We start from the raw sequence: 57671 nt of genomic DNA, 5'->3' as shown, positions 1-57671 counted from the left end.
ATTCTTTATTGTAAACTTAGCATTTATATCTTCGCGTGAATAATTTTCTTTATCTGTTTCTACACTTATATCTACTTCTTTGCTATTTACCATTTCTGTAGCATTAACATTATTCAGCTGCATTACACTTACAATTATAAATATAACTGCTGCATAAATTATTTTCTTTATTTTATTCATACATTTTCTCCTCATCACCATTGATTAATATATATTTATAATATATATTAATAATTCATTCCATATACTCAAAGAATCTCTCTCTGAAATCTTTTCTCTTATCTCTTGCCAGTGGATGTCTGACTTCATTTTCCAGATATGTCATGACAACCTCACTATTTTCTATTCTCTTTACATAATTCATATTTACTAATATACCTTTGTTGATACAGTAGAAATAATCTGGCATTTGTGAACATATGCTTTTGAACGACACATAAAAAGACTGTATTCCGTCAAGCATGTATATTACAGTTTTATGGGCTTCACTTTTTACATATACTATTTCATTCATCTTTATCCTGAATACAGTATTATTGAAGCTTAGTACCAGTTCCTCTTTCGGCTGTTCTTTGTTATCGTGCATACTGTCAATTACTTTCTCAAGGCTTTCTATATTCATAAATATAACATCATATTTTTTCTTATCTTCAATCACTTTGGAAAACAGCTTTTCTACATCGTCATATAACTCTATTATTATCTCAGCATTATAACCAAGTACTTTTTCTTTTATATCTTCAGCGTGATCTATACAATCATCACATATCGCGATTATCATATCTTTTGTTCTCTCTTTTATCGGAGCATCTTGGTCAATACCCATCTGCCGTTTTCATATATAGCCGTTCCATTGATTATTTTGTCAGTCACAATATTAGATGTCATAGGTCCCTGATATTTCACATTAACTGAGAAATGACATTCATTATCAGAATTATCATTAACAGTAATAGAATATCCATCCCATATAATGTAATATCCACCACCTGCCATATAATTAGTATCAAAATATAAATCGCCATTTATATCTGTGTATCCAGGACAGCCCGTTGTTATATAATATGATGCCTGATCATTACAATATACAGAATGAACCATATTATAAAATTCCGAATAATTGGCAAATACGTTGGTATCTACTTTAATATATCTGCCTGATGATTCATTAGAAAGTATTGTTGGTGAACCATTGAAAACTGATAATAATAAAAATACATTATTATCAACTAACTCATATAATTTATCTATGCTTATTGTATTAACTGTATCATTTCCCTCAGTCTCTGTTAGTTCCACTTCAGTTTCTATAGCTATTTCTGTATCTTGTTCATCTGACTCTTCACTCTCTACTACTGTCTCATCGTTTTCATACTGTATACTCTCGCTGCTCTCATTAACATTTTTTGTTTCTTCTGTATTTCTTTCTAATAATTCCCTATGTGTTTCATTAATTGTCTCCTGATTATTCTGCACGACATTATCTTTCTTGGAATTTTGTAATTTATTATTTTTATTAATATTTAAAGCAAGTATAACTATTGCAATTATAAAAATAGCACTTACTAAAACCTCAAGACCTATAACTGTATACTTTTTCATTTCTCCTCCATAATTATTCATAATTATCTGGTGTAAGATTCTTATATTCAATTGTTATCTTTGTTCCAATATCATAATCAGAATAGTTTTCATTCTCTGAATTTCTTGTTTCTACACTACCTATTTTATCGAAGCTATCTTGTTCTTCATTATATTTATATAACGTATACGACCAGAAATAAGGATCAACTCCTATATTATGAGAATACAGTTCTTTTACATATCCACTGTCATATATCTCGGCTGTTACATAAAACTTCATTTCCATATATATTGACTCTGCATTTTCGTCATATCCATATATGTACATTGCCATTGTCGCAATAGATGTATCAGTATATGAAAATATCAATTCTTCTTTTCCATCATTATCTATATCTACAATGGCATATCTGTTTTGCTCTATATTTGTATCACTGGTAATAGTTCTATTATCTGGTAATATCATAAAATCATGCAGATTGGCTAATGCCTGTTTATATGCTTCCATGCACATAATAGAATAATCTTTCTTACTCTCAGTCTGAACTTCCTGACCAGCATCTGATTCACTTATTATGTCTGTGCTTTTTTGTTCTGATGATGTGAATCCCTCTTTTTTAGCAGTTTCTTTAGCAATATTAGTTTCCACAGCAAGTGAATCTCTGTCTGCTTTGTTCTCTTGTGAATTCTTGTTTATATTTATACCCGCTAACACGGCCACACCGATAACTAATATTATTATAAAAACAAATAATCCTGTTTCTATCTTCTTAATCATCAGTCTGTCCCCTTATTTCTTCCGCATACACATGAAGTTTCATAAGCCGGGTGAATTCTGTTACAATCTGGACATTTCCATCCACCATTTGATATTATTTCATTTTCTCGTTCTTCTTCTGATTTCAAAACACCATTATCATTATATTTACACTCTGAAGCGACTTTTTCTTCTTTCATACTATGAACATCTTCCATCATCTGACAAAATGCAACCATGAATATTCCCATGACATACTCAAAAAACAATATTAAAGCCAGTACCAATAATGATAGAAAAAATGTTCCTGTCTTAAAATTACTTGTATCACTGTACTCGTAATACATTGAATACTTGTCTGGTGTAGCTCTTTGAATAGAGTAAACAAGTCCAATAATAAATGTTGCAATTAATTCAAATACTACATATACCTTTACAATACTCAGTGCCTTGGTTCCTGCGTTCTCAAACATATAATCGCCTCCTATTTATTTATTTTTTGCCAATTCATGGCTGCTCTCGATTAATGTATTGTTATTGTATATTTTCAGGAATGATTTGCCTATTGCTTTTACACTAAGTGTTGTTTTGCCTGCATTAATTGTTAATATACTATCTGTCTCAATATACAAAAAACTCTTAAGCAGCCATGTTAACTGCTTAAGAGTTTTAATTATTTATCATATTAAGTTATTATCCTATATACTCAAAAAATCTGTTTTTAAAATCTTTTCTTTTTTCCCTTGCCACAGGAAGTGTAATCATCTGTTTCCGATATAGCATCACAACTTCACTCTGCTCTATCCTCTTAACATAATTCATGTTAACTAATAAGCCTTTATTAATGCAGTAAAAATATTCTGGCACTTGTGAACGGATACTCTTAAATGATACATAGAAAGACTTTTCTCCATCAAGCATGTATATTATAGTCTTATGTGCCTCACTCTTCACATATATTATCTCGTTCATTCCTACCCTGAATACCGTATCGTTGAAGCTAAGCACAAGTTCTTTCTTGGACTTATCCCTGCTGTCAGCTATTTTAACAAGCACCTTCCTAAGACTTTCCATATTCACAGGTTTATTAATAACACCAAATATATCAACATTGTTCCAGAACAGCTTCTCTATGTATTTCATGGTATATGCTGTCACGCATACTATTCTTGCACGACAGTCCATATCGCTTAACATCTGGACATAATCCACACCACTTCTGGTATTATTCTCCCATTCCATATCCATGAATACTGCATCATATTTTTTCTTGTCCGCATTTACTTCCACAAATAACTGCTCTATATCATCATACAAGTCTGTTAATATCCCTTCGTTAACAGAAGTTATCTTTTCTTCTATATCTCTTGCATGTTCCATGTAATCATCACATATCGCAATTCTCATATCTGTAATCTTTCTTCGTATTCCCGTTTCATGTTATCCAGTATTGCTATTGCTTTCTGCGGCTCTGTTACCGCTACTGCATTCACAACAGTTATCTGATTAATATAATCATGCCTCAGCTTTGCCATATTTTCATTCTGCATAAGAATGTTATCAAGTCTTTCCTGCTCCTTTTCATATACTTCCCTATATTCCACAAGGTACTGCTTTCTATGCAGTATAGTACTTCTTATTAGTATAATGGCAAGTATGACTAAGGTAAAAAGATTGACTATTATAAAAATGTTGGTATTAACACTCAGATTGTATTGTGCAATTATTCTTTTAACATAGCTAGGATATATTGAACAGTAGCATGCAACAAACAGGATTGCAAAAATACCCTTTTCATCAACATATACATTGTCAATATAATTCTTTATCCTTCTCACCAGAAGATATAACAGAAAATCCATCATTGATATAAATATAAGCTCAATCAGACTCATTGAAAAGAATGTGTCTGAAAAGATATTTCCATCATAACTTACATTTAATACTACAAGCAATGACTCTGCTGTAAAACATATGAATGTCATTATTCCATATGCAAGTATGAATTTATATATTTTGCCCTTTAATGCTGTCAGAAATATTCCAAAAAATAATACATTATTCAACAATATAAGAGCAAGATCAACCTTGCTGTTTGTCTGGACAAAATATTTAATATTTCCTATAAATAAACCGAATATTAATAATTCAATAAATAATTTTTTTAGACTAATCTTATATTCTGGTATAATAAAAAGTGAAAATGCAGAAACTATATTTGCAAGGCTTATTATTACCAGATTAATTACTATTTTCATACTATTTCTGCCTCCTCTCCTTTCCCAGAGCATAATATAACCTTAGCAGTGTATTCTTTCTTATTAATTATTGTATTAAATTGTCCTCCGTATTTCTTTGCAATATCCCGCACAATAATTCTTCCCCAACCATGTTCCTTAACACCTGTCCTTATGCCTGCTGCCTTTGATTTTATCTTGCCTGCATAAGAATTAACTACACTGATTGTCAAATAATCCCCATTCTTCTTCATTGTCAGATTAATGTATTTCTGTGATGATTTTCCATCACATTTGCAATAATTATATGCATTATCAAGAAGATTCAGCATAACTGACGATAATGACAAATCATCAATTTCTATAATAGAATTCACATCGATATCCACATTAAAATCAATATCTGTGCACCGGTTCTTCATCAGGTAAATAATCTGGTTAACAATGGTGTTGGAACAATACTCTTTAATGTGCATATCCATAACCGTATTCCTGATATTATCATCAAGCTGTTGTCTAGAAACATTTTCTTTAATTGCTGCTTTGATTTCATCTATACTTTCTATCGATTTCTGTCCAAAGCCTTGATATAGCTGCATTACATCCGCCTGATTTTCCCTTAGCACCCTGTTATCCTCTATCTTACGGAACGCCTTCCTCTGATTCTTCATATCCGGAATATCAAATAAACTATACATGCTCAGATTACAGAAAGCACTTCCTACAAACCATGATGTAAGCATCAGTGCAACATTCGTACCATCCGGTACAGCATATATACACAGAGGATACATAATCACCAGTGGAACAAACACTGCTATATTAATAAAATTTCTATTATATTTCTTTATCCAGAGTATGACCAATACCGCCAGATACACCAGTATCATCTCTATAATTAACGACATCTTATAACTATTAAAACCAGCCTTTAATCCGAACAATCCCAATTCAATAATATAACTTGCCAGCACAGCCAAAATGCCTTTAATTTTCTTGTTCTCGCTATTATCAATAAGTTGCACTGCAATATAATAGCTTATCTTAACCCCTGGTGTCATCAACAGACATACTAAATAATACATTCTCTTTTGTATAAGCTTTTTAAGCTTTCCCCCTCTTGCTTTTTATTTCATACTTATAAACTGATTTCATAGTACATTTGTTGTCTATTTATGTCAATATATTATATTAAAATTAAATATATTTGAAAATGGACTATTAATTAATAACATGTTTGATTACCTGAAAATCAGACAGGAACATGTTACCGGATAAATAGTAACACGCTCCTGTCCTTTTTATGTATATCTATATTACGAATTAAGCTTTCTGACAATGATGTTTCAACCATCGTTGTCTGTATTATATCATCAATGTAAGCCCAAAACCATTTGCTTCCTCAATAGCTTCTTTTTCTACCTCAATTGTATACAAGGTACAATACTATCCTTATGAAACCTGTCTATGATTAGTAACACAGAACCTGATAATATATACAGCAAGCAGTTCAATTATCACAATAGCCGCAATGATTATCATATATTTATTAAAGCTGTGTATATCTGTCAATGTATGCAACAGCCATGAATACATCATACTTGTAAAGCATGCTCCTATCAGACTGTACTCCCTTCCAGTCTCTCCTTCATATTTTCGCATGCTGACATAATTCTGAATAATAAGCAATGCAAGATTAAGTATAAATATAATAATAAGCTGCACATTTATAATTCGTCCTATATTTCCGTCTATCTTCCATGACTGAATTTCATGATTATTAAATATGCCAGTTACAATTATCATCATAATAAAACTGTATGCCATACTTCCAAATCCGATAATATTATATATCCGCTTATCCGCATTTTCTCTATTTGGATCTGCACCGATTAATATTTCTTTCAGAAACACAGCTACAAGAATAACAGCAAGAGATATCCCAAGATAATACATCCCCGAACTGTCAATATGTCCCCTGAATGAGTACCACCCACACATAAGCATATATCCAACAATAATAACAGCAACAATTCCTGTTATAAGTTCTCTTTTCTTTACTCTGTCCTGCAGCTTTGCCACTCTCACAACTTCTGTAACCGCTGTTTCACTGTCGGTATTCTTCTCCTTAATCTCCCCTATTACAATATCCTGAATCCTTATGTCAAGTATTCTTGATAACTCTTCTATAACACCTATATCGGGAAAACTGTCTCCAGTTTCCCTTAGTTAAAGATATTGTTGGGTATCTCAAGATGTGTCATTCGATTTTGCCGATAAAGCGGTAGAAGATTTCTACCTCCTGTTCCCGGCTTCCGTCCTCACTTTTGACCGCTTCATGGATAAGGATTTTTTCAATCAGCGTATTCAGAAGTTCAGCCGTCAATTCTGTGGGATTGACATACTGTTTCATCAGACCTATCCACTTTTCAGCGTCAACCGCTGTCTGGGCAGCGGCCTCCATCGCTTCGTGAAGCCGTTCAATTTTTGCGTTCAATTCTCGCTGTTCGCCCTGATACTTTTCGGACAGCATATTGAAATTGTATTCTGTAATGCGTCCGGCAGACCAGTCCTCATACATTTTTGCAAACAGGGTGTCTACTTCTGCTTTGCGTTTTTCCGCCTTTTTCAGTTCGGCTGTCTGCCGCTTCCTTGCAGTATTGCGTTCCTTGTCGCTGGCGTTAAGTAGCCGTTTCAGAAGTTTGTCCCCGTCCTGCTGTGCCAGCACAGACCAGTATTGCAGACGGGAAAGGACATAGGCGTAAAGCACATCATAACGGATATAGTGCATGGAACACTGGTGCAATCCTTGCCCGTACTTGCTACAATGGTAGTGGGCATAGGGATTTTTGTTCTGACTGTTCACACCATAGGCCAGCGACCAACCGCAGTCCGCACATTTTACCAGCCCGGAAAATATCTGCGTTGTGCCGTTCTTCTGCCGTCTGCGCCTGTTGCAAATCTGCTCCTGTACTTGACGGAACACATCTTCGGAAATAATCGCTTCGTGGGTGTTCTCCACACGATACCATTCCTCTTTTGGCTTGCGTACTTTCTTCTTGTTTTTGAATGAAATGTTGGTCTGCTTATTGTGGATGCTGTGTCCGATATAGGTTTCCTCTTTCAGAATACTTTTTACCTGCGCTATCGTCCACGCATAGGCTTTTTCCTCCGGCGCTCCGGCATAGATATTTGCGAAAGTGCCGTATCTCTGGAAATTCAGCCAGCCGGGAGTAGGTACTTTTTCTTCGACCAAAATCCGTGTAATGCTGGCGGCTCCCCGGCCATGAACGGCAAGGTCAAAAATCTTTTCGATAATCCACCTTGTTTCCGAGTCAACCAAAAGATGACCTTTCTTATCCGGGTCTTTGACATAGCCCAGCGGGGCATAGGCTCCATAGTGTGCGCCATTTGCAAACCGTGTCCGCATGGCCGCTTTTACCTTTTTGCTGGTCTGGCGGGCGTGCATTTCATTCAGAATGTTGAGGAATGGGGCAAGCTCATTCTCTCCGTTGATGGTGTCCACATTGTCATTGACAGCGATATAGCGGACGCCTTTGCTGGGAAAGTAGATTTCCGTGTATTGGCCGGTCAGAATGTAGTTTCTGCCTAAGCGGGATAAATCCTTCGTAACAACGCAGTTGATTTTCCCGTCCTCAATGTCATCAATCATTCTCTGAAAATCCGGCCTGTCAAAGTTCGTTCCAGACCATCCATCGTCGATATATTCATCTATGACATTCAGGCCATGCTCGGCGGCATATTGCCGGAGCATCATGCGTTGTGTCTGAATACTCCCGCTTTCTCCTTGCAGTTCATCGTCCCGGCTCAATCTCATATAAAGCGCCGTGTTGTAAATCGTAGTATTGTAAGGTTGTTTCACCGTTAAAAATCCTCCTTCTAAAGAAACAACCCACGCTTACAATACTTTTGCTCTATGGCAATTATATCATAAGCGTGGGCGTGTTATCAATGATGGACTATCAGGTTGAAGCGGCTTTTTCTGCGGTATGCCGCACCACATCTACAATCAGATCACCGAGGGGCTTCCCGCCTGCGGCGAAGTGTTCGGAGATTTTTATACGGTTGTTCCCACATACAAAATACTGCGTGCCGTTCTCTGCTTGTATGACCTGCCCTGTCCGGGGTGTAAAAATATCGCTTTCGCTTTTTGCCATCCAGTGTCCTCCATATTCAGTCTTCAAGGTACAATGCCGCACAAAGGCGGCGAAAATTTCTGCTTATATCTATCACCTTTCCTTTACCGTGTGCCGCTGCTGACGTTTCAGTTCCGCCAGTATATCCGGCGGGATACGGTCAACCAGCCGCTGTAAATTGTCCAGTTCGCTTTTCAGCTTTGCCCGTTCCATCGTATCTTTCATCTTTCCTTTTTCGCTGGCCTTTGCCCTTGCTTCCAACTTCTCATTCTCCGCCAACAGGTCATTGATTTTAACCTTGTACTTTTTCAACTGCCCGGAGAAGTTCTCCATCTGCGGGAACCACTTTTTTAGCATGGAGAGGGCTTCCTCTTTTTTCTTTCCGGCGTTCAGCGGGTTAATGCCGTCAAGGGCGGCTTCAATGGCTCTGGCCTGTTTGGAGAGGGAAACCGCCTGTTTGAAAAGCCGGGTGGGGATATGCTTCCGGCCTGTCCTGCTGGCACTCTCCCCACGCTCCAAGTCGGGATATTTCACCACCATATAGGCGTGAAAATCGTCCTGCCACTTCGTCAGGTTTGCCCGGTTGCCGATAATCTCCTTTGCGCACAGGCGGTTGTCCTTTGTCAGCGGAACAAAGGTCAAATGCAGGTGGGGCGTTTTCTCGTCCATGTGTACCACCGCCGACACGATATTTTCCCGGCCTACCCGTCCAATGAGGAAGTCCGCTGCCCTTTGGAAGAACGCCTGTATCTCCTTTGGGGATTTCCCCTTAAAAAACTCCGGGCTGGCGGTTATCAGCGTATCGACAAACCGTGTGCTGTCCTTGCGGGTTCGGCACCCGGCCTGCTCAATCCGGCTCTGAATGAAGTGGTAATAGCGTCCCTCCGGCTTGACGATATGGAAGTTGTATTTGCTCCGGCTTGTGTCAATGTCGGGATTGCTGGCATACTGTTCTTTCTGTCTTTCGTGATGGGCTTCCAGCGGCCTTGCCGGGTTGCCCTTGTGCTTCTCAAACCGTAAAATTGCGTGTTGTGCCATTCTGCTCCTTTCCCCATTCCTTTCCTATCCGGGGTTTTCCACAGGGAAAATCCCGCAGAAAATAGCTCGGATAGGATTGGAATGGATAGAATATAAATCAATCTTTTTATCTTTGTATTTCTATATACCGTCCGGTTTTCGTACGTCTCAGGAGTGATTTCCGTACTTCATGGGTACGGTTTTCAGTCCTCCGGCGTACCAGAACCGGATTTCTTGAAGTCGGTGTTTGGAACCGCTTCATAGGATTTTGGGAAAATGCGGTTGGGTTTTCCGCAGCCCTGCTTCTGGATTTCCACCAGTCCGGCGTATTGCAGTTCCCGCAGGGTATTCACCGCTTTCTGCCGCCCACAATGGAGCAGGTCAACCACCTCACAGATAGGGTAATACAGGAAAATCCGTCCGCAGTCATCCGCCCACCCATTCTTGCGGGATAACTCTGTCCGGCGCAAGATAAAGGCGTACAGAACCTTTGCCTCGTTGGACAGGGGCTTGAATGTGGGGGCTTCAAAGAGGAAATTCGGGAGCCGGGTGAAGCTGAACGCCTTTTCCGGCTGATGGATATAGATGGTATTTGTCATAGTGCGTTTTGTGGACGGTTAGAAGCCCGTTTTCCGGGGCGGGCGATACTTTATACCACCTGCCCCGGTTTGGGGCTTGCGGAGCCTGATAAATCAAGGCTTTTTTCGCTCCTAACTGTCCACAGCAGACCTCCTTTTCCGTTCACTTTCTGTTTTCTGCCGCCTGTGAACTCTGACGGCACAGCCGGGGCAGTATTTTGCCCGGTTGGATTTGGGGACGAACACACCGCCGCAGACCACACAGCGTTTCAAGTCCTTATCCCGGAAAATCTCCGCTTCCAGCGTCCCGTCCAGCGGCAAGACCGCCCAGCGGAACCACTTACAGCAGACCGAGAAAGAAACTGTCTGCGGGCAGGTGCAGGTGTCCCCATCATCAAGGACAATGCAGTTGCCGTCCTCAAAGCAACAGCACTCCCGGCGTATCAGGCTGGCCGCCTGTTTCTTCTGCGCCGGTGTCATGCGGTAAAGGGAACCGTCCGGCTTGCGTTCCAGCGGCGGCAAGTCTTTATAGGGGTTATCTCTCATGCGTTCCCTCCATTTTGCTTTCCGTTGCCGTTCTCCCCGAAAAGGTTTCCTGCCCCATTCCTGCGGCGTGTTCCGGCGTTGGCACGCTCCCCATACTTCGGGACATTTTGTCCCGAAGTCCGGCTCCTTGCGGTGCTTCCCCAGCCGGGGTATCCCTTTTCGGACGGTCATTCTGTTTTCAAGGTGCTGTCCATCGATGAACTACCCTAAGTCTACACCTAAATGACCGCCCGTTCCGTATATCCGAAAGGTGGGAAATCGGCTTAAGAAACAGGCTATTTCCACGCTCTCGGAATTGTGGTAAAATAATAAGTACAGAGTGACAAATTGGAATTTATCGGGCAGACAAGGAGGGAGAGCATGGAGTTATCCATACAGGAACGGCTAAAAGACCTGCGTGTGGAGCGTGGGCTGACATTGGAACAACTTGCGGAGCAGACCCATCTCTCCAAGTCTGCTTTGGGCAGTTATGAGGGGGACAAGTTCAAAGACATCAGCCACTATGCCCTTATTGAGTTAGCAAAGTTTTACGAAGTGACTGTTGATTATCTGCTGGGCCGTTCCCAAACAAAAAATCACCCAAACGCCGATCTTGCAGACCTGCGTTTGAGCGACGATATGATTGAACTATTGAAAAGCGGGCGGGTGGACAATTCCCTTTTGTGTGAACTGGCGACCCACCCGGATTTTCCCCGGCTCATGGCCGACCTTGAAATCTATGTGAACGGCGTGGCGGGAAAACAGGTACAGAGTGCAAACGCCATTGTGGACGCCGTGAGTGCAACGATTATGAAACAACACAATCCCGGCTTGACTGACCCGCAGTTAAGGCAGCTTATCGCCGCCCATATTGACGACGACAGCTTTTGCCGCTATGTGATACAGCAGGACATAAACAAGATAGCCCTCGACCTGCGGGAAGCCCACAAGGACGATTTTTTCAGCGTCCCGGAGGACAATCCTCTGGAAGATTTCTTACAGACCGCCGAGGAAACCGCCAGCCCGGGCAGCGACCCGGAACAGGCGGCTATGATGTTTATCTGCAAGCGGCTCAAACTGAATTACAAGAAGCTGTCCGAGGAAGAAAGGAAGTGGCTGAAGCGGATTGCGCAGAAGTCAGATTTACTGAAAAATCCAAAGCCCCAGCGGGGGAGAAAATAAGTGGGCGACAAAAACAAATTTTACAAACGGAGGATACCATGAAGAAAGACGATAGAGAAAGATGTTCGTGGGCAACCACAGAACTCTATAAAGAATACCATGATGAGGAATGGGGAAAGCCCGTTCATGATGATAGAAAACTATTTGAAATGTTGGTTCTTGAAGGTATGCAAGCCGGATTATCATGGCTGACGATATTAAATAAAAGAGCTGCATTTAAGGAAGCCTTCAACGAGTTTGATTATCAAAAAATTGCTCTCTATGACGAAACTAAAATTGATGAGTTAATGCAAAATCCCAATATTGTTCGCAATAGATTAAAAATTAAGTCGACAATCACAAACGCACAGCAATTTATCAAAATCCAAGAAGAATACGGAAGTTTTGATAAGTTTATTTGGTCTTATGTTAAGAATAGACCGATTCATAATCATTTCAAATCGGAAGCGGACATTCCTGCAACAACGCCACTTTCAGATAGAATCAGTAAAGACTTAAAAAAACGAGGCTTTAAGTTTGTAGGCAGCACGATTATATATGCGTATATGCAGGCAATCGGAATTGTAAATGACCATGTGAAAGGTTGCTATTTGTATGTACCAGAATAATTCAATATTTCGGTACAATTTATCGAGAGATAGCAAAGCCAGCCGAGCCAGTCAACGGTCAAGATGAACGGCGCATTTCATGCGCCGCCGTTGACAGTCCCGCCCGTCTTTGCTAAAGGGTAATCAAGGCGGGAAAGCCCTAAAATGGTTTCACACCTATTTCAATAATTGGAGGAGATAAAAATGAGATCAGAAAAGGAAGTTTATGATATTGTTTTGAATTTTGCAAAAACAGACAAACGCATTCGCATGGTTACTTTGGAAGGATCTAGAACAAATACAAATATTCCGCCTGATGATTTTCAGGATTTTGATATTACTTTTTTTGTTACGGATATGGACAGCTTCACAAGTGATGATAAATGGCTAGATATATTTGGTGAAAGGTTGATTCTGCAAAAGCCGGAAGATATGGAATTATTTCCAGCTGTAGAAAAGGGATTTTCATATTTAATGCTGTTTACTGATGATGTTAAGATAGATTTAACTTTGCTGCCGCTGGAACTGATAGACGAGTATTTTACATGGGATAAACTGGTAAAGTTACTGTTGGATAAAGACAACCGTATCGTAAAGCCGCCAATACCAACGGATATAGACTACCACTTGCAGAAGCCTACTCAAAGAATGTTTGACGATTGCTGTAATGAATTTTGGAATACTACAACATATGTAGTAAAGGGCTTATGCCGCAAAGAAATTCTTTTTGCTATTGACCATATGAATGATATAGTACGAAAAGAATTGCTTCGCATGATTTCCTGGCTGATTGGTATCAAACAGGGATTTCATTTCAGTTTGGGAAAAAACTATAAATTTATGAAGCAATATGCCCCAGAGGAATTGTGGGAACGACTTATGTCCACTTATAATATGGATTCCTATCCCCATATGTGGGAATCCTTTGAACAATGTATGGCATTGTTCCGGGAGGTTTCGTCAGAAGTGGCATGCCAGTTGGATTACCAGTATCCACTATATGATGAAAAAATCAGTAATTATGTGATTCGGCAAAAGAAAAAATATGGCATTGAAGATGATAACAAATAAAATTTTTTCAATCGAAAAAATTTATTTTGATTATTCAATTTTGAAAAACTGAATACCTCAAAATCAGAAAGAGCGCGGACAAGCACTTTGAGGGATTGGCCGCCTTGTCCACCCATCCAGCGGGGCGGCGGGCGGCGGTCAAGGCCGGGTGTAACCCCGTTCATTTCAGCCTTGACGGTTGCCCGCTGTCCTGCTACTTTTCCGGGAGTGTGGCCACAACTTCGGGACACTTTGTCCACAAGTCGGAGCGTAGGACGAGGGACGGGGGCTTTCATATACGCCCAGTCTGCTGTTGAAACCAGACCTGTGCTTACGGCTCTACGCCACGCAAGCACAGCCCTGTTTTCCTGCCGCTTCAAATGCCCTTGCCCTCCCCGGCGGCAACGGCATTTTCACGGCAACGCCGACAGAGCGTATAACACACTACACTTTGCTTCGCAAAGTCGTGTGCCAAATGGGGGCGTTGCCCCCTTTGGAAACCCCCACAAGAAAAGGCGATATGCTACCCCTCCACGGGGCGCATACCGCCTTTTCTTGTTATCCAGCCCTCCGGCTGTATCGGTTGAGCAAAAGTCAGCGTGGGATTGATGTGGTATCTTTATCTAAGTGAACCCCCTTTTTCCCATCTTGAAATTGCCTTATTGGTTACACCAATTAAATCACCAAGTTCAACCTGGGTATACCCTTTTTTAATCCTCGCATTCCTTATAAGCTCGCCCGTCTTCTGCTTATCCATATGTCGTCCTCCTTGATTGTCAATTAATTTCACAGCACTGTCTGTTTATTAAAATGTTACTAACAAATGCCTGAAATATCAATCCAGCGTAGCGAGAATCGCGTAGTTTCCTCATTTTCCTTCCATACATAAAAAACCCCTTCACTTAACATAAAGCGAAGAGGTGATTTTCAAACCATTCATTTTCGTTCTCTGCCTATATAATCATATCTTCTTGCTCTCTTATAGGCATATTTTCCACTTTTTCTCCATTTTAGTTTCATATTTACCTATAAAGCTGCTTATTTCATGCCGCTTATAGGTTATTATGCTTCAAAAAACTAAAAATAATTTAAATTCTCCTTCTTTTTCCCTATAAGGATTCTTACAATGCGACTATCTATAGGTATCATGTGTATAACACCTTGTATCGGACCATTATCACTCTGCTGATGTTCTTCTTACGTACAGTATCCAGACACATTACCCTACACAATCTCCAGCACATGCTCGGTAACATTCTTATCCTTATCAACACCAAATGCCTTAAACACAGGATTATCATTATCCATAAGTGACATAATCATATATACAGCAGTTGAATCATATGCAAGTCTTTTATCTTCCTCAGAAGGTCTTGAAGGAGTCTCCGGGTGAGAATGGAAATTACCAAGCATAGTCAGGCCAAGACTTCTTGCGTCCTTGACTGCAGCAAACTGCTCTTTAGGATCCATAGTAAAATGCACATTATTATTATCAAGATTAGTAAGAAAATACACTTTCTCAATAGACTTAACATCACCATCAACAAATCCCGCAATAAGCCCACAAGATTCATTAGGAAGCCCCGATAAACAATATTGCACAACTGCATCATAATCAGATTTTTTCATTCGAATAATCATACTCATCCTCCAATAAAAATTATCACTTTCATACTTATCCAGCGTAAGCCCCGCGCACACGCACCGGCAGAGAAAACATATATAAGCAGAATAATGAGATAACCATGTGCAGTGCACTTTGGAGTCACCGGCACTTAGCAAGCCAACGCCTTCGGCGTTGGCGAGCTTAGTACCGCTGTGAACGACAAGTAGCGAAAGCGTGCCTGCACATGATTATCCCATTATTCTGCCATCACATATATTTTCTCTTATTACTTATGCATATCACATTCAGCCTGTTCATAATCAATAAGCTCATGAATTGTAGGATTATCTCCGCATATAGCACAATGATGGTCCTTTGGAAGCTTAATTGTATGGAATTCCATCTTTAAAGCATCATATGTAAGAAGTCTTCCTGTAAGAAGGTCTCCCTTGCCAATGATGTACTTGATAGCTTCCATTGCCTGAAGGCTTCCTATAACACCGCCCATTGCTCCGATAACGCCTGCCTGCTTGCATGTAGGAACTGCGTCCTTTGGTGGTGGGTTCTTGAATACACATCTGTAGCATGGTCCTTCTCCTGGTACATAAGTCATAAGCTGACCCTTGAATCTTATGATTCCGGCATGAGAAAAAGGCTTTCCAGCCATAACACACGCATCATTAATAAGGAATTTTGCAGGGAAATTATCTGTTCCATCAATGATGAAATCATAATCCTTGATAAGCTCCATAACATTCTCAGATGTAACGAATTCTCTGTAAGTCTTAACTGTTACATCAGGATTGATTGCTTCCATTGTTTCTTTAGCAGATTTAACCTTTGCCTTACCGATATCTGCTGTTGAATGGATAATCTGTCTCTGAAGATTAGATAAATCAACCTCATCAGCATCAACAATACCGATTGTTCCAACTCCGGCTGCTGCCAGATACATAGCTGCAGGAGCACCAAGTCCGCCTGCACCGATTATAAGCACGCTCGCATTAAGAAGCTTCTTCTGGCCTTTAGCTCCAACTTCCTTTAAAATAATGTGGCGTGAATACCTTTCAAGCTGTTCATTAGTAAACGCCATTAGTATGCTCCTCCTCCCATGAAATATAAGAATTCAACTGCATCGCCTTCATTTAACTTTGTTGTCTCAAAATCATCTCTCTCAACAAAATCATCATTAACAGTAACTGTTACATATTCAGGATTCTCAACATTCTCCTTAACGATAAGCTCTGCTACTGTAATTCCGTCTTCATATTCCTTCTTGTTTCCTGCAACTGTGATCTTCATAACATTCCTCCCTGTTAACTAATTTAATCCTTCAAATAATCCAAGCAGTACATCCTTAGTTGTCTTTCCTGCAATTCTGCCTGTCTCAGCACCTTTGTTGAATGCAACAAATGTAGGTGCTGCCAATACTTCATATTTAGAAGCAAGCGATTCATCAAAGTTTACATTTACCTTGTAAACATTAAGCTTTCCCTCGTAATCATCTTCAATGTCTCCTACAACCCCTGCCATCATCTTGCATGGGATGCATGAATCTGAATAGAAATCCACAAGAACCGGAAGTTCTGACTTAAGAACCAGTTCTTCGAAATTCTCTGCATTAGCTCTGGCTGCCATAAGCCCTCCTTTCCTTAATCCTCGTCTTCTACCTTTCTAACGATAAGAGTATATGTACCATCCTCATTAGCTGTAAGCTTTAATATCTGATGTCCCTCTTCCTTAATACTTCTTGGAACATTCTGAACAGGCTCGCCATCATTCATTCTGACCGCAAGAATCTGTCCGTCATCTAACTCCTCAAGTGCTACCTTTGCCTTAACAAATGTTGTTGGGCAGACCACATCAGTAATATCTACTGTATCATCAATCTCAAAATCAGCCATTGTATGCCTCCTTAATCTTCTTATAGAATTCTTCTCTTCCAACTCTGTCGAGTGTGAACTTAAATCTTTCACTTGGCTTTGCGTTGTCTGCAAAGAACTGGATTGCTGCATCACAGACACGGAATAACTGTTCTTCATTTCTGATAAGCGGAAGTGGTGATTCACCCTTGCTTATAGAATTACCAAATGTTCCTGCAAATGAAATGATATATGCAGAAGGTGCGTCCCACGCATCTGTTGGACAGGATTTAGCACATCTGCCGCAGTAATTACATTTGTCATAATCAACTGCCACCTTGCCGTCCTGCATTGTGATTGCACCTGTACGACAGGCCTTCTCACATACACCACAGCCAATACATTTGTCTTCAATCCACTTAACATCAGCAGCACCCTTGATACCAACATCATTCTCCTCTGCCTTAAGACAGTTGTTCTGACATCCTGTAACACCGAATTTGAATTTATGTGGAAGTTCTCTTCCGAAGTATCTTTCGTCTAACTTAACTGCAATGTCATATGAATCTATGTTACCGCTAGGACATATTGTATTGCCCTGACAGGCTGTGACTGTACGCACTCTCGGACCACACACACCAGGTCTGCAACCGCCCTCTGCAAGTTCTTCCTTAACAGCATCTATATCTTTAAGTTTAATAAATGGAATCTCAACGCCCTGTCTTGATGTAAGATGGACATGTCCGTCTCCATATTTTTCTGCAACTTCAGCAATCTTGGTAAGATTCTCGGCTGTAAGATATCCTCCTACAACTGCAAGACGAAGTGAGAAGTTATTCTTCTGCTTCTGTCTCATGAATCCGCCCTTCTTAAGTGTTCCATAATCAACTTTCTCTGCCATAATATCCTCATTTCCGTGCCATGCACTATTCATTATCAGTAGACTCTAAGGCTGCCCTGAAATCTTCCTTAAGATCATCTATATCTTCTATTCCTACGCTAACTCTTATCAGATCGTCATACACTCCCGAAGCTTCTTTATCCTTGTCGCTTAGATGAAGTGCAATCGTTGAAGCAGGGTGGATAACCAGTGTCTTGGTATCTCCTATGTTAGAAACAATATTAGGAATCTTTAATGCATTAATTATCTTAAATGCTCTCTCCTTGCTTCCAACCCTGAAAGTTATTATCGCACCATAGCCTTTAGTAAACTGCTTATCAGCCACTTCATGATACGGACTGCTCTCAAGTCCCGGATAATTAACTGTAATTCCTTCAAATGTGTCTAAGTATCTGGCAAGTTCATACGCATTAGAACAGTGCCTCTCCATTCTAAGCCCTAATGTCTCAAGTCCCAGGTTATTAAGAAAAGCATTCTGTGGTGAAAGACAACCACCAGTATTTCTGAATAATCCGTTACGAAGTTTAATTATATATGCCATTGGGCCGAATTTCAAATATGGTTTAAGTCCCGGATACTTTTCTTTATCAAACTTGAACTTTCCATTAAAAGTAAGTATTCCGCTTATCGCATCACTGCTTCCATTAATGTACTTTGATGATGAATTAACTACCACATCTGCGCCAAGAGTTATAGGCTGTATAAGATATGGCGTTGATACCGTATTATCAACTATAAGCGGAATTCCATGTGCATGTGCAACATCCGCTACTGCCTTAATATCTGTTACATCAAGCTTTGGATTACCGATTGTCTCTGCAAATACAACTCTTGTCTTATCTGTTATAAGTTCTTCAAAACACTCTGGCTTATTATCAGCCACATATTTCACTGTAATGCCAAAGCTTTCTAAGTCTTCAAACAGTTCGACTGTTCCACCATATAATCCACATGAAGCAACAACCTCATTACCCTGTCTTACAATATTAGCTATAGAATTAAATATTGCCGCCATTCCGGAAGAACACGCTACACTTGAAAATCCTTTTTCCAGCTTGGTAATTCTTTTTTCAAATGCTTCTATCGTCGGATTATTGATTCTCGTATATGAGAATCCCATCGCCTTATTATCAAATATTCTCTCCAGTTCTTCTGCACTCTCATGCTTAAATGCGCTTGACTGATATATAGGAACAAGTGTTGCTCCGTTGGGATAATCGTCAACGCCATCATGCAGCAGTGATGTGTTAAAACCACTCATATATTTCTCATCCTTTCATCTGTTATGCGATGAACATTCAATATTTATTGAACTGTCCATATATTAAACCCTTTTACCTAGTATGTCAATAGGTTATTTGAGAAAAAATATAACTGCCTGAACAATCTCAGGCAGTCATGAACTATCATTAACATTTACTATATAATATAACTGTCTATTCCCACATTAGAATTAACCAAATCTGCTATTGTAATATTGCTGAAGTAATCATTAACAAGCTTCTCAAAGTCTTCCCACATCTGTAAAGTCTTACATTCTGCCACCTTCGGACATCTGTTTGGCTTCTTCTCAAGACATGCTACCGGTGCAAGTGAACCCTCTGTTACAAGAAGTATGCTAAGCACTGAATAATCCTCCGGATTGCGTGCAAGCTTGTATCCGCCACCCTTTCCTCTTAATGATATGAGAAAATCATTCTTGCTTAATGTTGCAACAATCGCTTCCAGATACTTCTCAGAAATATCCTGTCTTCTGGCAATATCCATAAGTGGAATATATTCTCCTGTATTATGCTCCGCAAGATCAATCATGACCCTGAGCGCATATCTTCCCTTTGTTGAAATCTTCATATATATAACCTCTTTTCTAATAACACATTAATACTGTATGTTAAACATACTTTACCACAATGTTTGTATATTTTTCAAGTGTTAAATGAATTTATTTGGCTGGAATACTTGCCGCAACGCATAATTCTCCCCAGCCTCTGGCTGAATCAGGCCATACATTTCCCACCCGTGTTGCACCATTTATAAGGTATGCTTTAAGCTTTTCACCATACATATATTGGTCATTGCCCTTCACAATCCCCCATTCCATCAGCATTGCAGCAGCACCCGTAACCATGGGTGTTGCAAAAGATGTCCCCGTGACAGTTTTCTCCTTATTTCCTGGAATTCTTATATTAACTCCCGGTGCTGTTATGTCAGGTTTTGCATACAGCAGAAGGCCGCTTTTTACATTAACTCCCCTGCCTGAAAATGTGGCCGCACTCCCCGGAGCACGCCCATTGGCGCCAACACATATTGCCCGCCTCGAAGTCCCCGGTATTGTAAATGTGTACTCAGGCGACGGCCTTAAAAATCCTGTTGCACTGCTTAATGTCGAAACCGGAGGAAGCCACATATTAAAGAATCCATCCAACACATTTGCTGCGGTAAATCTTATATCCCATATTCCAGAAGTAATATATCCGCTTGTCGCAACTATGGCTGCATATATCTCTTCACCCATATAGAATGGTCCCGGTCCATACGCCTTTGATACGATACGCATATTCTTAATGTTATGATGCACAACCCCCGCATTTCTTTCACTTATAACCAGTCTTTCCCCTGTTGGCGCAATAAGTTCAATTCTTGCATTGTCCATTGCCCTTTTCCATATCTGTATACTTATCTGAGGCTCATAATCACCAATTGCAAGCTCTTCATCCAGTACATTTCCACTGACAAGCTGACCTGAATAATGTGTTCTGCCTTCTCCTTCATTGCCAACACCTATACATATACTGCATCTGTATGTTGAACAGCAGTCATCTATAAACATTTCAAATATAGAACTGCCCTCATGATTGCCATAAGTTCCACCATAACTTATATTAACCGCAACCGGCTGACTATATTCAATAGCTTTTCTTATGCAGTAATCAACGCCTTTCATAATCTGCGTTGTCCTTATATATGCGTTTCCCCCTGAATTTCCCAGCTTTACAATTATAATATCTGCGTCTGAAGCAACACCGCTCCTTCCACATGCAATAACTGCAACTTCATTGCCATGTCCGGTTACATCCCTAGCTGGCAGTGTCTTTACAGCTCCATTCCTGTAATCTTCCAGTATACTGTTAATTTCCTTGTCAGAATATGTAATGCCTGTTGTCTGGTCCCACAACGTCTTAATTCTTGTTTTCCCTGAATCATCAAGAAATTCACCATTTTCTATATCTATCCCAGAATCAATTACCGCTACTAGTACACCTTTTCCAGTCACGCCTCCATACTGGGTTTCTTCTGCTTTTGCAACATTAACGCAAGCTTCTGACTTTGCTGCATACAATTCAAAATATAATGCCTTAGGCTTTTCAATAAATATTATCTCCGGTTCTGTAGCAAGTGCTTCAATACTATCAATCGTTGTTCTTACAATCCAGTATCCACATAGAAGCTGCGTAAACTCAGCATTTGTATAAATGCTTCTAATCCTATCCAGACTTCCAGCTGTCTTGACAATTATCTCCCATGTTCTGTCAGAGTCATCAAACCCGGCATCCATATCAGGTACCTGCTGCCTTATATCTTCACTTGTATCAGCACTAATCTGCAATAGATTTTCAATTCTCGGATTCACATATAATTCTCCAGTTAAGCTCACATAATATCTATGCTGACATCTCCTATAACATGAAAACAGCTGATGCATACGCACCAGCCGTTAATTAGTTAAATATCATGTTTTCTTGATAAATTCTATACGACACTTAGGACACTTAATACTAATTCTGCCCTTTCCCTTAGGAACTCTTATCTTCTGCCCACAGCTTGGACATTTGAAAATTCTATGTGTCTTACTGTCCTTAATTCTTGCTCTTACCTTGTTAAACCTACTCATAAATTTATAATGAATCTTCATATACTTCTGGTTTTCAGCACTTCTTCTTGATATATTTCTTGAAAACATTCTGAAATATATGTACACAATACCAAGGAGTGCTACTGTATATATTACATTACTCCTTAAAAAGAAAGTAAGTATAATCAGAACAAGAACTACATATGATAAACATCTCGAAAGCTGGTCCATGCCATATCTTCCATACATAAATCTTGAAAAACTCTGCTTAAATCGGTTCATAAAAAACATTCCCTTTCTATATATTGAAGTAATTCACATCAACATACATATGGTAACACACAACCCAATAAAAGCAATTAAAAATGTATAAAATAAATATGATATATTAATATTCCATGTACTCTTCCCCATCGAGGTTCTTCCAGTAGAACTTATCCTCCAGTATCATATAACTGTGTTCTGAGTTTTCTTTAGGAATTGAAACTGAACCAGGATTCATGTATATGTAATTATCTCTCTTCTCACACTTAGGTACATGTGTGTGTCCGCAAAGTAGAATATCGCCTTCCTTTAATGCAGGTATATTCTTCTCATCAAGCTTGTGTCCATGTGCAAGAACGATTGATCTGTCATTGAAATTAAGATATGCCTGCTCTGCAAGTACATTAAAGTCAAGCACCATCTGGTCAACCTCTGTATCACAATTACCTCTTACGCATATAATCTCATTGCGTAAAGGATTGAGCATTGCAATAACCTCCTTAGGTGCATATTCCTTAGGCAGGTCATTTCTCGGACCATGATATAGTATATCACCTAAAAGAACGAGTCTGTCTGGCTTCTCTGCTTCATATCTTTCAAGCAGCTTTCTGCAATAATATGCAGAACCGTGTATATCTGATGCAATCATTATCTTCTTCATATTCTGTCCTTTCCTTAGATAAGCCAATTCTTAATTATCTTGCGAGCTTATTAAATGTTGGCACTTTATAATGTGAAGCATTACTTAAAAACTGAGATAAAGTATTAGGAACCTTGTATGTATCAAGTACCTTCTTCATAAAAGCAATTGATCTTTTCTTATACTTCATGCTTCGCAATACTGTTACCGCGGCCTCATCATCATAACCCCTTGCAAACTGCTTTGCATATCTTGCAAACTTAGTTTTATCAAGTTCAGGAATGTCAAAATAATTCTGGAATATCTCCATTGCCTCAATAATTCTTGTATTATCAAAATCAAGTTCTACTGCAGGTCTTTTCACCTCTATATTACCAATATGACATACAGACTGCTTACACACGTTAGAATACAAGCTTATATTATCAGACTTAACATTCGTAAGCAAATATTTGTTATACAGGTGTATTCCGGTAAACATTCCGCTTGAATTATCCTCTCCAAAGAAATAATTCAGTAAAAGCTCTGTAATATCTCCCTGTGCGTCTGATTTCTTAATATACATACCTCTTCCAACACGGATTATCTCACCCTCGTCAGAGAGCCTTTCGACAGCCCGGAAGAATGCTTCCTGATTCATCCTCTCAAATCCATGCTCATACATATCATTAGCCGACACAATTGTGCCATCTGCCACATTATCAAAGTAATCTAATATCTTATCTCTGTTCTTCATAATTCTTTAGCATAGTGAAGTTATTACACTTCTTCAAGATTAATTGTCTCTGTTTCTTCTGTATCATCATCAGATTCTTCCTTTTCAGGCTTTTCTTCTTCCTTGCTATCTGCCTTCTCATTGATTACCTTGACTTCAACCTCAACGTCTCCGTCTTTCTCATCAAATATAACATCATCATCAAAATCATCATCTGATGCAAGGCAGTCATCCTCATCAACAAAATCAGAATCTTCCTCATCTTCTTCATCGACATAGAAATTAACAGGAATAACTTCTACATTACTGCATACAGCCTTACCAATAATATATACTGTATGGATTCCTTCCTCATCAACATTATCAACAAGGTTCTTAACTCCTGCTATCTTTCTTGAAATATCACATGTTGCATTGACACCTTCTGGAAGAATAATAGTTACTGAACTTGCATTACTTGAGAAATTAATATATACATCCTTCTCAAACACTGCAAGACCAAGGTCTAGTACTGCCTTAGAAGCCACTGCTTTAAGCTCGCAGCCAGCAAATACCTCGTCTTCAACCTCTATAACCTTCTTCTCTCCGATAGCATTATACTTACGGATTTCATCATCAAAACTATCATTCTCTTCTTTAGCGAATCTTTCCTTAGTCTGCTTGAACTTATCAAAAGCAACCTTGCCTGCTACAGCAGCAGCGCCTACTCCTAAAACAACCTTAGCCAATCCATGTTTCTTTGCCATAGTATTATCCTCCAATTCACGCATTATAATGCAATCTACTCTTTAAATTTAATCACCTCAAAATCTTGTTTTAGTATATCATACTTATTGTACAAAAATCAACGCGAATAGACACATCCGCAATAATTCTGCCTGTATAGATTATACTCATGTGAAAGCTCAATAGAACGCTTATATCCCTCTTTTTTCTTAAAATCAGATAAAAGATATGGCATATCATATTCCTCTGAAAGCTTTAAACCTATTTCATTAAGCCTGACGCTGTTCTTTAGAGGACTTATTGTAAGCGTTGTCGTAAAATAATCAAATCCACCAGCCTTTGCAGTCTCACAGGTCTTTTTAAGCCGCAGCTCATAACAACGGAAGCATCTCTCCCCACCTTCTCTGCACTGTTCATATCCTTTAGCTATGTCATAGAATTCCTTAGTATCATAATCGCCTTCTATGAAAGAAACCTTATACTTTGCTGGAAATTCACTGATGAATCTCTTCTGTTCTTCAACTCTTTTTCTGTACTCTTCCTCAGCAGATATATTCGGATTATAGTAGAATACAGTTATATGGAAATAATCAGAAAGATACTCTATGCAATGGCTGCTACACGGTGCACAGCAGCTGTGAAGAAGCAGAGTCGGTACAATTCCGTCCTTCTGGAAGCCCGCTATCTTCTTATCAAGCTCTTTCTGAAAATTTCTCTGTTCAAAAGGTATTCCCATATTACTTAACCTGTCCTGTTATCTCTTCTAACGCAGCGTAAAGCTTTTCCATCTGCTCATCAGTTCCTATTGAAATTCTTAAGTAATTATCAATAAGTGGCTGGTTAAAATATCTGACAAATATGTTCTTTTCTTTAAGTTTTTCAAATATTTCCTTAGCCGAAACACTCTTGTGTGTTGCAAATATAAAGTTAGCCTTAGAGTCCGGGAATGAGAAGCCTAACTGTGAAAGTCTTTCCTTAGCATTCTCTCTGGTCTTAACTATCTTACCCACGCACTCTTCAAAGTATTCCTTATCATTGACAGACTCAATGCCATAGCTTATTGAAGTTCTGTTCATTGTGTACGAATTGAATGAGAATTTGACATCATTAAGTGCCTTTATAAGCTCTGGATTACCAAAACAGTAACCTATTCTCATACCAGCCATTGAACGTGATTTAGAAAATGTCTGTACAACCAACACATTTTCATACTTATTGACAAGCTCCATTGCTGACTTTCCGCCAAAATCAATATAAGCCTCATCAACAATAACAACTACATCCTGATTATGTTTTATAATATCTTCAACCTTATCAAGTTCCATATAAAGTGCTGTAGGAGCATTAGGGTTAGGGAATACCACTCCGCCATTCTCCTTGTAATAATCTTCTGGAATTATATTAAAATCCTTATCAAGCGGCTGCTTCTCATATGGAATTCTGTAAAGGTCAGCCCATACACTGTAGAAAGAATATGAGATATTAGGAAACAGTATTGGCTTGTCTGAATTAAAGAATGTCAGGAAACACATTGACAATACATCATCAGAACCAACTCCTACGAATACCTGATTATCATTCATTCCATAATAAGCTGCAATTGCATGTACAAGGTCTGTAACCTCAGGATCCGGATAAAGTCTTAAATCACTGATATTCATTCTCTCTGCTGCCTCATGCACCTTAGGTGTTGGAGGATATGGATTCTCGTTGGTATTAAGCTTTACAACATCTTTAACCTTAGGCTGCTCTCCCGGCACATATGGCTCAACTCTTCTGATATTCTTCTCCCATGTCTTCATATATAAGTCCTCTTCTTTCACGAATAATTATAATCCCATCTCTTTAGCAACTTCTGCAAAATGTGGTAATGAATTAACAATTGTCTCATAAGATACACAGTATGCAATTCTAACATATCCAGGGCATCCAAATGATGACGCAGGAACCATAAGGATATTGTGTTTCTTGGCTGCCTCACAGAAAACAGTTTCATCTTCAACAGGTGACTTTACGAAAAGATAGAAAGCACCCTCTGGCTTTACACACTCAAAGCCTAACCTTGTAAGTCCTTCGTATATTGCCTTTCTGTTCTTGTCATATGCCTCAAGATTAACCTGTGCATCAACACATTTTGCAACAACTCTCTGCATAAGTGAAGGCGCATTAACGAATCCTAAAATTCTTGTAGCTACAGAAGCTGCTGACTTAACATCTTCTGAATCTGTAACCTCATCAGGAATAACAAGATATCCGATTCGCTCACCTGGAAGTGAAAGCGACTTACTGTATGAATAACCAACAATAGTATTGTCGTAATATTTAGTAAGATATGGAACATCAACACCGTCATAAGCTAACTCTCTGTATGGTTCATCTGCTATTAAGTAAATCTCTGTTCCGTACTCCTTCTGCTTCTTATCCATAATAGCAGCCATCTTCTTTATAGTATCCTCTGAATATACAACACCTGTCGGGTTATTAGGATTATTAACGATAACAGCTCTTGTCTTAGGTGTTATCTTTGCTTCAAACTCGTCAAGCTTAGGCTGGAAATCCACAGTGTTAGGTGAAACAACCACTAATTTTCCGCCAAAATTGCTTACATAATTCCTGTATTCACCAAAGAATGGCGCAAATGTCATAACCTCTTCGCCCGGATTAAGTAATGTCTTGAATATTGTATTAAGCCCGCCTGCTGCTCCAACAGTCATTACAATATTAGTATGGTTAAAATGTGTTCCGAATCTTCTATTAAGTGACTCAGCTATAGTCTGTCTCACATCCTCATATCCTGCATTACTCATATAGCCATGTATAAATGTTGATTCTTCATTATCTACTATATCCTTAACTGCTTCATTAACCTCTGCAGGTGCTGGAACATTAGGGTTACCAAGTGAGAAATCATACACATTCTCTGCTCCGTATAACTTGGCAAGTCTGTTGCCTTCCTCGAACATTGCACGGATTACCGAACTGTTTTTTACTAAAGAAACCATTGAATCAGCTATCATTGTTTATATCCTCCCAAAAAAATATGACTACATTATAATCAAAATCATTTGATTTTACAACTTTCAATAGATGTAATCATATGTTATTATTTAGATTAGTATTTCATTAATTCCAACTGGGGGAAGAATATTATGTCTAAAACTCTTTATTCAGTATACAGATATATTGTTTTAGGTCTGTTTCTTATTATTAACATATGGCTGTTTCTGCTAAGCATTTTCAGTACGAGCAGACTGACATCTGATGCAAGTGAACACACTTATTACACAGGAGACCATGCATGGCTTCATATAATCATACTTGTAGTTCTTATTGCTGCAGTCTTTTATCTTGTGAGAAATAACATTTTCACCAGAATTAACAGTTATCTTTCCAATAACGAGAAAACATTTATACGAATCCGCAATATATGTCTTATTATAATTGGTATAAGCGGTGCTGCCTGGGTTCTGCTTACGCAGAGTAATGCAGGCGCTGACCAGTATTATGTACTTGATGCTGCAAGAGGACTTAGAAACGGTGATTATTCGGCATTCCGGTACAATGGCTATATAGCAAAATACACTAACCAGATTGGGCTTCTGTTCATTGAATACATTATAGGTTTCATAGTTGGTGACTATAATTACTTATTCTGGCAGCTTCTTAATGTTGTTATGATTGTATTCACTTACAAGATGTTTTCTGACATACTTGGGATTTTAAAGCTTCCGCGGATTGCAAGCCTGTCCACTATTATACTGGGAATTCTGTTTTTCCCATGGACTCTCTACAGCGTATTCATATATGGCAATATTGCAGGATTATTCTTTGCCACTTCCGCTTTCAAATACACAATGCTTTTTATTGACAGCCTTAAAGAATTTAACAGCTTTAAGATTTCATATATTGTTATAAGTGCTGTTTCCATGATGTTAAGCGTTATGGTTAAAAATAATTATCTTATATTCATGATTGCACTCATAATCTATACGGTTGCAGAAGCACTAAGACACAGAAATATACAGATTATTCTTGTTACATGTGCCGTAATTGCAGGATTTGCAATTCAGGCCGTTGTTCCAAAGCTTGTTATAGAAAAGATTTCCGGCTGCAATCTTGGAAGCGGTGCTTCAAGCTGGACATGGATTGCCATGGGACTTCACCCATCTGATGGCAATGTTTATGCAGACGGCTGGTACAGCGGACGTATTGCTGCATTTTACGAGAATAACGATTACGATACTAAGAAAGAAGCTGAGGTTTCTAAAGCAGAGATTAAAGGTTATATTGACACATATAAAAACAACCACAAAGCATTTACATCATTTCTTTCGAAGAAAGTTGCCTCTCAGTGGAATAACCCTGAATTCCAGTGTTTCTGGATAACCAATGTCCGCAGCAGTGATATTGAGAAAAGCCCTGTTATCTCGGATATTCTTTCACTAAAGGGAAGTTCAACATTTATCGCATTTCTTAATATAATGCAGAGTATTATTTTATTTGGAAGTATGCTTTATGCTGTGAATACACTTATTGAAGGTACTTTCGCAGGTGCTGCTGTGCTTCCTCTTACTTTTATAGGTGGTTTCATATTCCACCTGTTCTGGGAAGGCAAATGCCAGTACACGCTTCCTTATTTCATGCTGTTACTGCCTCTTAGTATTATTGGTTTTTACAGCATGGCAAAGAAACTGTCCTCAGTCACAAAGAAGCATTTATACAAATGTGGTGTATTCGCTGTAATTCTTTTATTCATAGCAATTATATTCAACCGTTTTATTATTCTTAATCAGGATAATAAGAGTTACAGACAATACAGGGAATACACTATTGAACAACAAAAACTTTAACGGGAGGTTTTTATGAACAGACCTGATTGTTTATATATTGTAATTCCATGCTACAACGAGGAACAGGTTCTGCCTGTTACCTCAGGCATGTTTCTTGATGAACTTAACCATCTAATCAAAGCCGGCAAAATCAGTTCTGGCAGCAGAATAATGTTTGTCAATGATGGAAGTTCTGACAGTACATGGGATATAATTACGGATTTATCAAAGAAGGATGAACATTTCATCGGAATAAGCCAGAGCCGTAACCGCGGACACCAGAGCAGTGTGCTTGCCGGTCTTATGGAGGCTTCCCAGTATGCTGATATGACTATATCTATAGATTGTGACGGACAGGATGATATTCATGCAATGGAAGATATGGTTGACGCTTACCACGATGGCTGTGATATCGTCTATGGTGTAAGAAATGACCGTTCAACAGATACATTTTTTAAAAGAAACACAGCCAAAGGCTTCTATAAAATCATGGCAAAGCTTGGCGCAGAAACTGTATATAACCATGCCGATTACAGGCTTTTATCAAAGCGTGTGATTAATGAACTGGCACAATTCAAAGAAACTAATCTGTACCTTCGTGGGCTTATCCCGCTTGTCGGTTTTAAGAGCTCAAGCGTATATTATTCAAGAAGCGAACGACTTGCCGGAAAGTCGCACTATCCTTTCAGCAAAATGCTTAACCTTGCATTAAACGGCATAACAAGCCTTAGTGTAAAACCACTCCGTCTTGTTATGTCACTTGGTATTATCGTTTCAATCCTCAGCTTTATCGGTGTTATATGGGCTGTCGTTGACAACCTGCTCGGCAACACAGTAACCGGCTGGGCAAGCACAGTATGTATCGTATGCTTCATGGGGGGAATACAGCTTATGTGCCTCGGGGTTATCGGGGAATACATCGGGAAGATATATATGGAGGTCAAGAATAGACCCAGGTTTATTATCAGCGAGAGGACTTATGAGTGCAATGAAGATGAAAAGTCTTGATGAGTGATACTGGAAACTCATTTCCTATAAAACACTCATGTATGTGTTTCTTATGTGTTTATTTTCGCTTCTGTCCTATTAGAATCCTCATACCTGTTAATTTATAGGTAACTTTTCATATAATTCACGATTTTTCAGCCTGTAAGTATCTTTTTCTCAGGTTCTTATCCTATAAAACCCATTATTTCAACTAATTTATAGGAGTTTTCCAACCAATTTCAGCAAAAATTCTTCTTCAAAGCAAAAAAACACCTATAAGAAGTCATTAATCGACTCCTTATAGGTATTTTAAGCATTATTTTTATCTATCTTAATAGTCAGATTTGAAATTCACCTATAAATCACACACTTTACATCTTTTTTATAGGTAAACACAGAGGCATTCCAAGCTTATGCAACCCTCTGACGCATCATAGCATTCAGCACTCATGCAGCAAGAATCACTACTTCACGCTATCTTATAAGCTTTCATTATTCCACACCATCAATAAATCTGGCAACAAAACTTAATGCTGCACCAAGCCCTGATTTTCTGCCACCGCCATCTGATATTCTTAAATAATCCGCATCAGTATCAAAGGAATAATCATTAACAAGACGTTCTTTAATACTATTATCATATTGCTTAAGATATGGTGCAACTGTTCCGCCAAGAACAATATCACAGTCCATCATCGTGTATATGTTATTAATTCCAAGAGCCAGATTGTCCATATATTCATCTAACACATTGGAATTATTCTTATTTCCCTGCGCTGCCAGTTCAAAGAAATTGTCAAGTGTCATATCAAGCTCTGATGATAATACCTTTTCTGAAACATATGCTTCAAAACAGCCCTTCTTACCACACAGGCACTGCTTTCCTCCAGGGTGAATAACCATATGTCCGAATTCGCCACCACGGTTATGAACACCATTTCTGATTGCGGAAGCGTTAATATATGCACCTCCGACACCTTCACCAAGCATAATATATATTTTTTCATCTTCAGGCTTTCCATTAAACCAGTGGTCTGCGTATGCCTCTGCCCTCGCATCGTTCATCACTACGACCGGATAATCAATAGCTGATATAAGCCTTGTAAAATCATAGTTCTTAGCTTTTAATGGTGGTGCTGAGATAAGAATCTGCTTTTCATCATCAAGTATTCCTGGAACTGTAACGCCAACTCCCAGAATGTCATCTGCGTCTGCTCCAACATAATCCACTGCATGTCTTACCGCATCTGTAAGCTTCTCAATATATGCACTGCTCTTGCTAAAATGTGCTTTAACAGCCATACTGTATATAATCTGGCCTTTAAGCCCGACTACATCTACATTAATATAGTCAGCTTTGATATTCACGCTGATAGCTTTTCTTGCATTATTATTAATAGTAATTGCCTGTGCCCTTCTTCCACCCGTTGAAGTGAAATTGCCAACATATTCTATAAGCCCATCTTCCATGAGCATCTTAAGATTCTGATTGACCGTCGGCAGAGACAGACCTAACTGGTCTGCTATCTCCTGCCTTGATATCTTATCCGAATTATATATCAGTCTGAATATACGGTTTTTATTAAGTTTTTTTACATCCGTGTTCGTTAGTTTCTGTGATGAATCCATCCATTACCTCTCGCTTAATCCCGGTTAACTTGTGTGTCAGTTACATAATTCGCCAAATACAGCAATATAATCTTTCTTGAACTTCTCAATTCCTGCATCTGTAAGCGGATGATGAACCATCTGCTCAATTACCTTATATGGTACTGTTGCAATATCAGCTCCTGCAAGTGCGCAGTATGTAATATGTATTGGATTTCTTACACTTGCACAGATAATCTCTGTCTTAAGATCATAATTAGCAAATATATCTGCAATATCCTGAATAAGATTAATGCCCGGCTGTGATATATCATCAAGTCTTCCAAGGAAAGGGGACACATATGCTGCACCTGCTCTTGCAGCTAAAAGCGCCTGATTAGCTGAGAATATTAATGTAACATTAACCTTTATTCCCTCAGATGATAACACCTTAGTAGCCTTAAGGCCTTCAACTGTCATAGGAATCTTAACAACCATGTTAGGGTGGATTGCTGCAATCTCTCTTCCCTCTTTGATCATCCCTTCTGCATCCTCAGTAGTAGCCTTAACCTCACCACTTATAGGTCCGTCAACAATAGAAGTAATCTCCTTGATAACCTCCTTGAAATCTCTTCCTTCTTTGGCGATAAGGGATGGATTAGTGGTTACTCCACAGATAACTCCCATGTCATTAGCCTTACGGATATCTTCAACATTTGCAGTATCAATAAAAAACTTCATAATAAAATTCTCCTTGTTAATCACTCATTAATTGTTCTGAATACATTCTTCATTGCAGGATAGATACATCTGAACTTATTGTACTTATCCTCGTATCTTTCTATTATCTTCTCGTCTGGTCTTATTGTCTTTCGTACTTTAACGAGAGCATTAGACGCATCTTCAACGCAATTATACTCCCCGGCTGCAACCATGGCAAGCATTGCCGCACCCATAGCAGGACCTTCCTCTGACTCTAACAGTTCCACAGGAATTCCAAGTACATTAGCCATAATCTTACACCACAGTTCTGACTTAGCGCCACCACCGCACATACGGGTTGACTCCACTCTTATACCAAGACTCTTAGCAACCTCGAAGCAGTCCCTTATTGCAAATGCAACGCCTTCCAGAACTGCCTGTGTCATATCCTTACGCTCAGTATCCATTGTCATTCCTGTAAATGTGCCTCTTGCAAATTCGTCATTATGCGGTGATCTCTCACCCATCAGATATGGAAGGAAATACACATTATTATTGCCAAGGTCATCATCTGTTATCTGCGACTGTTCACCTGTGTAATCATTAGTTCCGAGTATCTTGTCCATCCACCATCCATTAGCTGATGCTGCACTTAATATACAGCCCATAAGATGATATTTTCCATCCGCATGTGCGAAAGAATGCAGTGCATTATTGGAATCCACTCCGAATTCCTTGCTTGAAATGAATATTGTACCGCTTGTTCCCAAAGAAACATTACAATGTCCGTCACCGACAGTACCAGTGCCTACTGCAGCAGCTGCATTATCACCTGCACCGGCTGCAACAATTACTTCACTTCCTATTCCAAGCTCATCTGCAATATTCTTCTTTACCGTACCAACACACTCACTACTTTCAAAGATGCGTGGCATCTGTGCCTCTGTCACGCCACATATATCAAGCATCTGGCGCGACCAACGCCTATTCTTCACATCAAACAGCAGCATGCCCGAAGCATCTGAAACATCTGTACAATGCACACCTGTAAGACAATACGCAATATAATCCTTTGGAAGCATTATCTTGTCTATCTTAGCAAAATTATCCGGTTCATTCTCCTTCACCCACAATATCTTAGGTGCTGTGAAACCTGCAAATGCAATATTTGCTGTATATTCTGATAACTTATCCCTGCCTATCACTTCATTCAGGTACTCACACTGCTTCGTTGTTCTTCCGTCATTCCATAAAATAGCCGGTCTAATAACCTCATCATTCTTATCAAGAATAACAAGTCCATGCATCTGTCCACCAAAGCTGATACCACCAACTGTTGATTCATCCTGTCCGTCAAGCAGCTCCTTCATGCCTTCCATACATGCATCATACCAGTCATAAGGATTCTGCTCTGACCAGCCGGCCTTAGGGTAATCAATCGGATAACTCTTTGAAACATTTGCAATGATATGTCCTGCTGTGTCCATAAGAACAAGCTTGACCGACGAAGTTCCAAGGTCAATTCCTATATAATTCATACCAGACTCCTTTCCGCAATCATATATCTATAACCGCATCTGTTTATGCAAATGGATTCTCGCTCTTGTAAAGCATGCCCTTAGGCTGGTTGAATGACACATCTTCAACGCCGATATACTTAAACACATCAAAAAGTGTCTTTCCAAAATGTCCGAATGCAACTGCACCATGATGTGGAAAATTGCCTTCAATAAGCACATGTCTGTAGAATCTTCCCATCTCTGGAATAGCAAATATACCTATTGCACCAAATGAACGTGTTCTTACCGGAAGAACTTCACCCTGTGCTATGTAAGCGGAAAGCTTGTTATCTGATGAATTCTGGAGTCTGAAAAATGTGATATCTCCCGGAACGATATCCCCTTCAAGTGTACCATTAGTAACTTCTTCAGGAAGTGAACGTGCCATAATCATCTGGTTTCTCATCTCGCAGAATGACAATTTGCTCGATGCAGTGTTGCCACAATGGAATCCCATAAATGTATCCTTCTGTGTATAAGCATATCTGCCTGCGATATCCTCATTGTAGATATCTGCTGGAACTGTATTATTAATATCAAGAAGTGTAACAATATCGTCACTTACAACTTCTCCGATAAATTCACTCAATGCACCATATATATCAACCTCGCATGATACAGGTATTCCTCTTGAAGTAAGTCTTGAGTTGACATAACAAGGAACACATCCGAACTGTGTCTGGAATGCCGGCCAGCATTTACCTGCTACTGCAACATATTTTCTTGAGCCCTTATGTGATTCAACCCAGTCAGTTAATGTAAGCTCATACTGTGCGAGTCTGCTTAAGATTTCAGGCTTTTTATTTCCTGTACCAAGCTCTTTTTCCATATCCATTACAACATCAGGAATTCTTTCATCTCCTGCATGCTTATTAAAGTTCTCGAATAAATCAAGCTCTGAATTTTCCTCAATCTCAACACCAAGATTATATAAACCTGCGATTGGTGCATTACATGCAAGGAAATTGTTAGGTCTTGGGCCAAAGCTGATAATCTTAAGATTGCTTAATGCGTATACCGCCTTTGCTACAGGTATGAATTCATGAATCATATCTGCACATTCTTCTGCTGTTCCAACAGGATACTCCGGAATATATGCTTTAACTCCACGAAGCTTAAGATTATAGCTTGCGTTAAGCATTCCACAATAAGCATCGCCTCGTCCCTGAACAAGACCTCCATTAGCTGATGTCTCCTCTGCTGCCGCAATAAACATCTTAGGTCCGTTGAAATTTTTTGCAAGCATTGTCTCAGCAATTTCAGGTCCGAAATTACCAAGATATACACAGAGTGCATTACATCCTGCATCCTTAATATCCTCAAGTGCCTGCATCATATGTATCTCACTCTCAACGATACATACCGGACATTCATAGATATCCCCATTGCCATACTTTGCTTCATATGCCTTTACAAGATTCTGTCTTCTTGTAACTGAAAGTGATTCTGGAAAGCAGTCTCTTGAAACTGCAACAATACCGATTTTCATAACTGGTGTATTATTCATAACTTATCTCCTTTAACCTATACTGTTATATTCTCTCCCCTTAAGCCGTTAAATGCTCCATCTATATGAGCATCTTCATGGGCTATCAGCCATTTATTAGATGCCGCAAGCAGCTTATCTTCTGCTGTTGCATGAGTATTAACTACATCAAGATTAGTTCCCTTTGGAAGTACAACTACGCACTTAAAGCCCTGTCCATCCACACCGCATGGTGCATAATGAAGAGTTGTTGCATACACCTCAATAGCAGTTCCCTCAGGCACAAAAAATCCTTCAACCTTAGATGTCTCATATGTAAAATCGTCTTTCACATCTTCTCTGCTACCAAGCAGCAGAATCATATCTGTTGCCGCAATATTAACTTCTGAACTTCTGTGATATTCCAGTGCATTAAGTTTCTGGTTATGTCCATTACAATACCCTGTCTGTACAGGACATCCACCATATATACTCTCTTCCATTACCTTATGAATCTGTGTATTTTCAAGCTTTTCATCACCTGCAACATATACAACATCTTCAGGCATATCATACGAATCCATAAGTTTCTCTATTTCACTGGTATCAATATCAGCAATAACTCTGCCATATTTCTTAAATCCAGCATCCAATACACTCTGCAAAAACACTACCTCCTTTTTCAACTCATGTTAAACTTTTATAAAGTATCTTTCTAAAAGTCATTCTATCACTGTTTTATTTCTAATTCAATAAAAAAATCTCCGATTATCAAAAATGTATCCTGAAAGATACACTCACAATAACCGGAGATTAATATTAATCTGTTAAATTGCCAATCTTACAATATAATCTTTGATAATGCATCAATTATAATTCCCCATGCTACACCACTCACATAAAGAATCGCAAGAATTCTAAAATTATCCTTCATATCATCGTTCTCTCTGAACAGCACAAGAATACCTACTCCCGAACCGGCAAGCAGTCCTGCCATAAGAGAGCCAAGTCCAAGTACGCCTTCAATATAAAGCTGTGTTAATACTACTGATGATGCACAGTTAGGAATAAGACCTATAATTCCCGCTATCAATGGTCCAATAACAGGCTTATTAAGTATAAGATTCCCCAAAGTCTCTTCACCAACAAAGTGAATTAAAGTATTAAGTGCAAAAGATATAACAACAATAAATGCAAATATAGTTATTGTATGTCTTAACGCTGACTTGAATATGCTTGTCTCACAACCACAGTGGTCATGATCACATACATGTCCAATCTTTTCTACCATATTATAACTTTTCTTGCTTCTTCTCACTATCAGATCAATTACAACACCCATTATAAGACCTATAAAAACCTTAATGAGTATAAGCTTGACAAGCACTAATACATCTACCTGTTCTGATAAAAATACTGGTATCATCTCGTCTGAAGTAGACATAAAGATGGCAATAAGCGTTCCCATAGTAATTACTTTACCTGCATACAGGTTAGATGCTGCTGTAGAAAAACCACACTGTGGAACAGCTCCAAGTAAAGCTCCTATAACAGGCCCAGCCTTGCCAGAATCCTTGACAAACTTCTTCGTCCTGGCACTTGTCTTATGTTCAAGATACTCCATAGCAAGATAAGTCAGAAAAAGAAACGGCAACAGTTTAACACTATCAATAATAGTATCAAATACCACATCCATCATGATATACAATCGTCCTTTCTTAAAAACAGTCACATAGTTACATATTCGTTATGCCTTGGCAAAAAGCTTCTTATAAGGTTCTTCTCCTGAAAACACCTTTCTTGCTTTCTCTGATCTTTTCATAATAAGCTTTGTAACAAAATAACCTATTACTCCATACAGTGATCCAAGTAACAGACTCGCAAGTACATCTGTTGGATAATGAACTGTAAGATATAATCTTGAAACTGCAATCAGAGCTGCAAGTATAACTGCGGGAATTCCTTTCTTTCTGTCCCACAATATAATAGCTAATGCCGCTGCAAAAGAAGCTGATGTATGTCCTGATGGGAAAGACCAGTCCTTAATGCCATTAAAGATTCCATAAAGATTCTCAAATGTCGGATCTGCATTGAATGGTCTTATTCTTGCTGACAGATTCTTCATAATTCCGTTACACATAATAAGTGACAGAATAAGTCCAATTGCCATACTAAGTCCTAACTTTCTGTCTTTCTTAAATACCGGTATAAATAAGAACGCCGCACATAATAAAATCCAGAATATTCCAGCATTCCCAAGACAGGTTATAGCATACATAACCGGATCTGTTACAGGATTATGTAATGATTCAAACCAGTGTAAAATCTGAAGTTCCATAATAATCTCCTTATCATATCATTCTATTACGCTCCTTTTCAGGCACACCAGAATATTCTATGATATAAGAAAACATTTGTCAATTAAAGGAATACGTTTTTTCATAGTAACATTTTCCTGTTCTTCCGCCAAATGGATATTCATATTCTTCTGTAACTCCAATCTGAAACAACCCTCTGTCTAAATCTGAATCTATAAGTTTAACAGTAACATTACCATCTGATGCAACTCTTTCACTTAAAACCACACAAAATTCTTCCATCAGATCAGTCAGTATCTGTTGTCTTTTCCCAGCATCATATGTTGTAAAATATTTATCAGCATATACATCACCCATCCTGTCAAATGCAAAATCCATTGCACCGTCAAGACTTCTGTTGACTTCATCTCTTCTAATATTGTTTCCTGTTATCGACGCATGTATCATGACTATTAACGCTATAACAACAATAATACCACTACATGTAATAACTCCTCTCAAATATCTTCAGCTTACAAAGTAACGTGCAAGTCCTTTATATGTATGTTGCGAAGAATAACCAAACATAGCCGCAGACAGCGGATATTCCAGTGTGTATTCTATATATTCATAATCACCTGCCCTGCTTACGTCTCCATATGTAAGCCTCATACCCCCTTTCTGAACTGACCTGGCTAACACATAAAGCTTCTTATCTCTAGCTTCCTCTGATAATTCACTATCAGGAATATCCCCACAATATGCTTCAATATAATTCTCAATATACTGGCTTATCTCTCCTGCATCAGAAACTCTCTGATTAATCCTTATGAAATCAATAGAAAAGAAACATACCAATGCAAATATAACAAGATAAACTGATGTCTCAATTATCCCCTTCATTAATACCCCCTTTATCTGCTATCCAAGGCATGAACCTATCACACCTAAAAGTATATTTCTGTACGCAGACATAGACATTCCAATCATTGTCATGGCAACCACCACTGCACACATTCCTATTACTGCTTCTCCGTATGTATTAATAACATCCTTCATATTCTTATCACCCCTGTAAAGATATTTCCAAAAATATTAATCATTGAATAAGATACAATCAGTCCAATTATCACTCCTGCATATTCATCAATAATATGATTCATATAATATACACCTCCAATTATAAGTACATATTAACAACTAACATCATATCAACCGCCATCTTAAATGCCACAAAAAAAGTTGGTATATACTCAGAAAATCTCATCATGCTTGTACTGTCAAGATATCTGGCAGCCTCTGCCTTATCTGATAATTCATAATTTCTTCTTACGAGAGCATTAATCGTCTGATTCATGCTGTCCCTGTCTAGATCTCCTATTGAATACAACATTCTGACTGCCGATTGGATATCCATCACATCAAATTCACTTAAGAAACTATAATATGGCATGATATCAGATGGATTGAGTTCAATCTCATATATGAACTTTCCTAAAGATTCTTTCATGATAACAGGACAGCTATCATAAGTATCTTCAACTGCTGACAATAATGGTTTATTTTCAAGATTAACTGCTAAGTCTCTTAGCCATTCTGTAAAACCACAATATAAGTCATTCTTAATTCTTCCTGCTGAACCTTTTCTCTGTGTAAATGGCGTTATTATAAACAGAACCATAACTGCAGCAACACATATCGCCGCTATCTTTAACTGTACTAATATGAGAATTATCACTGTAAGCAGCATAATCCCCCATAACGGGATCATCTTTAAAGTAATCTTCTTTGCTTCCGACTTAAATACATTATTATAATCACGCATTATCTGCTTATCTGTTCTGTTTTCTCCTATCCAGTCACAACCATAGTGCTTACGGGTATATATGTAAAACAGCATACACAGAACAACAAACACAATGGAAACGCACTGATATGCCAGTGTATCTGTTATGCTAAGCGGCTCTTTCGAAAACATATTAAGAGTACTGCACATAACGGTAGTAAGCATTGCAAGTACCATGCTTATCATTATTCCTATAGTAATATCCCGCTTTATCTTTCTTATCTCCGACTGATACTTATATACATTATTAACCCATCTGTCAAAATCCTCCAGAAGCACTTCCATTGCTCCTGTGTATCGTCCACCCTTTTCTTCTACACTAACTAAGAACTTATGAAGTGTCCGTATTCTTGAACAATCATATTCTTCTTCAACAATCTTCAATGCATCTTCATATACTCTTTCCCCCATTCCATATTGAAGTTCTTCAATTGCCCGTGAAAGACATCTCTTCAGTCTTCCGCTGCTGATTGCATACGCATCCTGAAGTGCTATATTAACCTTCGGATTCCTGATAAACGAGTATGTCATCTGGTGAAGATACACATCCACATCTGCAAATCTTGACGCTTTACTTCTTTCCATAAAATAATTCCTTACCAGTCCGGGAATCATAATTACAGCCAGAATCATAACAAATAACGCTGCGATATAATTAATTCTGTACAACAGACATGCACTATATACAGCAACTCCTGCAAGCATGGTTGATAAAACAAATCTTCTTACAGACATAACGCCATTCAGATCTGCAATGTCCTCCATTAACTGCTTTACAGATAAATATCTTAATATCTTCTTCAATTATGCCTCCATATATACGGATCATCTATTCCGTATTTAATAAACTTATCCATAATATCCTGTGGAATATCACTATCCAGAAATTCCCCATCTTCATATATAACAGTACATGTATTCTCTCCCTGATTCCTGCTTAAAAAACCCACCTGGCTTATATGTCTTCTTTCAAATCTATCACAGTCAACAAGCAGCACAAGATCAATATACTTATATATACTGTTAATAAATCTGTCTGACGATTCTCCATTACCCAGCATAGAATACATTCTGTCTGGCATATCCCTTATATCATCCAGATGCATAGTCGTCATACAATAAGCTCCCGTAGATAAACTGTTAAGAAGCTCCATAACTTCTGGTCCTCTTGATTCTGAAAGAAGAACCCAGTCAATGTTATGTCGTAAACCTGCTCTTATAATATCCTGATATGTAATCTTAGAATCCACAAAAAACTCAACACACTTGCTATGTGGATTAATCTGCCTGTAATGTATCTCCTGATTATCCTCATAAACACCAACCTTTTCTTCTGCCGGAATAAATGTAGCCAGATACTTAAGAAGTTCTGTCTTTCCTGCATGAGGCTGTCCACCAATTACAGTTGAAAGATGAGCCGTCACACAATTCTCAAGCAATGTAATAATACTCTCAGGAGCATAATCAGACTTTACAAGGTCACCATGCCCAAATCTAAGCTTTCTTGGAATCTTTCTTATAGCCATGCTCTTTCTTCCACACCTTGATTCGTGCCATATTGAGATTCTTAAAGATTCAGTATTAGCCTCCAATATCGGGTGCATTCTGTTAAAAGATGCACCCATAATATTGGCAAGTCTTATAGACAGATTATCCATATACTTGTCACTAAGCTCTTTCATGGAAATATAGCAGCCTCTTCCCAACTGTGTTATCCAAAGATTATATCCATCCCACTCGATATCAGTTACAGTATCATCAGATATCTCATCCTTAATCTCTGAAAAGATATCCTCTTTATTATTCTCTATCAGCTCCTGAAGCTGTTCTTTCTCCATATACATTCCTCACATTACTGATTAGGTCTGCTCGCATCAATAGCATCATATATATGCTCCTTATACGAAATGTCACTAACAGCACCTTTAGTTCTGTCTGAAACAATAGTAACAACTGCTGCTGTAAGCAATACTGCTGCAAGTACCCCCGCAAGTGCTATAACGACCTTTCCATAATGTTCAATAATATCATGCATATACAAATCCTCCTCTTGATTAAATTATTTAAAAAGTACTTTTTATATTGTGGATATTATCATACATTTAAAAGTTTGTAAAGTATAAAAATATATAAATTTCAAAAAAAGACTTTCGCATCAGAATATAATGCAAAAGTCTTAAAATACTATTTCTTATTAAGTTCTATTGTATTGTTTCCATCGCTTAAAGAAAGTACATTTTTCTTGATTGAATATGTATACTCATCTGTCTCTTCTGTCCCAAGGAAACTGATTGTTATGCTCAGCTTTCCATCTTTTGCTTCATACGAAGTAATTGAAACGCTTATCTCTCCTATCTGCTGGATTCCTGTTCCATCATCATTGAAAGTATAAGTATAATCATCTCCTTCCCATGTTCCAACAACCGTTGCTTCCTTACCACAGCCTGCAAATACTGCAATCACTGTAATAAGTACAGCTAATATGCTTACTCTCTTAAGTAATTTCATAAAACCTCCATTATAAATTAATTGTTTTTAAAGCCTCTACAACTTTGGTAAATTCCATACCATGAGATGCCTTTATAAGTATATTATCACCTGTTTTCAGAATATGTCCAATACATTTTAACATATCATCTCTTGTTTCAAAATCATGTACTTCACAACCATGCGCATTGTAATTAGTGTCAATATACGCCCTTGTTCCTGCCGCAATCTGTGCAGCAAGGTCGCCTGCTGTTATAAGTACATCAATATCCTTAGTTCCAAGATACATCCCAACATCGTAATGCATCTGTTTCTCGTTCTCACCAAGCTCAAACATACTTCCAAGAATAGCAACTTTTCTTCCAATAGCAGTGTCAAGAACATCAAGAGATGCCTTCATTGAAACTGGATTAGCATTGTAGCAGTCATCAATTATTGTAAATCCATTTTCCTTAATAATATTGTTTCGTCCGGCAATTGTCTTTAAATTCTTCACTCCACGCTCAATCTCAATAGATGAAAGTCCAAGCACAGAACCAACAAGTGCTGCTGCCATCGCATTATATACCATATGATGTCCCGGTACAGGTACAGTCAGGTCAAATGTTGAATAGTTATCTGATGTTTTGATTCCATGAATTGTAAAGCTAGTTCCATCAAGTCCAAGACTCTTGATATTATCTGCATATACCCCGTCTTTGTTGCTTATTCCGAACACAAGCGGTCGCTTGCCGTGTACCTGGCTTATTGTTGATAATTTGTCATCATCTCCGTTAACAATAACAATTCCATCCGGATTCATATGATTAAATATCTCTGTCTTAGCCTTAAGAATTCCATCTCTTGTTCCAAGATTCTCAAGATGGCAAAAACCGATATTAGTAATAACACATATGTCAGGCTGTGCTATCTTAGATAATCTGTCCATCTCACCAAAATCACTGATTCCCATCTCAAGAACAGCAACTTCATCATCTTCTGTCAGTCTGAAAACAGTAAGTGGAAGCCCAATCTCATTATTGAAATTACCAAGTGTCTTTAACACCCTGTATTTTTCAGATAAAACAGAGCTTATTGTTTCCTTAGTACTTGTTTTACCAACACTTCCTGTGATTCCTACAACCTTGACATCCAGATTATTTCTGTAAAGAAGTGCAAGATCCTTTAATGCCTGAAGACTTGATTCAACCTGTATATACGAACGTTCTTCATCTGGCAGCTCCTTTTCAGAAATAACGCATGCAGCGCCCTTCTCAAAGCATTGTCCTATAAAATCATGGCCATCACTTCTTTCCCCTTTAATAGCAATAAAAAGCCCGCCCTCAGTTACCTTTCTGCTGTCAATCGTAATGGCAGTAATCTCTTTGTCATAATCTTCTCCATTGCCATGATATATGCCGTTAACAGCTTGTGTCATGGCTCTTAAGGTCATTCCCTTCATAACACAATATCCTCAATTCTTTTCTTAGGCACATGATGTACCTGATTCTCATCTCTGTAATACTTGATATCTCCATCCGCAGGAATATCCTCAAGCACCACTTCTTCTTTAGGATATCCAAATGCAATGACATACACAATCTTTAATTCAGACGGTATATTTAGCTGTGTCTTTAACTCATCTCTTTTAACATTGCCAAAAAAGCATCCGCCAAATCCGGCTTCTGTAGCTGCCAGAAGCATTGTCTGTCCGACAATTCCCGCATCAACTTCATCATTGACATTCGCAGGGCAGGTTATAACAATATATCCTGTCGGCTTCTCACCTTCAGATGGGCCATCCCAGTCCTTTAAATATCCGGCAAATCCTAATAGTCTGAAAACTTTCTCATTTTCTTCCACATCACACACAATTCTATACTTAAATGGCTGTCTGTTAGCTGCTGACGGAGTAAGTCTTGCAGTCTCAACAAGTTCCATAAGCTGCTGCCTTGTCAGCTTCTTTTCCTGATAAAATCTTCTGTATGATCTGTTTTTCTTAACAAGTTCCTTAATCATAACATAACTAACCTCGTTTTATAAAAATGCATTGTTATACATTTACATTTCTTCTATTCATACTTTGCAAGAGATATCTCGATAATCTTCTCTGTAAGTTCATCATACGATATACCTACTGCTGCTGCCTCCTGAGGAATAAGGCTTGTGTCAGTCATTCCTGGAAGTGTATTAATCTCAAGACAGAATATATTATTATTCTTATCAAGAAGTTCATCAACTCTTGCGTATGTTGTTACGCCTGCTGCCTGGCAGCATTTTTCTGCCCAGAACTGCATCTGGCTTGCAATGTCTTCTGGAATATTGGCAGGACATGTCTCTTTGGTAGAGCCAGCCTTGTACTTATTCTTGTAATCATAGAAGCCTTCAAGCGGTTCAATCTCAATTACCGGAAGTGCCTTTCCATCAAGCACTGCAACTGAGAATTCTCTTCCATCAACAAACTCTTCAACAAGTACAGTATCTTCATAAGAAAATGCTTCATCAAGTGCATCTTCAAACTCTTTCTCGTTATGTGCTATTGAAACACCAACGCTTGAACCACCACAACAAGGCTTAACAACACATGGGAATGGAACATACTCAATCTTATGTCCTTTATGTAATGTAACACCCTTAGGCATAGGAATTCCCTCTGGTACAAGAACCTTTTTTGCAAGTTCCTTGCTCATTGATATAGCACTGCTTAAATAATCTGTACCTGTATATCTGATTCCAAGCAGATCAAATGTAGCCTGGACCTTACCATCTTCACCATTGCTTCCATGAAGTCCCATGAATACCATATCTGCTTCTTTACACAATTCTAATACATTACGTCCGAAAAAGCTTTCTCTTGCCTCTGTTCTTCTCTTAACCTCTGCCGGAATGTCCGCTGTTTTCTTCTTTAAATTGTCAGACAGTTCTCCCAAATCATTCTTTTCTGTAAAAAATGTCTTAACCTCACTGTCATCAACACCTAAGAAGATATCAAGCATATTTGCTTCATGTCCGTTTCTTCTAAGACTCTCGCATACTCTGTATCCTGTGACTAATGAAACGTCTCTTTCTGTACTTGTTCCACCTGCTAAAACTACTATTCTCATAATTTCTCCTTTATCCCTGAACTTTTCCACAATATCCACATAGTTATTCACATTTTTTGTTAATTGTAAATTTTTTGTAAAATTGTCAGATAATTGTAATATATTTATATAATCCACATATTCTTATGCAGAATCTGTGCAAATTATTACGGTCTTAAATGGCTTCCTTCATACTTTGTATGTGCCTGTAAAACCTTTCTTAAAGAATCAATTCTTCCAGAAAGTTCACCTTCTGGAACAACTATCTCCAGTGATTCAGCCATAATATCTATCATAGGATTAGTGAATCTGCTTTTGTATCTTATAAGGACATCAAGTTTCTCCTCATATCCTCTCGCATCTAAAAACTTATCCAGGACGCTGTCCCCTGCAGCAACCTGCTGCTCTGGCTGGGTCAGTGAGTTATCCACACTGTCCTCTTTTAATGTGTATGCTTCATCAATTCTATTGTCTGAATTAACTCTTACTGCCTGTGAATTGTCAGACTGTAAATTGTCAGATATCTCCTGCATCGTCAACGGATCTACCTGCTCAAATCTATATTTCTGTGCTACATCCGGATATTTTACATGATCCACTTCACTCATGAACATATCATATGGTCTTACATACACAGCATATTCACCATACATAGCCTGATATACCACCATTTTCTCTTTGGTTTCTGAATGATATGCAACACACTTTACCTGGTAAAGCTTATTCTTAAAATGCTTATAAAATCCGCCTGGTACTAACTGTCTTTCCATCAGTAAACCTCCCTCCAAAAATATACTGTTATTTTATCGCACAATGCCGTCTCTTACAACATTTTTTAAACACTTTGCCAAATGTTTTACACTTTAATAAGTTGTCTGAGTATGGTAGAATATATTTACATTTTATAAGAGGAGCTTACTATGAAACAGATAGATTTACATGTTCATTCCACATGCTCTGACGGAACTGATTCTCCTGCTGTTCTGGTTGATAAGGCAGTCGATAAGGGACTTGCTGCATTTGCTCTTACTGACCATGACACTACCATGGGAGTTAAGGAAGCTCTTTTAGCATGTGAAAATGTTAATAAAACAGGCCACGAACTTGAAGTTATTCCCGGAGTTGAGATAAGTACTAATTATGATAATACTGAGATACATGTTGTCGGGCTTTTTATAGATTATAACGACAATGAATTCAATTCATTCCTTAATAAGCAGTTAAGTTCAAGAGATGAAAGAAACAAGCGGGTATGTGAACGCTTCCAGAATATAGGAATTAATATTACATATGAAGATATGCTAAAGACTTATGGCGATGCGGTAATTACAAGAGCACATTTTGCAGACAGACTTGTTGCAATTGGAGCTGTTGGCGATAGGAATGAAGCATTTGACAGATATTTAGGTCAGGGAAAGCCTTGTTTTGTGCCAAGAGCCAAAGTTGACCCTGCAGAAGCTATTGAGCGTATTCACCAAGCCGGCGGTATTGCAATCTTAGCTCACCCGGTTCTATATCATCTTGGCAATGCCCAGATGAACAAATTGCTTGACCATATGTGCTCTGCCGGACTTGATGGAATTGAAGCCATATATTCAACCTACAAGATGGGTGATGAATTATCAATCAGACGGATTGCTTCTGAAAGAAATCTGCTGATATCCGGCGGTTCTGATTATCACGGTAAGAATAAACCACATATCCAGCTTGGAACCGGCATGGGACATTTATTCGTTCCTTATGAACTGCTTGATAAGATGAAAGATTCCATGCCAATCACCAACACGCAGAAGGAGACTTACGATGAATAATAAAATTCCAAAAGCTATACAGCTCTTTTTAACTTTCATAAAAATAGGTGCATTTACTTTTGGAGGCGGTTATGCTATGTTACCACTGATTCAAAAAGAAATTGTTGAGAAGAAGCATTGGATAACTGATAATGATATTCTTGAAATAGTGGCTATCTCCGAGTCAACTCCCGGACCAATTGCAATTAATGCGGCTACTTTTGTTGGCTTTCGTATCTGTGGTTTTTGGGGTGCACTATTTGCAACACTTGGAGTTGTGATACCATCCTACCTGATTATTCTTATTATATCTTTTGTACTTAAAGAATTCCAAAGCATAAAAATCATACAATATGCCTTTAATGGTATCAGAGCTGGTGTACTTGCTCTGATTATCAAAGCTCTCTGGTCAATGTATATTCAATGTCCTAAGAATATTATTTCTTATATAATTATGGCATGTTCTTTTATTTTTACTGCCTTACTTAATGTAAATGTGCTTATTGTAATTATTAGCTGTGCAATATTAGGTTTAGTAACATCTATTACCATATTAAGGAGGAAATGTTAATGATTTATCTTGAGCTTTTTTATATTTTCTTAAAAATCGGTGCATTTACCTTTGGCGGTGGTTATGCTATGTTACCATTGATTCAGGATGAAGTTATTGCTCATAATTGGATAGATTCACAGTCACTTATTGATTTTATAGCAGTTAGCGAAAGTACACCCGGACCATTTGCTGTAAATATAGCAACATATGTAGGAGCAGAGGTTGGCGGTATTTTCGGTTCTTTTTGTGCAACACTCGGAGTGATACTCCCATCCTTTATTATCATTCTTATTGTTGCAAAATGTTTTATTCAATTTCAAAAAAGTATAGTCATAAAGGGATGTATGTCAGGATTAAAACCTGCTGTAGTTGGTTTGATTGGTTCTGCTGTAATTTCGATGAGTTCAACCGTTTTCATACCACATGGGTTTAATACTACTGTTTTTACTGATATTTCTTTTTATACAACATTAATTATATTTCTGATATCCGTAGTTTTAGCATTCAAAAAATTAAATCCAATTTTAATTATATGCTTATCCGCAATACTCGGAATAGTTTGCGGATACATATAATTAATTATAACAAAACATCATAAAAGACTCAGATTAACGGTCCTGGATAGTTTAAATTAATGCCTGTATCATTTTTCATCAACAACCTGAAAGATGTAGAATTTCAGATAATAGCTCTCCTGCGCCTCCCACAGTATTGGGTGGTCAGGTGACTGTGTCCTGAACTCGACCTGACGGAGTCTTTTATGTACAGCTTTAGCGGCTTCCTTAATAGTCTTGGTAAGAAGCTCCTGTGTCATGAAGTGTGAGCATGAACAGCTTGCAAGATAGCCGCCGTCTTTGACAAGCTTAAGTCCCTTCATATTGATTTCCCTGTAGCCCTTGATTGCGTTCTTTGTAGCTTCCCTCGATTTGGTAAATGCCGGCGGGTCAAGTATTACAACGTCATATTTCTCACCTGCTTCGTTAAGCTTTGGCAGCTCATCCAATACATTTGCACATTTAAAATGTACTGTATTCTCAAGTCCGTTAAGCTTGGCATTGGCTCTCGCCTGTTCAACAGCATATTCTGATATATCAAGTCCAGTAACTTCCTTAGCACCTGCAATTCCTGCATTTAATGCAAATGTACCCATATGGGTAAAACAGTCTAATACCCGCTTGTCCTTGCACAGCTTCTGCATTGCAAGTCTGTTGTACTTCTGATCAAGAAAGAACCCGGTTTTCTGTCCATTCACAACATCTATCATGTAGTGGACACCATTCTCAACTATCTCAACATTAGTGTCAAATTCATCACCAATAAAGCCCTTAACTCTCTCCATCCCTTCAAGAGTACGGACTTTGGCATCGCTTCTTTCATATACTCCACGGATATCAATGCCTTTTTCACGAAGGATTTCCTTCACTTTTTCGACAATAAGTGACTTAAATCTGTCAATTCCTAAAGCAAGTGATTCCACAACAAGCACATCTGAGTACTTATCTATAACAAGTCCCGGCAGAAAATCTGCCTCCCCGAATATAAGACGACACGCAGAGGTATCTACTGTGTTAAATCTGTATTCAACCGCAGCCCTTACTCTCTCCTCAATAAATGTCTCATCAACAACATCTGTGTGTCTGCTCAGCATTCTTACTGTAATCTTGGATTTTCTGTTAATAAATCCGATTCCCATGAAATAATCATCAAAATCAAGCACCTCAACAAGATGTCCGTCAATTATTCCGTCAGACATCCATTCAATTTCGTTATCATATACCCAGGCACCGCCTGCCTTTAAGGTTCTTCCTTCACCTTTTCTTAATCGTATCTTTCCGCATACGCTGAATAAATCTTCCATTCTGTTCCTTCCTGCCAGATAATTCTGACATTTATCATAATTATTCATAATATATTAATCCGTTGACGGATTACCAAGAAAATAAAACATACATACTCCTGCAACCGTAATAAGAAGCGACACGAGCTTAATCCATGAAAATGTAGTCTTCTCACTTCCAAACAGCCCGAAAAGTCCCAGCAGATACGAAACAATTATCTGCGCAACTACAATCGTAACCTCCGCTTTAGCAATTCCAAGACCACTTATACTTTTTATAACTGTAAATGTTATAAATGCACCTATCACACCTCCAAGAAGTGTAATCTTGTTATCAACCTTAAACAGCTTCATGATATCAGGTCTTCCGTCAATTACCCACATAATCGCACAAGTCGCCAGTGCTGTCAACTGCACAAACATTGCCGTAACCCACACACTGCTTGCTTTCGTAACATTTGTATTAAATGCACCCTGTAAACTCATAAGTGCACCTGATATTATTGCAATCAAAAATCCTGCCATTAACTAACCTCCTCATTAATCTGCATAGGATAATTATTAGTTAATAACAGGATATTTATTCATAATGTTATTTCGTACTCTGCGTACTGTTTTCATTATTATTTTTAGTTGTTTTTTCTATTGTTGTTGCAAATGTACTGTAAGCTGTATCAACATTTCCACCATCATATACCTGATGAAGCATAATCTCATATCTCATATACACTTCTCCTACTCCGATATATTTGGCTTTTACAACAGAGTCAGAATAAATCTGGTGTAACTTCTGGTAGCTTTCTGCTCTCTTAACCTTTAAATCCGCCCTTGCACAGCTTTTCTTAGCCATGCTTCCAAGATAATCTGCATAATCATAAGAAATTGCTCTTGCAACAGCCTTGGATGCATCTACATTCTTAGTGTACGGATTAACTACTGCCATCGTAGTAACAGACATTGCCTTAGAATCAAGGTCATCTCCCATTGAAGGATACTCACATATTCCATAATCTACATCTGTAACATTAATCTCTGCAAGACTGTCTGCATCTAGCACCGTATAGAGCATATTTCCAGTAGAAAACAGATCCGCACATTCTTTAAGACTTACTGTATTTCTGTCAATACCAAATGCATCTTTTAACTGAGCGTACTTAGTAAGAACCTTCTTAATCTTTTCCTCATTAAGAGATACCTCAGCCCTGTTCTCTGCATTAACTCCGCCTATATTAATATAGGCTCCTGCTGCTGCATAATTAAGGAACATTGAATCAGGATCCCATTCAAACACCATTGAAACATCCTGGTTCTCATCTGTAATCTGATAATTATCACTTATATTACGAATCTGGTCTATAGTATCAACTGCTTCTGCATATTTCTTATTATATACAAGAAATGAAGTGTTGAACGACACCGGGTAACCATATAACTTACCACCATACGAACATGCAGTCATTGCAGCCTTACCATACACATTCTCATTATAGACTTCAGGATACATATCATTCTCAGAGGTAAGACCTGAAAGATAAGCCTTCTCCATCTCTTCAGATGTCAGAAAATATATATCACATGCATTGTTATTCCTTACCGATTCGTCATATATATAATTAATATATGAATCAGCCTCAATATATACAGGATTAATAGTTACCAGTTCATTAGATTTCTTAAATTGTCTGGCAACGAATTCAAGATAAGACTCATATGCACTGTCATTATACCAGACATTAACTGTAATAGGTCCACTAAGATTAAGCTTCTTCGCAGCCTGTGTCCTGTCATCTTTATTACCACAGCCTGCAAAGACTGTCAGCATGGTAACAATCAGCATCATACTGATAAATCTTCTTAATTTCATAAAGTAAACTCCTGATTCTAGAAGGATTTCTTAAGCTTAGCTATGCATTCATCTACATCTGCCTTAGTGATTACAAGTGGTGGAACAAATCTTATAACATTAGTTCCTGCTGAGAACAGAATAAGTCCATTATCAAGTGCTTTGGCAATTACGTCCTTAGGATTAACTGATAACTCAAGTCCCTGCATAAGACCCATTCCTCGTCTCTCGACAACAACATCTATTGTCTCAACAAGCTCATCAAGCTTTTCTTCAAAGTAAGCAGATACTTCCTTGACATTATCTAATACATGCTGCTTCTCAAAAAGTTCGAACACCTTAGTTGCTGCTGCACATGCAAGTGGATTACCACCGTATGTTGTTCCATGGTCTCCTGGAACTAATGCCTTCGCAACTTCCTCTGTCGCTGCAAATGCACCTACAGGAACACCACAGCCAAGAGCCTTGGCAACTGTAAGGATATCAGGCTTAACGCCATACTGCTGGAATGCAAACATACTTCCTGTTCTTCCCATTCCGCACTGAATCTCATCAAGTATAAGAAGGATTCCCTTCTCATCACATAGCTTTCTTACACCTTCAATAAATTCTTTAGTAGCAGGATAAATTCCACCTTCACCCTGTACTGTCTCAAATATTATAGCACAAGTTTTATCATTAACAAGTTCCTTTACACTGTCAAGGTCGTTATACTGTGCAAACTTAATTCCCGGTATCATAGGTCCAAATGCTTCCTGATAATGCTTATTACCAGTTACAGCAAGTGCTCCCATACTTCTTCCATGGAATGAATGCTGCATTGCAATAATCTCTGCATCAGCCTTTCCGTTCTTGACATAATAATATTTCTTTGCAAGCTTGACTGCACCTTCAATAGCCTCTGTACCACTGTTAGTAAAGAATACTCTGTCCATTCCTGAAGCCTTTGTAAGTGCTGTTGCAGCCTCTACAGCCGGTTCATTATAGAAATAATTAGATGTGTGTATAAGCTTATCAATCTGTGCCTTTAATGCATCGTTATATTCCTTATTGTTATAACCAAGTGCAAATACTGCTATACCTGCTCCAAAATCAAGATATTCTTTACCATCTGTATCGTAAAGTCTTACTCCGTCACCCTTATCAAGTACTATCTGGTAACGGTTGTATGTATGAATCAGCTTCTCTTCTGCTGTTTCTATAATCTGCTGTGTATTCATTATTACTCTCACTTTCCTATTCTTATGAGCACACATTTTCACATGAGCCAATATAATATTATAACCTCAAAGCTTAAGGTTCGCAATTATTTATCTGAATCAAAGAATTTTTCTGCATCGTCTGAAAGAATAGCTGTACCAACACCCTTGTTAGTAAATATTTCAAGAAGAAGGCAGTGTGGAATTCTTCCATCAAGAATATGTACTCTTGATACACCATGCTCAATAGCATCTATACAGTTATTAAGCTTAGGAAGCATACCGCCACCGATTGTTCCGCTCTCTAAAAGTGTTCTCGCCTCTGAAGTAGAAAGCTCAGATATAAGTGAATCCTTATCGTCAAAATCCTTATATACACCTTCGATATCTGTTAAGAATGCAAGCTTCTCAGCATTGACAGCTCTTGCAATTGCACATGCTGCGTCATCTGCATTAATATTGTATGCATGAAAATCATCATCATATCCGATAGGACATATTACTGGGAGGAAATCGTCCTTAAGCAATGAATCAAGAAGTGTTGTATCAACATCTGTCACTTCACCAACATATCCTATATCCTCACCCTTAGAATACTTCTTCTCAACCTTTAACATGCCGCCATCCTTACCACTGATACCGCATGCCTTGACGCCAAGCTGCTCAATCATTGAAACAAGACTCTTATTAACCTTATTAAGAACCATCTCGGCAATCTCCATTGTTGGCTCGTCTGTAACTCTTAAACCATTCTTGAATTCAGGTGTCATGCCTGACTTTTCAACCCATTTGCTGATTTCCTTGCCACCGCCGTGAACGATGATTGGCTTAAAACCAACGAGTTTAAGAAGAACTACGTCCTGAATTACTTTTCTCTTAAGTTCTTCATCTACCATGGCACTTCCGCCGTACTTAACTACAATTATCTTTCTGTTAAATTTCTGGATATAAGGAAGTGCCTCAACAAGCACCTGTGCCTTCATAAGTTCCTCTGTCATATCTTTTGCGCTCATAATAATCTCCATTTCATATTTATTCAGATATATTTGCTTTAAAATGCTGTGTCAGATTAGCTTCTGTAATCAGCATTTATCTTGACATAATCAAATGTAAGGTCACAGCCCCATGCTGTAGCACTTGCATCGCCCTGCTTAACATCCGCAATAGCAATTACAGGATTCTGTGAAAGTATTTCCGTTGCTTTCTCCTCGCTGTAATCTGTAGCAGTTCCATCTTTAACAATCTGAAGCTCACCTGCTTCACTCTTAAAGAATATGTCAACCTTTTCAGGGTCAAAGTCAGCACCAGAATATCCCATTGCACAGAGAATTCTTCCCCAGTTAGCGTCATGTCCGAATATTGCTGCCTTAGTAAGACTTGATGTAACAATTGACTTAGCGAGTGTCTTGGCTTCTGCCTTAGTTGTTGCACCCTTTACCTGAACCTCGAAAAGACATGTGCAGCCTTCGCCGTCACCTGCAATCATCTTGGAAAGCTCTGTAAATACATAGCTTAAGCCTTCATAGAAAGCATTATAATCAGCACCCTCTTCTGTAATCTTCTTGTTGCCAGCCATTCCATTTGCAAGAACAAGAGCTGTATCATTAGTTGATGTATCTCCATCGACTGATATCATGTTAAATGAATCATCAACAATTGCACTTGTCATCTTCTGAAGAAGTGCCTTGTCGATATCACAGTCTGTTGTTATGTAGCAGAGCATTGTTGCCATGTTAGGATGAATCATTCCTGCGCCCTTGCACATACCACCGATTGTTACCTTAGTACCTGCAACTTCTACTTCTACAGCAACCTGCTTGCTCCTTGTATCTGTAGTCATAATTGCCTCTGCTGCCTGTGTTCCTGCTTCTAATGAATCATCAAGCATTGGAGCAAGCTTTTCAATTCCTGCACATATTCTGTCAACAGGAAGCTGCATTCCGATAACACCTGTTGAACCGATAAGTACTGCATTCTCCGGTACATTAAGAACCTTTGCAACTGCCTTTGCTTCTTCTGCACATGCATTATCTCCTTCAACACCTGTACATGCGTTGGCAACACCGCTGTTTACAACTACAGCCTGTGCAAAGTCTTCATTATATACAATGTTTCTGTCCCATTTAACAGGAGCTGCAAATACTTTGTTAGTTGTAAATGTTCCTGCTGTAACACATGGCTTCTCACTGTATACAAGTGCCATATCTTTCTTTCCGTTCTTATATTTAATCTGTGCTTCACATCCGGCAGCCTTGAATCCTTTAGCTGCTGTAACACCGCCTTTAATTATATTCATAATATCCTCCTATTGTACATTTATTATGGAAACATTGGTGCAAGCTGTAATCCCTCATTCTCTGGAAGTCCGAAGAGAAGGTTCATATTCTGTACTGCCTGACCTGCTGCACCCTTAACAAGATTATCTAACGCACCCATCATTATAAGTCTGTTAGTTCTTGGCTCAATCTTAAATCCTATATCAACAAAGTTGCTTCCCTCAACCCAGCGTGTTTCAGGGCATACATCTTTAGGAAGTACTCTTACGAAATATTCCTTATCATAGTACATGTCATATGCTGCCTTAACATCTTCATATGTAACATCTTTGGCAAGGTTGGCGTATGCTGTTACAAGAATTCCTCTGTTCATTGGAACCAAATGTGGTGTGAAGATAAGCTTTAAATCATCTCTTCCACATGCATAACCTAACTGTTCCTCAATCTCAGGTGTATGTCTGTGAGTTCCGACACCATAAGCCTTCATGCTCTCATTAACTTCGCAGAAAAGGTTGGCAACCTTAGCCCCACGTCCTGCACCTGAAGTTCCACTCTTAGCATCAATTATAATTGTATCCGGATTGATTATTCCTTCCTTAACCATTGGGTAAAGTGTAAGAATTGATGTTGTTGTATAACAGCCCGGATTAGCAATAATTCTTGTGTCTTTGCTTACCTTGTCTCTGTTAATCTCACATAAGCCATAAACAGCTTCATCAATATACTGTGGTGCTTTATGCTCAAGCTTATACCACTGTTCATATACATTAACATCCTTAAGTCTGAAATCAGCACTCAGATCAATAATCTTAGTCTTTGAAAGAATTTCGTCATTAACAAGTGATGCACATAAACCCTGTGGTGTTGCTGTAAATATAACATCAACCTCGTTAGCAAGCTGCTCCATATTGTCGTCCATACATTTTGCATCTACAAGCTTAAACATGTTTCTATATACATCTGAATAATTCTGATCTATGTAACTTCTCGAACCGAGCCATACAATCTCTGCATCCTTATGTCCTAATAATAATCTGACAAGCTCGTTACCTGCGTAACCTGTCGCACCGATAATGCCTACTTTAATCATAACTCCTCCTTGTTTTGCGAAGCAAAATGCATATATTCAACATTTATGCATAAAATAACGCAAAATGTAAATTGATAACCTACATTATAGCAACTTTTTTTCTTATGTAAAGGATATTTTAAAGAAAATTTATATTTATACATTTTTGTTGTATATTAATGTATAATATGCATAATTTGTTGTTGCATTTTTAAATAAAGTAGTTTATTATAATCTGCAGGTGCATAGCATATGTGTTTTACTATGTAAACTTAATAATATACGGAGGAATATATAATGAAAGAAAAAGTTATTCTTGCTTATTCTGGCGGACTTGACACAACTGCCATCATCCCTTGGTTAAAGGAAACATACAACTATGATGTTGTCTGCGTATGTGCAGACTGTGGTCAGGAAGAGGAGTTGGACGGACTTGAGCAGAGAGCTCTCTCATGTGGTGCTGCTAAGTTATATATAGAAGATATCACTGATGAGTTCTGCGACAACTACATTGTTCCATGTGTTCAGGCACACGCTGTTTATGAAAATAAATATTTACTTGGTACTTCAATGGCAAGACCTCTTATCGCTAAGAGACTTGTTGAGATTGCCCGTAAGGAAGGTGCTGTTGCTATCTGCCACGGTGCTACTGGTAAGGGTAATGACCAGATCAGATTCGAACTTACAATCAAGGCTTTAGCTCCAGATATCAAGATTATCGCTCCTTGGAGAGATTCTAACTGGAAGCTTCAGTCTCGTGAAGATGAGATTGAATACTGCAGACAGCATGGTATTCATCTTCCATTCAGCACAGACTGCAGCTACAGCCGTGACCGTAACATCTGGCATATCAGCCATGAAGGTCTTGAGCTTGAAGATCCAGCTAACGAGCCTAACTACAAGCATTTATTAGTTCTTGGATGCACTCCTGAGGAAGCTCCGGATGAACCAGAATATGTTACTATGACATTTGAAAAAGGTGTTCCAAAGTCAGTTAATGGCAAGGCTATGAAGGTTTCTGATATTATCAGAGAGCTTAACAGACTTGGTGCCAAGCATGGTATCGGTATCATTGATATCGTTGAGAACCGTGTTGTTGGTATGAAGTCTCGTGGTGTATATGAGACTCCTGGTGGAACAATTCTTTACGAAGCTCATCAGCAGCTTGAGGAATTAGTTCTCGACAGAGATACAACAACATTCAAGATGGATGTTGGAAACAAGTTTGCACAGGTTGTTTACGAAGGAAAGTGGGAGACACCTCTTCGTGAAGCACTTCAGGCATTCGTTGAGAAGACTCAGGAATATGTAACAGGTGAAGTTAAGTTCAGACTTTACAAGGGTAACATCATCAAGGCTGGAACAACATCTCCATATTCACTTTACAATGAGTCAATTGCATCATTCAAGACAGGTGATATGTATGACCATCATGATGCTGACGGATTCATCAACCTCTTCGGTCTTTCACTTAAGGTAAGAGCTATGAAGAAGCTTGAGAACGAGAAGAAGAACAATAAGTAATTAAAGAATATAAAAAACAGCATCCCCGGCATGGTTATTAATCATGCCGGGGATGTTGCTTTTATAATTCATTATGATTTCCTATCAATTCATAAAAAATCCACCACTTATATGTAAATTTCACAGTTTTTCTTATTCAATCTTATATAGAAAACTGTTTTTTATTGAATATTCCTATAACACTTCTGATTTTCTTGACTTTATAGGTTGATTTTCCAACTATCCTTATAGTCTCATGTGTTTTCGACCTATAAGACTTTCAAATATTCGACTACATATAGGTATCATGTTGTCCAGATTAATTATATATCATGATAATCTGGCTGATTGGACTTTTTCTCTACTTTCTCATATGCTAATGTCCAATAACTCATTGACTACAAGGAGGATTGGACACTACAAGCAGCTTATTCAGCAAAAAGTCCAATCTTTCCAGATTTCTGAAGTGGTAATCTAAAAGTAGACACCAACCCAATTATTGTAGACATTATTTATATATAAGAGTACCATTTTTTATA

At 38.4% G+C, this 57671-nt stretch carries 65 protein-coding genes (1 of these 65 running past the window's edge); 9 read left to right on the top strand and 56 right to left on the bottom strand.

From position 1 onward, the window contains the following. From GKE48_RS12670 to GKE48_RS12600, 14 genes are all read right to left on the bottom strand, one after another. On the bottom strand, nucleotides 1-180 hold the 5' end (the start) of the coding sequence (locus GKE48_RS12670) for a hypothetical protein (protein ID WP_173016942.1). Its footprint begins 3453 nt before the window's first position; only the first 180 of its 3633 coding nucleotides appear in the window; it begins with the start codon at nucleotides 178-180; its stop codon lies off the left edge, out of view. 55 nt (nucleotides 181-235) lie between these two features. Next, entirely contained in the window at nucleotides 236-781 is a 546-nt protein-coding gene (locus GKE48_RS12665) for a LytR/AlgR family response regulator transcription factor (RefSeq protein ID WP_173016941.1), read from the bottom strand. Nucleotides 782-798: 17 nt separating this feature from the next. Continuing rightward, nucleotides 799-1602, bottom strand: a complete 804-nt coding sequence (locus GKE48_RS12660) for a hypothetical protein (protein ID WP_154301229.1) — start codon at nucleotides 1600-1602, stop codon at nucleotides 799-801. Between the two features lie 13 nt (nucleotides 1603-1615). Continuing rightward, nucleotides 1616-2362, bottom strand: a complete 747-nt coding sequence (locus tag GKE48_RS12655) for a hypothetical protein (protein ID WP_154301228.1) — start codon at nucleotides 2360-2362, stop codon at nucleotides 1616-1618. After that, nucleotides 2362-2814 carry a hypothetical protein gene (locus tag GKE48_RS12650; RefSeq protein WP_154301227.1) on the bottom strand — a complete coding sequence of 151 codons (453 nt, stop codon included), beginning with the start codon at nucleotides 2812-2814 and terminating at the stop codon, nucleotides 2362-2364. Before GKE48_RS12650 ends, GKE48_RS12655 begins: the two co-directional genes overlap by 1 nt. 220 nt (nucleotides 2815-3034) lie before the next feature. Next, on the bottom strand, nucleotides 3035-3748 hold the full coding sequence (locus tag GKE48_RS12645) for a LytR/AlgR family response regulator transcription factor (protein WP_154301226.1): 714 nt from the start codon (nucleotides 3746-3748) through the stop codon (nucleotides 3035-3037). After that, the gene (locus GKE48_RS12640) at nucleotides 3745-4599 is read right to left on the bottom strand and encodes a hypothetical protein (protein ID WP_154301225.1); all 855 of its coding nucleotides are present in this window, start codon (nucleotides 4597-4599) and stop codon (nucleotides 3745-3747) included. The genes GKE48_RS12645 and GKE48_RS12640 overlap by 4 nt, the downstream gene beginning before the upstream one ends. Next, entirely contained in the window at nucleotides 4596-5663 is a 1068-nt protein-coding gene (locus tag GKE48_RS12635) for a GHKL domain-containing protein (RefSeq protein WP_154301224.1), read from the bottom strand. Before GKE48_RS12635 ends, GKE48_RS12640 begins: the two co-directional genes overlap by 4 nt. A gap of 367 nt (nucleotides 5664-6030) precedes the next feature. Then, a complete protein-coding gene (locus GKE48_RS12630) occupies nucleotides 6031-6660 on the bottom strand; it encodes a hypothetical protein (protein ID WP_154301223.1) in 630 nt (209 codons plus the stop codon). Between the two features lie 178 nt (nucleotides 6661-6838). Then, nucleotides 6839-8416, bottom strand: coding sequence for a recombinase family protein (locus GKE48_RS12625; RefSeq protein ID WP_154301246.1), 1578 nt, complete (start codon nucleotides 8414-8416; stop codon nucleotides 6839-6841). A 145-nt stretch (nucleotides 8417-8561) separates the two neighbouring features. After that, nucleotides 8562-8756, bottom strand: a complete 195-nt coding sequence (locus GKE48_RS12620; RefSeq protein ID WP_002334813.1) for a hypothetical protein — start codon at nucleotides 8754-8756, stop codon at nucleotides 8562-8564. Between the two features lie 72 nt (nucleotides 8757-8828). After that, entirely contained in the window at nucleotides 8829-9773 is a 945-nt protein-coding gene (mobV, locus tag GKE48_RS12615) for a MobV family relaxase (RefSeq protein WP_154301222.1), read from the bottom strand. A gap of 182 nt (nucleotides 9774-9955) precedes the next feature. Next, the gene (locus GKE48_RS12605) at nucleotides 9956-10351 is read right to left on the bottom strand and encodes a replication initiator protein A (protein ID WP_087275076.1); all 396 of its coding nucleotides are present in this window, start codon (nucleotides 10349-10351) and stop codon (nucleotides 9956-9958) included. A 111-nt stretch (nucleotides 10352-10462) separates the two neighbouring features. After that, nucleotides 10463-10876, bottom strand: coding sequence for a cysteine-rich VLP domain-containing protein (locus GKE48_RS12600; protein ID WP_154301221.1), 414 nt, complete (start codon nucleotides 10874-10876; stop codon nucleotides 10463-10465). A gap of 360 nt (nucleotides 10877-11236) precedes the next feature. Here GKE48_RS12600 and GKE48_RS12595 point away from each other — a divergent pair, with 360 nt between their 5' ends. From GKE48_RS12595 to ant(6), 3 genes are all read left to right on the top strand, one after another. Further along, a complete protein-coding gene (locus GKE48_RS12595; protein WP_118573097.1) occupies nucleotides 11237-12037 on the top strand; it encodes a helix-turn-helix domain-containing protein in 801 nt (266 codons plus the stop codon). Nucleotides 12038-12075: 38 nt separating this feature from the next. After that, nucleotides 12076-12645 carry a DNA-3-methyladenine glycosylase I gene (locus GKE48_RS12590; protein ID WP_005934810.1) on the top strand — a complete coding sequence of 190 codons (570 nt, stop codon included), beginning with the start codon at nucleotides 12076-12078 and terminating at the stop codon, nucleotides 12643-12645. A gap of 183 nt (nucleotides 12646-12828) precedes the next feature. After that, the gene (gene ant(6) / locus GKE48_RS12585; protein WP_006426509.1) at nucleotides 12829-13695 is read left to right on the top strand and encodes an aminoglycoside 6-adenylyltransferase; all 867 of its coding nucleotides are present in this window, start codon (nucleotides 12829-12831) and stop codon (nucleotides 13693-13695) included. 598 nt (nucleotides 13696-14293) lie between these two features. Here ant(6) and GKE48_RS12570 read toward each other — a convergent pair. The 17 genes from GKE48_RS12570 to GKE48_RS12490 form a co-directional block, all read right to left on the bottom strand. Further along, nucleotides 14294-14431, bottom strand: coding sequence for a helix-turn-helix domain-containing protein (locus GKE48_RS12570; protein ID WP_154301220.1), 138 nt, complete (start codon nucleotides 14429-14431; stop codon nucleotides 14294-14296). Nucleotides 14432-14898: 467 nt separating this feature from the next. Then, on the bottom strand, nucleotides 14899-15315 hold the full coding sequence (locus GKE48_RS12565) for a M67 family metallopeptidase (protein ID WP_154301219.1): 417 nt from the start codon (nucleotides 15313-15315) through the stop codon (nucleotides 14899-14901). A 251-nt stretch (nucleotides 15316-15566) separates the two neighbouring features. Beyond that, nucleotides 15567-16373 (bottom strand): thiazole biosynthesis adenylyltransferase ThiF, encoded by an 807-nt coding sequence (gene thiF, locus GKE48_RS12560; protein WP_022098033.1) that lies wholly within the window; start codon nucleotides 16371-16373, stop codon nucleotides 15567-15569. Then, nucleotides 16373-16582: a sulfur carrier protein ThiS gene (gene thiS, locus GKE48_RS12555; RefSeq protein ID WP_012738891.1), complete on the bottom strand. Its 210-nt coding sequence runs from the start codon at nucleotides 16580-16582 to the stop codon at nucleotides 16373-16375. Before thiS ends, thiF begins: the two co-directional genes overlap by 1 nt. Nucleotides 16583-16600: 18 nt before the next feature. Continuing rightward, a complete protein-coding gene (locus tag GKE48_RS12550; protein ID WP_154301218.1) occupies nucleotides 16601-16918 on the bottom strand; it encodes a thioredoxin family protein in 318 nt (105 codons plus the stop codon). A 14-nt stretch (nucleotides 16919-16932) separates the two neighbouring features. Next, a complete protein-coding gene (locus GKE48_RS12545) occupies nucleotides 16933-17184 on the bottom strand; it encodes a sulfurtransferase TusA family protein (protein ID WP_022098035.1) in 252 nt (83 codons plus the stop codon). Then, the gene (locus tag GKE48_RS12540) at nucleotides 17177-18043 is read right to left on the bottom strand and encodes a 4Fe-4S binding protein (RefSeq protein WP_022098036.1); all 867 of its coding nucleotides are present in this window, start codon (nucleotides 18041-18043) and stop codon (nucleotides 17177-17179) included. The genes GKE48_RS12545 and GKE48_RS12540 overlap by 8 nt, the downstream gene beginning before the upstream one ends. Nucleotides 18044-18068: 25 nt before the next feature. Further along, a complete protein-coding gene (locus GKE48_RS12535) occupies nucleotides 18069-19304 on the bottom strand; it encodes an O-acetylhomoserine aminocarboxypropyltransferase/cysteine synthase family protein (RefSeq protein WP_154301217.1) in 1236 nt (411 codons plus the stop codon). Between the two features lie 158 nt (nucleotides 19305-19462). Then, entirely contained in the window at nucleotides 19463-19894 is a 432-nt protein-coding gene (locus GKE48_RS12530; protein WP_055216714.1) for an RrF2 family transcriptional regulator, read from the bottom strand. Between the two features lie 91 nt (nucleotides 19895-19985). Next, on the bottom strand, nucleotides 19986-21674 hold the full coding sequence (locus GKE48_RS12525) for a S8 family peptidase (RefSeq protein ID WP_173016940.1): 1689 nt from the start codon (nucleotides 21672-21674) through the stop codon (nucleotides 19986-19988). Between the two features lie 99 nt (nucleotides 21675-21773). Then, nucleotides 21774-22178, bottom strand: coding sequence for a hypothetical protein (locus GKE48_RS12520; RefSeq protein ID WP_055288081.1), 405 nt, complete (start codon nucleotides 22176-22178; stop codon nucleotides 21774-21776). Nucleotides 22179-22284: 106 nt separating this feature from the next. Further along, a complete protein-coding gene (gene yfcE, locus GKE48_RS12515) occupies nucleotides 22285-22821 on the bottom strand; it encodes a phosphodiesterase (RefSeq protein WP_012738882.1) in 537 nt (178 codons plus the stop codon). 34 nt (nucleotides 22822-22855) lie between these two features. Next, nucleotides 22856-23536 (bottom strand): type IV toxin-antitoxin system AbiEi family antitoxin domain-containing protein, encoded by a 681-nt coding sequence (locus tag GKE48_RS12510; RefSeq protein ID WP_154301215.1) that lies wholly within the window; start codon nucleotides 23534-23536, stop codon nucleotides 22856-22858. A gap of 23 nt (nucleotides 23537-23559) precedes the next feature. Beyond that, nucleotides 23560-24261, bottom strand: a complete 702-nt coding sequence (locus tag GKE48_RS12505) for a hypothetical protein (RefSeq protein ID WP_243138506.1) — start codon at nucleotides 24259-24261, stop codon at nucleotides 23560-23562. A 98-nt stretch (nucleotides 24262-24359) separates the two neighbouring features. Continuing rightward, nucleotides 24360-24977 (bottom strand): epoxyqueuosine reductase QueH, encoded by a 618-nt coding sequence (locus tag GKE48_RS12500; RefSeq protein ID WP_118391088.1) that lies wholly within the window; start codon nucleotides 24975-24977, stop codon nucleotides 24360-24362. A 1-nt stretch (nucleotide 24978) separates the two neighbouring features. Further along, nucleotides 24979-26043, bottom strand: coding sequence for a histidinol-phosphate transaminase (gene hisC, locus GKE48_RS12495; RefSeq protein ID WP_055216729.1), 1065 nt, complete (start codon nucleotides 26041-26043; stop codon nucleotides 24979-24981). A 27-nt stretch (nucleotides 26044-26070) separates the two neighbouring features. Beyond that, nucleotides 26071-27258, bottom strand: a complete 1188-nt coding sequence (locus GKE48_RS12490) for a pyridoxal phosphate-dependent aminotransferase (protein WP_055216731.1) — start codon at nucleotides 27256-27258, stop codon at nucleotides 26071-26073. 132 nt (nucleotides 27259-27390) lie between these two features. Here GKE48_RS12490 and GKE48_RS12485 point away from each other — a divergent pair, with 132 nt between their 5' ends. Both GKE48_RS12485 and GKE48_RS12480 read left to right on the top strand, forming a co-directional pair. Then, nucleotides 27391-29091 (top strand): glycosyltransferase family protein, encoded by a 1701-nt coding sequence (locus GKE48_RS12485; protein ID WP_154301213.1) that lies wholly within the window; start codon nucleotides 27391-27393, stop codon nucleotides 29089-29091. A gap of 12 nt (nucleotides 29092-29103) precedes the next feature. Continuing rightward, nucleotides 29104-30078 (top strand): glycosyltransferase family 2 protein, encoded by a 975-nt coding sequence (locus GKE48_RS12480; protein ID WP_154301212.1) that lies wholly within the window; start codon nucleotides 29104-29106, stop codon nucleotides 30076-30078. Nucleotides 30079-30549: 471 nt separating this feature from the next. Here GKE48_RS12480 and GKE48_RS12475 read toward each other — a convergent pair whose 3' ends face one another. The 18 genes from GKE48_RS12475 to GKE48_RS12390 form a co-directional block, all read right to left on the bottom strand. After that, nucleotides 30550-31686, bottom strand: coding sequence for an ROK family transcriptional regulator (locus tag GKE48_RS12475; protein ID WP_154301211.1), 1137 nt, complete (start codon nucleotides 31684-31686; stop codon nucleotides 30550-30552). Between the two features lie 36 nt (nucleotides 31687-31722). Next, nucleotides 31723-32385, bottom strand: coding sequence for a fructose-6-phosphate aldolase (gene fsa, locus GKE48_RS12470; protein ID WP_154301210.1), 663 nt, complete (start codon nucleotides 32383-32385; stop codon nucleotides 31723-31725). Nucleotides 32386-32405: 20 nt separating this feature from the next. Beyond that, complete coding sequence (gene xylB / locus GKE48_RS12465; protein WP_022098050.1) at nucleotides 32406-33884, bottom strand: xylulokinase; 1479 nt, start codon at nucleotides 33882-33884, stop codon at nucleotides 32406-32408. Nucleotides 33885-33927: 43 nt separating this feature from the next. After that, a complete protein-coding gene (locus GKE48_RS12460; RefSeq protein WP_022098051.1) occupies nucleotides 33928-35412 on the bottom strand; it encodes an L-fucose/L-arabinose isomerase family protein in 1485 nt (494 codons plus the stop codon). Between the two features lie 17 nt (nucleotides 35413-35429). Then, a complete protein-coding gene (locus GKE48_RS12455) occupies nucleotides 35430-36041 on the bottom strand; it encodes a DUF4867 family protein (RefSeq protein ID WP_334296469.1) in 612 nt (203 codons plus the stop codon). A gap of 170 nt (nucleotides 36042-36211) precedes the next feature. After that, nucleotides 36212-37069, bottom strand: a complete 858-nt coding sequence (locus GKE48_RS12450) for a putative manganese transporter (protein WP_022098053.1) — start codon at nucleotides 37067-37069, stop codon at nucleotides 36212-36214. 48 nt (nucleotides 37070-37117) lie between these two features. Beyond that, a complete protein-coding gene (locus tag GKE48_RS12445) occupies nucleotides 37118-37708 on the bottom strand; it encodes a phosphatase PAP2 family protein (RefSeq protein ID WP_022098054.1) in 591 nt (196 codons plus the stop codon). Between the two features lie 79 nt (nucleotides 37709-37787). Further along, nucleotides 37788-38189, bottom strand: coding sequence for a hypothetical protein (locus GKE48_RS12440; RefSeq protein ID WP_022098055.1), 402 nt, complete (start codon nucleotides 38187-38189; stop codon nucleotides 37788-37790). Between the two features lie 6 nt (nucleotides 38190-38195). Beyond that, the gene (locus GKE48_RS12435; protein WP_022098056.1) at nucleotides 38196-38570 is read right to left on the bottom strand and encodes a hypothetical protein; all 375 of its coding nucleotides are present in this window, start codon (nucleotides 38568-38570) and stop codon (nucleotides 38196-38198) included. A gap of 18 nt (nucleotides 38571-38588) precedes the next feature. Then, on the bottom strand, nucleotides 38589-38726 hold the full coding sequence (locus GKE48_RS12430; protein WP_022098057.1) for a hypothetical protein: 138 nt from the start codon (nucleotides 38724-38726) through the stop codon (nucleotides 38589-38591). Nucleotides 38727-38847: 121 nt separating this feature from the next. Then, complete coding sequence (locus GKE48_RS12425; RefSeq protein ID WP_022098059.1) at nucleotides 38848-40317, bottom strand: hypothetical protein; 1470 nt, start codon at nucleotides 40315-40317, stop codon at nucleotides 38848-38850. Continuing rightward, the gene (locus GKE48_RS12420; RefSeq protein WP_022098060.1) at nucleotides 40314-41351 is read right to left on the bottom strand and encodes an ATPase, T2SS/T4P/T4SS family; all 1038 of its coding nucleotides are present in this window, start codon (nucleotides 41349-41351) and stop codon (nucleotides 40314-40316) included. Before GKE48_RS12420 ends, GKE48_RS12425 begins: the two co-directional genes overlap by 4 nt. 14 nt (nucleotides 41352-41365) lie before the next feature. Continuing rightward, complete coding sequence (locus tag GKE48_RS12415; RefSeq protein ID WP_022098061.1) at nucleotides 41366-41548, bottom strand: hypothetical protein; 183 nt, start codon at nucleotides 41546-41548, stop codon at nucleotides 41366-41368. 149 nt (nucleotides 41549-41697) lie between these two features. Beyond that, nucleotides 41698-42021 carry a DUF5640 domain-containing protein gene (locus GKE48_RS12410; protein WP_022098062.1) on the bottom strand — a complete coding sequence of 108 codons (324 nt, stop codon included), beginning with the start codon at nucleotides 42019-42021 and terminating at the stop codon, nucleotides 41698-41700. 10 nt (nucleotides 42022-42031) lie between these two features. Continuing rightward, nucleotides 42032-43441 (bottom strand): UDP-N-acetylmuramoyl-tripeptide--D-alanyl-D-alanine ligase, encoded by a 1410-nt coding sequence (locus GKE48_RS12405; protein ID WP_154301207.1) that lies wholly within the window; start codon nucleotides 43439-43441, stop codon nucleotides 42032-42034. Continuing rightward, complete coding sequence (locus GKE48_RS12400; protein WP_154301206.1) at nucleotides 43438-43998, bottom strand: nitroreductase family protein; 561 nt, start codon at nucleotides 43996-43998, stop codon at nucleotides 43438-43440. The genes GKE48_RS12405 and GKE48_RS12400 overlap by 4 nt, the downstream gene beginning before the upstream one ends. A gap of 53 nt (nucleotides 43999-44051) precedes the next feature. After that, nucleotides 44052-45083: a D-alanine--D-alanine ligase family protein gene (locus GKE48_RS12395; protein ID WP_041687980.1), complete on the bottom strand. Its 1032-nt coding sequence runs from the start codon at nucleotides 45081-45083 to the stop codon at nucleotides 44052-44054. Between the two features lie 146 nt (nucleotides 45084-45229). Then, nucleotides 45230-45832, bottom strand: a complete 603-nt coding sequence (locus GKE48_RS12390) for a DUF1653 domain-containing protein (RefSeq protein ID WP_154301205.1) — start codon at nucleotides 45830-45832, stop codon at nucleotides 45230-45232. Nucleotides 45833-45982: 150 nt separating this feature from the next. On the opposite strand from GKE48_RS12390, the gene GKE48_RS12385 reads away from it, so the two are divergent. Genes GKE48_RS12385 through GKE48_RS12375 form a run of 3 tightly spaced genes read left to right on the top strand, consistent with a single transcriptional unit; the run spans nucleotide 45983 to nucleotide 47980 of the window. After that, entirely contained in the window at nucleotides 45983-46873 is an 891-nt protein-coding gene (locus tag GKE48_RS12385; protein WP_154301204.1) for a PHP domain-containing protein, read from the top strand. Beyond that, nucleotides 46866-47423 (top strand): chromate transporter, encoded by a 558-nt coding sequence (locus GKE48_RS12380; protein ID WP_055216756.1) that lies wholly within the window; start codon nucleotides 46866-46868, stop codon nucleotides 47421-47423. The genes GKE48_RS12385 and GKE48_RS12380 overlap by 8 nt, the downstream gene beginning before the upstream one ends. Next, nucleotides 47423-47980, top strand: coding sequence for a chromate transporter (locus GKE48_RS12375; protein WP_173016939.1), 558 nt, complete (start codon nucleotides 47423-47425; stop codon nucleotides 47978-47980). The genes GKE48_RS12380 and GKE48_RS12375 overlap by 1 nt, the downstream gene beginning before the upstream one ends. Before the next feature lie 68 nt (nucleotides 47981-48048). Here the strand turns inward: GKE48_RS12375 and GKE48_RS12370 are convergent, their stop codons facing one another. The 7 genes from GKE48_RS12370 to argC all read right to left on the bottom strand — a co-directional run bounded on the left by GKE48_RS12370 (nucleotide 48049) and on the right by argC (nucleotide 55650). Then, complete coding sequence (locus GKE48_RS12370; protein WP_154301245.1) at nucleotides 48049-49263, bottom strand: class I SAM-dependent rRNA methyltransferase; 1215 nt, start codon at nucleotides 49261-49263, stop codon at nucleotides 48049-48051. Between the two features lie 54 nt (nucleotides 49264-49317). Continuing rightward, entirely contained in the window at nucleotides 49318-49767 is a 450-nt protein-coding gene (locus GKE48_RS12365) for a DMT family transporter (protein ID WP_055216757.1), read from the bottom strand. A gap of 67 nt (nucleotides 49768-49834) precedes the next feature. Continuing rightward, the gene (locus GKE48_RS12360) at nucleotides 49835-51106 is read right to left on the bottom strand and encodes a sugar ABC transporter substrate-binding protein (RefSeq protein WP_154301203.1); all 1272 of its coding nucleotides are present in this window, start codon (nucleotides 51104-51106) and stop codon (nucleotides 49835-49837) included. A gap of 17 nt (nucleotides 51107-51123) precedes the next feature. Continuing rightward, on the bottom strand, nucleotides 51124-52305 hold the full coding sequence (locus GKE48_RS12355; protein WP_041687978.1) for an aspartate aminotransferase family protein: 1182 nt from the start codon (nucleotides 52303-52305) through the stop codon (nucleotides 51124-51126). 86 nt (nucleotides 52306-52391) lie between these two features. Further along, nucleotides 52392-53297: an acetylglutamate kinase gene (gene argB, locus GKE48_RS12350; protein WP_055288072.1), complete on the bottom strand. Its 906-nt coding sequence runs from the start codon at nucleotides 53295-53297 to the stop codon at nucleotides 52392-52394. A 56-nt stretch (nucleotides 53298-53353) separates the two neighbouring features. Continuing rightward, on the bottom strand, nucleotides 53354-54580 hold the full coding sequence (gene argJ, locus GKE48_RS12345) for a bifunctional glutamate N-acetyltransferase/amino-acid acetyltransferase ArgJ (protein WP_012738843.1): 1227 nt from the start codon (nucleotides 54578-54580) through the stop codon (nucleotides 53354-53356). A 23-nt stretch (nucleotides 54581-54603) separates the two neighbouring features. Next, a complete protein-coding gene (gene argC / locus GKE48_RS12340; RefSeq protein ID WP_154301202.1) occupies nucleotides 54604-55650 on the bottom strand; it encodes an N-acetyl-gamma-glutamyl-phosphate reductase in 1047 nt (348 codons plus the stop codon). Nucleotides 55651-55926: 276 nt separating this feature from the next. On the opposite strand from argC, the gene GKE48_RS12335 reads away from it, so the two are divergent. Beyond that, nucleotides 55927-57153: an argininosuccinate synthase gene (locus GKE48_RS12335; protein WP_012738841.1), complete on the top strand. Its 1227-nt coding sequence runs from the start codon at nucleotides 55927-55929 to the stop codon at nucleotides 57151-57153. Nucleotides 57154-57671: the final 518 nt, after the last annotated feature.

The sequence above is a fragment of the Lachnospira eligens genome, from assembly GCF_009680455.1.
GTDB lineage: Bacteria > Bacillota > Clostridia > Lachnospirales > Lachnospiraceae > Lachnospira > Lachnospira eligens_A.
Note: the sequence above shows the minus strand (reverse complement) of the source record. Positions and strands in the feature narration are given on the sequence as shown.

Coding starts and splice junctions, on each gene's coding strand:
- xylB (WP_022098050.1), bottom strand. CDS start 33,884: ATGAATTATATAGGAATTGACCTTGGAACTTCGTCGGTCAAGCTTGTT.
- GKE48_RS12660 (WP_154301229.1), bottom strand. CDS start 1,602: ATGAAAAAGTATACAGTTATAGGTCTTGAGGTTTTAGTAAGTGCTATT.
- GKE48_RS12375 (WP_173016939.1), top strand. CDS start 47,423: ATGATTTATCTTGAGCTTTTTTATATTTTCTTAAAAATCGGTGCATTT.
- GKE48_RS12365 (WP_055216757.1), bottom strand. CDS start 49,767: ATGGCAGGATTTTTGATTGCAATAATATCAGGTGCACTTATGAGTTTA.
- GKE48_RS12510 (WP_154301215.1), bottom strand. CDS start 23,536: ATGAAGAACAGAGATAAGATATTAGATTACTTTGATAATGTGGCAGAT.
- GKE48_RS12355 (WP_041687978.1), bottom strand. CDS start 52,305: ATGAATACACAGCAGATTATAGAAACAGCAGAAGAGAAGCTGATTCAT.
- GKE48_RS12590 (WP_005934810.1), top strand. CDS start 12,076: ATGAAGAAAGACGATAGAGAAAGATGTTCGTGGGCAACCACAGAACTC.
- GKE48_RS12480 (WP_154301212.1), top strand. CDS start 29,104: ATGAACAGACCTGATTGTTTATATATTGTAATTCCATGCTACAACGAG.
- GKE48_RS12410 (WP_022098062.1), bottom strand. CDS start 42,021: ATGAAATTACTTAAGAGAGTAAGCATATTAGCTGTACTTATTACAGTG.
- GKE48_RS12640 (WP_154301225.1), bottom strand. CDS start 4,599: ATGAAAATAGTAATTAATCTGGTAATAATAAGCCTTGCAAATATAGTT.
- thiS (WP_012738891.1), bottom strand. CDS start 16,582: ATGAAGATCACAGTTGCAGGAAACAAGAAGGAATATGAAGACGGAATT.
- GKE48_RS12370 (WP_154301245.1), bottom strand. CDS start 49,263: ATGGAAGATTTATTCAGCGTATGCGGAAAGATACGATTAAGAAAAGGT.
- GKE48_RS12545 (WP_022098035.1), bottom strand. CDS start 17,184: ATGGCTGATTTTGAGATTGATGATACAGTAGATATTACTGATGTGGTC.
- GKE48_RS12485 (WP_154301213.1), top strand. CDS start 27,391: ATGTCTAAAACTCTTTATTCAGTATACAGATATATTGTTTTAGGTCTG.
- GKE48_RS12450 (WP_022098053.1), bottom strand. CDS start 37,069: ATGATGGATGTGGTATTTGATACTATTATTGATAGTGTTAAACTGTTG.
- argB (WP_055288072.1), bottom strand. CDS start 53,297: ATGAGCGCAAAAGATATGACAGAGGAACTTATGAAGGCACAGGTGCTT.
- GKE48_RS12655 (WP_154301228.1), bottom strand. CDS start 2,362: ATGATTAAGAAGATAGAAACAGGATTATTTGTTTTTATAATAATATTA.
- yfcE (WP_012738882.1), bottom strand. CDS start 22,821: ATGAAGAAGATAATGATTGCATCAGATATACACGGTTCTGCATATTAT.
- mobV (WP_154301222.1), bottom strand. CDS start 9,773: ATGGCACAACACGCAATTTTACGGTTTGAGAAGCACAAGGGCAACCCG.
- GKE48_RS12490 (WP_055216731.1), bottom strand. CDS start 27,258: ATGATAGCTGATTCAATGGTTTCTTTAGTAAAAAACAGTTCGGTAATC.
- GKE48_RS12645 (WP_154301226.1), bottom strand. CDS start 3,748: ATGAGAATTGCGATATGTGATGATTACATGGAACATGCAAGAGATATA.
- GKE48_RS12435 (WP_022098056.1), bottom strand. CDS start 38,570: ATGAAGGGGATAATTGAGACATCAGTTTATCTTGTTATATTTGCATTG.
- GKE48_RS12530 (WP_055216714.1), bottom strand. CDS start 19,894: ATGAAGATTTCAACAAAGGGAAGATATGCGCTCAGGGTCATGATTGAT.
- argC (WP_154301202.1), bottom strand. CDS start 55,650: ATGATTAAAGTAGGCATTATCGGTGCGACAGGTTACGCAGGTAACGAG.
- GKE48_RS12520 (WP_055288081.1), bottom strand. CDS start 22,178: ATGAACCGATTTAAGCAGAGTTTTTCAAGATTTATGTATGGAAGATAT.
- hisC (WP_055216729.1), bottom strand. CDS start 26,043: ATGAAGACATGGGAGAAGAATATCAGAAGAGTTGAGCCATATGTGCCG.
- GKE48_RS12415 (WP_022098061.1), bottom strand. CDS start 41,548: ATGCATGATATTATTGAACATTATGGAAAGGTCGTTATAGCACTTGCG.
- GKE48_RS12475 (WP_154301211.1), bottom strand. CDS start 31,686: ATGGATTCATCACAGAAACTAACGAACACGGATGTAAAAAAACTTAAT.
- GKE48_RS12595 (WP_118573097.1), top strand. CDS start 11,237: ATGGAGTTATCCATACAGGAACGGCTAAAAGACCTGCGTGTGGAGCGT.
- GKE48_RS12380 (WP_055216756.1), top strand. CDS start 46,866: ATGAATAATAAAATTCCAAAAGCTATACAGCTCTTTTTAACTTTCATA.
- GKE48_RS12665 (WP_173016941.1), bottom strand. CDS start 781: ATGATAATCGCGATATGTGATGATTGTATAGATCACGCTGAAGATATA.
- GKE48_RS12605 (WP_087275076.1), bottom strand. CDS start 10,351: ATGACAAATACCATCTATATCCATCAGCCGGAAAAGGCGTTCAGCTTC.
- fsa (WP_154301210.1), bottom strand. CDS start 32,385: ATGAAGTTTTTTATTGATACTGCAAATGTTGAAGATATCCGTAAGGCT.
- GKE48_RS12395 (WP_041687980.1), bottom strand. CDS start 45,083: ATGAGAATAGTAGTTTTAGCAGGTGGAACAAGTACAGAAAGAGACGTT.
- GKE48_RS12500 (WP_118391088.1), bottom strand. CDS start 24,977: ATGGGAATACCTTTTGAACAGAGAAATTTTCAGAAAGAGCTTGATAAG.
- GKE48_RS12360 (WP_154301203.1), bottom strand. CDS start 51,106: ATGAAATTAAGAAGATTTATCAGTATGATGCTGATTGTTACCATGCTG.
- GKE48_RS12625 (WP_154301246.1), bottom strand. CDS start 8,416: ATGAGATTGAGCCGGGACGATGAACTGCAAGGAGAAAGCGGGAGTATT.
- thiF (WP_022098033.1), bottom strand. CDS start 16,373: ATGGCGTTTACTAATGAACAGCTTGAAAGGTATTCACGCCACATTATT.
- GKE48_RS12505 (WP_243138506.1), bottom strand. CDS start 24,261: ATGGCAAAGAAACATGGATTGGCTAAGGTTGTTTTAGGAGTAGGCGCT.
- GKE48_RS12390 (WP_154301205.1), bottom strand. CDS start 45,832: ATGGAAAGACAGTTAGTACCAGGCGGATTTTATAAGCATTTTAAGAAT.
- GKE48_RS12335 (WP_012738841.1), top strand. CDS start 55,927: ATGAAAGAAAAAGTTATTCTTGCTTATTCTGGCGGACTTGACACAACT.
- GKE48_RS12445 (WP_022098054.1), bottom strand. CDS start 37,708: ATGGAACTTCAGATTTTACACTGGTTTGAATCATTACATAATCCTGTA.
- GKE48_RS12460 (WP_022098051.1), bottom strand. CDS start 35,412: ATGAATAATACACCAGTTATGAAAATCGGTATTGTTGCAGTTTCAAGA.
- GKE48_RS12620 (WP_002334813.1), bottom strand. CDS start 8,756: ATGGCAAAAAGCGAAAGCGATATTTTTACACCCCGGACAGGGCAGGTC.
- GKE48_RS12600 (WP_154301221.1), bottom strand. CDS start 10,876: ATGAGAGATAACCCCTATAAAGACTTGCCGCCGCTGGAACGCAAGCCG.
- GKE48_RS12565 (WP_154301219.1), bottom strand. CDS start 15,315: ATGATTATTCGAATGAAAAAATCTGATTATGATGCAGTTGTGCAATAT.
- GKE48_RS12405 (WP_154301207.1), bottom strand. CDS start 43,441: ATGAAGGGAATGACCTTAAGAGCCATGACACAAGCTGTTAACGGCATA.
- GKE48_RS12400 (WP_154301206.1), bottom strand. CDS start 43,998: ATGATTAAGGAACTTGTTAAGAAAAACAGATCATACAGAAGATTTTAT.
- GKE48_RS12535 (WP_154301217.1), bottom strand. CDS start 19,304: ATGAGTGGTTTTAACACATCACTGCTGCATGATGGCGTTGACGATTAT.
- GKE48_RS12570 (WP_154301220.1), bottom strand. CDS start 14,431: ATGGATAAGCAGAAGACGGGCGAGCTTATAAGGAATGCGAGGATTAAA.
- GKE48_RS12550 (WP_154301218.1), bottom strand. CDS start 16,918: ATGGCAGCCAGAGCTAATGCAGAGAATTTCGAAGAACTGGTTCTTAAG.
- GKE48_RS12635 (WP_154301224.1), bottom strand. CDS start 5,663: ATGTATTATTTAGTATGTCTGTTGATGACACCAGGGGTTAAGATAAGC.
- GKE48_RS12385 (WP_154301204.1), top strand. CDS start 45,983: ATGAAACAGATAGATTTACATGTTCATTCCACATGCTCTGACGGAACT.
- GKE48_RS12420 (WP_022098060.1), bottom strand. CDS start 41,351: ATGGAGAAAGAACAGCTTCAGGAGCTGATAGAGAATAATAAAGAGGAT.
- GKE48_RS12650 (WP_154301227.1), bottom strand. CDS start 2,814: ATGTTTGAGAACGCAGGAACCAAGGCACTGAGTATTGTAAAGGTATAT.
- GKE48_RS12540 (WP_022098036.1), bottom strand. CDS start 18,043: ATGGCAGAGAAAGTTGATTATGGAACACTTAAGAAGGGCGGATTCATG.
- argJ (WP_012738843.1), bottom strand. CDS start 54,580: ATGAATATAATTAAAGGCGGTGTTACAGCAGCTAAAGGATTCAAGGCT.
- GKE48_RS12430 (WP_022098057.1), bottom strand. CDS start 38,726: ATGAAGGATGTTATTAATACATACGGAGAAGCAGTAATAGGAATGTGT.